The sequence below is a fragment of the Rothia sp. HMSC062F03 genome (genome assembly GCF_001836905.1).
GTDB lineage: Bacteria > Actinomycetota > Actinomycetes > Actinomycetales > Micrococcaceae > Rothia > Rothia mucilaginosa_A.
Map to the genome: position 1 here is coordinate 149,083 of NZ_KV830885.1, position 48,530 is coordinate 197,612.

General features: G+C 63.6%; 39 protein-coding genes and 1 tRNA gene. 24 read left to right on the forward strand and 16 right to left on the reverse strand.

Annotation, left to right across the window (positions count from 1 at the left end):
* Positions 1–130: 130 nt before the first annotated feature.
* A complete protein-coding gene (locus tag HMPREF2674_RS06190) occupies positions 131–454 on the forward strand; it encodes a type II toxin-antitoxin system VapB family antitoxin (protein ID WP_070825129.1) in 324 nt (107 codons plus the stop codon).
* A 112-nt stretch (positions 455–566) separates the two neighbouring features.
* Here the strand turns inward: HMPREF2674_RS06190 and HMPREF2674_RS06195 are convergent, their stop codons facing one another.
* Together HMPREF2674_RS06195 and HMPREF2674_RS06200 are read right to left on the reverse strand one after the other, a co-directional pair.
* Positions 567–1,262: a TetR/AcrR family transcriptional regulator gene (locus HMPREF2674_RS06195; RefSeq protein WP_070825130.1), complete on the reverse strand. Its 696-nt coding sequence runs from the start codon at positions 1,260–1,262 to the stop codon at positions 567–569.
* Between the two features lie 108 nt (positions 1,263–1,370).
* On the reverse strand, positions 1,371–2,339 hold the full coding sequence (locus HMPREF2674_RS06200) for a hypothetical protein (protein ID WP_070825131.1): 969 nt from the start codon (positions 2,337–2,339) through the stop codon (positions 1,371–1,373).
* 281 nt (positions 2,340–2,620) lie between these two features.
* Between HMPREF2674_RS06200 and HMPREF2674_RS06205 the strand changes: the two genes are divergently transcribed.
* The 6 genes from HMPREF2674_RS06205 (at position 2,621) to HMPREF2674_RS06230 (ending at position 9,607) form a co-directional block, all read left to right on the forward strand.
* Positions 2,621–3,349 carry a queuosine precursor transporter gene (locus tag HMPREF2674_RS06205; RefSeq protein WP_070825132.1) on the forward strand — a complete coding sequence of 243 codons (729 nt, stop codon included), beginning with the start codon at positions 2,621–2,623 and terminating at the stop codon, positions 3,347–3,349.
* A gap of 111 nt (positions 3,350–3,460) precedes the next feature.
* Positions 3,461–4,918: an amino acid permease gene (locus HMPREF2674_RS06210; protein WP_070825133.1), complete on the forward strand. Its 1,458-nt coding sequence runs from the start codon at positions 3,461–3,463 to the stop codon at positions 4,916–4,918.
* A 216-nt stretch (positions 4,919–5,134) separates the two neighbouring features.
* The gene (locus tag HMPREF2674_RS06215; protein WP_070825134.1) at positions 5,135–6,640 is read left to right on the forward strand and encodes an amino acid permease; all 1,506 of its coding nucleotides are present in this window, start codon (positions 5,135–5,137) and stop codon (positions 6,638–6,640) included.
* A 322-nt stretch (positions 6,641–6,962) separates the two neighbouring features.
* Entirely contained in the window at positions 6,963–7,487 is a 525-nt protein-coding gene (locus HMPREF2674_RS06220; protein WP_070825135.1) for an acyl-CoA thioesterase, read from the forward strand.
* A gap of 134 nt (positions 7,488–7,621) precedes the next feature.
* Entirely contained in the window at positions 7,622–8,755 is a 1,134-nt protein-coding gene (locus tag HMPREF2674_RS06225) for a RodZ family helix-turn-helix domain-containing protein (RefSeq protein ID WP_070825136.1), read from the forward strand.
* 165 nt (positions 8,756–8,920) lie between these two features.
* Complete coding sequence (locus HMPREF2674_RS06230; RefSeq protein WP_049342706.1) at positions 8,921–9,607, forward strand: hypothetical protein; 687 nt, start codon at positions 8,921–8,923, stop codon at positions 9,605–9,607.
* 117 nt (positions 9,608–9,724) lie between these two features.
* Here the strand turns inward: HMPREF2674_RS06230 and HMPREF2674_RS06235 are convergent, their stop codons facing one another.
* The 5 genes from HMPREF2674_RS06235 to HMPREF2674_RS06255 all read right to left on the reverse strand — a co-directional run bounded on the left by HMPREF2674_RS06235 (position 9,725) and on the right by HMPREF2674_RS06255 (position 15,253).
* Positions 9,725–10,228, reverse strand: coding sequence for an SRPBCC family protein (locus HMPREF2674_RS06235; RefSeq protein WP_049347252.1), 504 nt, complete (start codon positions 10,226–10,228; stop codon positions 9,725–9,727).
* Positions 10,229–10,270: 42 nt separating this feature from the next.
* Entirely contained in the window at positions 10,271–11,581 is a 1,311-nt protein-coding gene (tgt, locus tag HMPREF2674_RS06240) for a tRNA guanosine(34) transglycosylase Tgt (protein WP_070825137.1), read from the reverse strand.
* A gap of 123 nt (positions 11,582–11,704) precedes the next feature.
* Entirely contained in the window at positions 11,705–12,643 is a 939-nt protein-coding gene (locus HMPREF2674_RS06245) for a Dyp-type peroxidase (protein WP_049342703.1), read from the reverse strand.
* Between the two features lie 64 nt (positions 12,644–12,707).
* On the reverse strand, positions 12,708–13,973 hold the full coding sequence (locus HMPREF2674_RS06250) for a glycoside hydrolase family 76 protein (protein WP_049347248.1): 1,266 nt from the start codon (positions 13,971–13,973) through the stop codon (positions 12,708–12,710).
* A gap of 86 nt (positions 13,974–14,059) precedes the next feature.
* Positions 14,060–15,253, reverse strand: a complete 1,194-nt coding sequence (locus HMPREF2674_RS06255; protein WP_246826187.1) for a pseudouridine synthase — start codon at positions 15,251–15,253, stop codon at positions 14,060–14,062.
* A gap of 382 nt (positions 15,254–15,635) precedes the next feature.
* On the opposite strand from HMPREF2674_RS06255, the gene HMPREF2674_RS06260 reads away from it, so the two are divergent.
* Positions 15,636–16,337 (forward strand): TetR/AcrR family transcriptional regulator, encoded by a 702-nt coding sequence (locus HMPREF2674_RS06260; protein WP_246826188.1) that lies wholly within the window; start codon positions 15,636–15,638, stop codon positions 16,335–16,337.
* A 325-nt stretch (positions 16,338–16,662) separates the two neighbouring features.
* Here the strand turns inward: HMPREF2674_RS06260 and HMPREF2674_RS06265 are convergent, their stop codons facing one another.
* Positions 16,663–22,101, reverse strand: a complete 5,439-nt coding sequence (locus tag HMPREF2674_RS06265) for a DEAD/DEAH box helicase (RefSeq protein ID WP_070825138.1) — start codon at positions 22,099–22,101, stop codon at positions 16,663–16,665.
* A gap of 135 nt (positions 22,102–22,236) precedes the next feature.
* Here HMPREF2674_RS06265 and HMPREF2674_RS06270 point away from each other — a divergent pair, with 135 nt between their 5' ends.
* Positions 22,237–22,824 (forward strand): malonic semialdehyde reductase, encoded by a 588-nt coding sequence (locus tag HMPREF2674_RS06270; RefSeq protein ID WP_070825139.1) that lies wholly within the window; start codon positions 22,237–22,239, stop codon positions 22,822–22,824.
* Between the two features lie 141 nt (positions 22,825–22,965).
* On the opposite strand, the gene HMPREF2674_RS06275 is transcribed toward HMPREF2674_RS06270, so the two are convergent.
* The 5 genes from HMPREF2674_RS06275 to HMPREF2674_RS06295 all read right to left on the reverse strand — a co-directional run bounded on the left by HMPREF2674_RS06275 (position 22,966) and on the right by HMPREF2674_RS06295 (position 27,756).
* Positions 22,966–23,913, reverse strand: a complete 948-nt coding sequence (locus HMPREF2674_RS06275) for a DUF4232 domain-containing protein (RefSeq protein WP_070825140.1) — start codon at positions 23,911–23,913, stop codon at positions 22,966–22,968.
* A 2-nt stretch (positions 23,914–23,915) separates the two neighbouring features.
* Complete coding sequence (locus HMPREF2674_RS06280) at positions 23,916–24,236, reverse strand: 2Fe-2S iron-sulfur cluster-binding protein (RefSeq protein WP_049333989.1); 321 nt, start codon at positions 24,234–24,236, stop codon at positions 23,916–23,918.
* Between the two features lie 345 nt (positions 24,237–24,581).
* A complete protein-coding gene (locus HMPREF2674_RS06285; protein WP_070825141.1) occupies positions 24,582–25,859 on the reverse strand; it encodes a cell wall biosynthesis glycosyltransferase in 1,278 nt (425 codons plus the stop codon).
* A complete protein-coding gene (locus HMPREF2674_RS06290) occupies positions 25,859–27,448 on the reverse strand; it encodes a DNA repair protein (RefSeq protein WP_070825142.1) in 1,590 nt (529 codons plus the stop codon). The genes HMPREF2674_RS06285 and HMPREF2674_RS06290 overlap by 1 nt, the downstream gene beginning before the upstream one ends.
* A 232-nt stretch (positions 27,449–27,680) precedes the next feature.
* Positions 27,681–27,756 (reverse strand) — tRNA-Arg (locus HMPREF2674_RS06295).
* A 520-nt stretch (positions 27,757–28,276) separates the two neighbouring features.
* Between HMPREF2674_RS06295 and HMPREF2674_RS06300 the strand changes: the two genes are divergently transcribed.
* The 3 genes from HMPREF2674_RS06300 to HMPREF2674_RS06310 all read left to right on the forward strand — a co-directional run bounded on the left by HMPREF2674_RS06300 (position 28,277) and on the right by HMPREF2674_RS06310 (position 32,594).
* Entirely contained in the window at positions 28,277–30,127 is a 1,851-nt protein-coding gene (locus HMPREF2674_RS06300; protein ID WP_049342694.1) for a phosphoenolpyruvate carboxykinase (GTP), read from the forward strand.
* A gap of 326 nt (positions 30,128–30,453) precedes the next feature.
* A complete protein-coding gene (locus HMPREF2674_RS06305; RefSeq protein ID WP_049333993.1) occupies positions 30,454–30,927 on the forward strand; it encodes an RrF2 family transcriptional regulator in 474 nt (157 codons plus the stop codon).
* A gap of 485 nt (positions 30,928–31,412) precedes the next feature.
* A complete protein-coding gene (locus HMPREF2674_RS06310) occupies positions 31,413–32,594 on the forward strand; it encodes an FAD-binding oxidoreductase (RefSeq protein WP_070825143.1) in 1,182 nt (393 codons plus the stop codon).
* A 137-nt stretch (positions 32,595–32,731) separates the two neighbouring features.
* On the opposite strand, the gene HMPREF2674_RS06315 is transcribed toward HMPREF2674_RS06310, so the two are convergent.
* Positions 32,732–34,138: a phosphomannomutase/phosphoglucomutase gene (locus tag HMPREF2674_RS06315; RefSeq protein ID WP_049342692.1), complete on the reverse strand. Its 1,407-nt coding sequence runs from the start codon at positions 34,136–34,138 to the stop codon at positions 32,732–32,734.
* 137 nt (positions 34,139–34,275) lie between these two features.
* Between HMPREF2674_RS06315 and manA the strand changes: the two genes are divergently transcribed.
* The 3 genes from manA to HMPREF2674_RS06330 all read left to right on the forward strand — a co-directional run bounded on the left by manA (position 34,276) and on the right by HMPREF2674_RS06330 (position 37,391).
* Positions 34,276–35,463, forward strand: a complete 1,188-nt coding sequence (manA, locus tag HMPREF2674_RS06320) for a mannose-6-phosphate isomerase, class I (RefSeq protein ID WP_049347240.1) — start codon at positions 34,276–34,278, stop codon at positions 35,461–35,463.
* Positions 35,464–35,756: 293 nt separating this feature from the next.
* Positions 35,757–36,026 (forward strand): ACT domain-containing protein, encoded by a 270-nt coding sequence (locus tag HMPREF2674_RS06325; RefSeq protein ID WP_049342690.1) that lies wholly within the window; start codon positions 35,757–35,759, stop codon positions 36,024–36,026.
* Between the two features lie 9 nt (positions 36,027–36,035).
* Positions 36,036–37,391 (forward strand): PFL family protein, encoded by a 1,356-nt coding sequence (locus HMPREF2674_RS06330; protein WP_049342689.1) that lies wholly within the window; start codon positions 36,036–36,038, stop codon positions 37,389–37,391.
* Positions 37,392–37,547: 156 nt separating this feature from the next.
* Here the strand turns inward: HMPREF2674_RS06330 and HMPREF2674_RS06335 are convergent, their stop codons facing one another.
* Together HMPREF2674_RS06335 and tmk are read right to left on the reverse strand one after the other, a co-directional pair.
* On the reverse strand, positions 37,548–38,687 hold the full coding sequence (locus HMPREF2674_RS06335) for a DNA polymerase III subunit delta' (RefSeq protein WP_070825144.1): 1,140 nt from the start codon (positions 38,685–38,687) through the stop codon (positions 37,548–37,550).
* Positions 38,684–39,421, reverse strand: coding sequence for a dTMP kinase (gene tmk, locus HMPREF2674_RS06340; RefSeq protein ID WP_070825145.1), 738 nt, complete (start codon positions 39,419–39,421; stop codon positions 38,684–38,686). The genes HMPREF2674_RS06335 and tmk overlap by 4 nt, the downstream gene beginning before the upstream one ends.
* A gap of 183 nt (positions 39,422–39,604) precedes the next feature.
* On the opposite strand from tmk, the gene HMPREF2674_RS06345 reads away from it, so the two are divergent.
* The 9 genes from HMPREF2674_RS06345 to rlmB all read left to right on the forward strand — a co-directional run bounded on the left by HMPREF2674_RS06345 (position 39,605) and on the right by rlmB (position 48,103).
* Complete coding sequence (locus tag HMPREF2674_RS06345; RefSeq protein WP_070825146.1) at positions 39,605–40,807, forward strand: trans-sulfuration enzyme family protein; 1,203 nt, start codon at positions 39,605–39,607, stop codon at positions 40,805–40,807.
* 73 nt (positions 40,808–40,880) lie between these two features.
* Complete coding sequence (locus HMPREF2674_RS06350) at positions 40,881–41,198, forward strand: DUF2516 family protein (RefSeq protein ID WP_049334002.1); 318 nt, start codon at positions 40,881–40,883, stop codon at positions 41,196–41,198.
* Between the two features lie 209 nt (positions 41,199–41,407).
* Positions 41,408–42,145 carry a phosphoglyceromutase gene (locus tag HMPREF2674_RS06355; RefSeq protein WP_049342684.1) on the forward strand — a complete coding sequence of 246 codons (738 nt, stop codon included), beginning with the start codon at positions 41,408–41,410 and terminating at the stop codon, positions 42,143–42,145.
* A 148-nt stretch (positions 42,146–42,293) separates the two neighbouring features.
* Entirely contained in the window at positions 42,294–43,430 is a 1,137-nt protein-coding gene (locus HMPREF2674_RS06360; protein WP_049334004.1) for a sensor histidine kinase, read from the forward strand.
* Positions 43,431–43,469: 39 nt separating this feature from the next.
* Positions 43,470–44,153: a response regulator transcription factor gene (locus tag HMPREF2674_RS06365; RefSeq protein WP_049334005.1), complete on the forward strand. Its 684-nt coding sequence runs from the start codon at positions 43,470–43,472 to the stop codon at positions 44,151–44,153.
* A gap of 22 nt (positions 44,154–44,175) precedes the next feature.
* Positions 44,176–44,997 carry a 2-C-methyl-D-erythritol 4-phosphate cytidylyltransferase gene (ispD, locus tag HMPREF2674_RS06370; protein ID WP_084824438.1) on the forward strand — a complete coding sequence of 274 codons (822 nt, stop codon included), beginning with the start codon at positions 44,176–44,178 and terminating at the stop codon, positions 44,995–44,997.
* 47 nt (positions 44,998–45,044) lie between these two features.
* Complete coding sequence (gene ispF, locus HMPREF2674_RS06375) at positions 45,045–45,527, forward strand: 2-C-methyl-D-erythritol 2,4-cyclodiphosphate synthase (protein ID WP_070825147.1); 483 nt, start codon at positions 45,045–45,047, stop codon at positions 45,525–45,527.
* 71 nt (positions 45,528–45,598) lie between these two features.
* The gene (gene cysS / locus HMPREF2674_RS06380; RefSeq protein WP_070825148.1) at positions 45,599–47,017 is read left to right on the forward strand and encodes a cysteine--tRNA ligase; all 1,419 of its coding nucleotides are present in this window, start codon (positions 45,599–45,601) and stop codon (positions 47,015–47,017) included.
* 96 nt (positions 47,018–47,113) lie between these two features.
* Positions 47,114–48,103 (forward strand): 23S rRNA (guanosine(2251)-2'-O)-methyltransferase RlmB, encoded by a 990-nt coding sequence (gene rlmB, locus HMPREF2674_RS06385; RefSeq protein WP_070825149.1) that lies wholly within the window; start codon positions 47,114–47,116, stop codon positions 48,101–48,103.
* Positions 48,104–48,530: the final 427 nt, after the last annotated feature.

The window sequence follows — 48,530 nt, forward strand, 5'->3', positions numbered from 1 at the left end:
CATCCTCCGCCACCGATCCCCGGTCTTAGAATCTAAGACCGGGGATTTTTTATACCCCTTGCTACTATTTCTTCAGAACCCCACGGTTCCGGGCGCCGCCGAGGCGCCCCATACCTGAGAAAGCACCACCATGATTTTCAAAAAAGTAGGCGACAGCCGCCCCTACCCCCAGCACGGCATGACCCACGCCGACTGGGGCGGTATCGCGCCGCAGCAGGTGCGTCTCGACACCCTCATCACCACCCAGAAGACCCTCAACCTTGAAACGCTCCTGGCCGAGGACTCCACCTTTTACGGCGACCTCTTCCCGCACGTGGTCAAATGGGGCGGCGAACTCTACCTGGAGGACGGTGTGCACCGCGCACTGCGTAACGCCCTGCACCGCCGCGCCGTCATGTACGCGCGCGTACTGGACCTGGACTCCATCTCCCCGGCACTATTACCCGGTGCGTAAAAACCCATCCGAATACAGAAAAAGCCGCGGACCGATGCAAAGAAGCATCAGGTCCGCGGCATTTTTATTGACGTATAACTGCGCTACGTTCCGCTGATCAGGGGTGTCACGCTTAGGATGCGACCTTCAGGTTCGCCTCCTGCACCGGAGACTGCTCCGGCAGAGACTCCTCGGAGTCCAGGCGTACCGGGTTGCCCTCGGTATCGAAGCGGGCGCCCAGACCCATCTGAATAAAGCGAATCGTGTTGAGGATCTGGTGCTCTCGGGTCTGCTCGTCCGGCGCGTCCTCGGTGCGTCCCGCGCTCGAAGAAAGCGAGCCGTGCACCAGCATCGCCAGCTCGCGGATATCGTTCTGCGGAATGTACTTCTCGGCGATGGCCGCCGAAAGGATGTTCGCCAGGACCATCTGCAACTCCTGCACGTGCTTGCCGAGCTTCGCGTAGGACTCGGGGGAGAGCATGGAGCGCATGGCCGGGCCCGGGGGCAGGTGGCGGCGCGCCAGGTCGTTGATCTGCAGGCGGATGTACACGGCCAGTTGGTCGATGGGGTTCTCGATGCCCTCCAGACCTTCGCGTAGCTCCTTGAGGAAGCGTCCGGTCTCGTCCAGGGCGTAGGCGACCAGCAGTTCACCCATGTCGGCGAAGTAGTTGTACACGGCGGTGCGGCCGATGCCCGCGTTCTTGGCGACGTCGGTCATGGTCAGGCCGGGCAGGCCTCGGGTGTAAAGAATCTCGCCAAAGGAGTTAAGGATGGCGCGCTTGGTGTTCTCGCGCTGGGCGGCGTTGGTGGCTGCAGAAATACGTGGCATAGTGACACCTTACCGCAGAATGTCAGCAAATGACGAATATATCGAATGTGTCACCAAGAAATTTGCATAATCCATGCGAATTTTCGCGTTTATGACAAAAACAAGCCCCTACAGGAACCCCAAACGCGTCGCCGTCGCCAAATCCGCACCCACCAACGACGCAATCGGATACCCCATATGGCCACGCCCCGGAGTCACCTGCAGTAGCGTCCGCGCGCCGAGCGCCTCGTAGAAGGCGATACCCTCCTGCGCCGCAATACGCGCCGACCAGCTACCCTCAGTGCTCGTCGCCATGCGCCGCCGAGCCGACGGGGAACGCCCATCCAAAACACCCACGTGCCAGCTCATCAGCAGATGCGCATGCGAAGACGGGCTCAACGCCGCCCGCTCACGCACCCGCGCAGGTATGCCGTCAGCGCCGCCTCCACCAATGAAGGTGGCACCGCCACCGTGAAGCCAGTCAATATCGTGCGACAGCAGCTCATAGCTGAGGAACTCCGCACCACCCGAATAGCCCGCAAGCCAGACGCGGCTCATATCCACCCCGTACGCCAAGGAAATCTCCTCAATCAGGGCGCGAACCATCCTGCCGTTTGAGCGGGCACGAACCCACCAGTTATAGGTCAGCGGAGGCGCATAAGAATCGGTGTCGGTAAGGCGCGGCTCCCGCAGACTACCCGGCGACAGCACCGGCACCGACAGCATATTGAAATCTTCGGCAATGCGCGCCAGTTCGGCGCGCAACGGGGAGGTGCGGCGAAGCAGGCGGCTTCCGGCGCGTGAGATATGGTCGCCGTCGAAGTAGAGGAGCAGCCCGGGCGCCCGGCCGGTAGCGGGGGTGCTGAGCAGGTTGAGGTTATCCACGCGGTAGTAGATAGTGCGCCCTCGGTGCGAGAACGGGCGGTAACCCACAATCTCCGAAGAGGCGAGTACGAGCGGCTCAAATACCGTGGCGGCCGCTCGAATCAGGCGCGCCGCGCGGGGGAGGAGCGGATGCAACCGCGGAATGTGCGCGCTGAGCCGCCGCTGGTTGCGGTGGATCAGCGGACGACGCAGGCGGTGGCTCAACCTCTTCATGGCTCCATTGTAGGCAGAGCCTCGAGGCCGGACGCCACCTCTCGCCGCGGGCCGAGACGCCCCGGAGGCGCATGGCGCGGCTGCGCCCGAGCGTCCGAACTTTAGCGCGGGCGGCCCCCAACCTGCCCGGCGCACGGTATATGGGTACTATTAGAGAGGCTCGGGTGGCAGACGAGCCCACCGAACGCGGTCCACGTGCCGCATTTGAAGTTTACGGTGGTCAACCCACCACACAACCACCACTAGAAACACAACGCATGAGAAAGAACCTGGGGAGAGTTATGGCTAAACCCGTTAGCGAGTCGAAGGCTCAGACGAGCACCGTGAAGGTGCCGTGGGCCGGTCGTCGCGGCTACTTTGATCTGTTGCTGGCTGCATCCTGCGTCATCCTGATTATCTCGAATATTGGCGCAACCAAGGGCGTGGAGTTCGGCCCGCTGCCCTTCGATCTGCCTGTCATCGGTAACACCATCGTGACCGACGGCGGTTTCTTCCTCTTCCCCCTGGCCTACGTGATTGGCGACCTGCTCTCCGAGGTGTACGGCTTCAAGCGCGCTCGCCGCGCCATCGTGGCTTCCTTCGTGGCAGCCGCCTTTGCCGCCGTGTGCTTCCTAGTCATCATGTACCTGCCGGCCGCGGGATTCTACGAGAACCAGAAGTCCTTTGAGGCGGTGCTGGGCCCCGTATGGCAGATTTACGCCGGCTCTCTGCTCGGCTACCTGTGCGGTCAGACCCTGAACGCCTGGGTGATGGTGTCCATGAAGAAGGCTACCAAGGGCCGTTTCCTGTGGCTGCGCATGATTGTCTCCACCCTGGTCGGAGAGCTGGTTGACACCTTGATTTTCTGCTCGATTGCGGCTCCGGTGCTCGGCATCGAGACCCCCGAGGCTTTCCTGAACTATGTGCTGGTCGGCTACGTCTACAAGTGCCTGGTTGAGGTTATCCTCATGCCCATTAGCTACCCGGTCATCGGCTGGTTTAAGCGTCACGAGCTGGAGTACGTGGCCTAGCCCCGACACCGGACTGACGCACGGGGCCGCTCGATTGTTTTGTTCGGGCGGCCTTCCTCTATTCACACTTCATTTTTCGATACACAGCATTCCTAACGAAAGCGACACGTTATGTCTACACTGCGGGAGAATACCTCTGAGCAGTCGAAGGGCGACTCCCTGAGTCGTTCCCTGTCCCACGGTCAGCTGACCATGATTGCGATGGGCTTGGCGCTGGGTACGGGTCTGTTCCTGGGCTCATCCTCCGCGATTAAGATTGCGGGCCCGGGCGCTATTGTCTCCTACGCGATTGGTTCGATGATTGCGGCGATTATCGCCGCCTGCGCGGGCGAGATGTCCGTGCGCCACCCGGTTCAGGGCGGCTTCGGAACGATTGCGAGCCGCTACCTGAACCCCTTTAGCGGCTACATCACCCGCTGGGCCTACTGGGCCTGCACCGTGCCGCTGGCCGGTGCCGAGCTGGTGGCCGTGGGTCATTACGTGGCGTTCTGGTTCCCTCAGATTCCCCTGTGGGCTTCGGTGACGTTCTTCGGTGTGCTGATTTTGGTGCTGAACCTGGTGAGCGTGAAGTCCTTCGGCGCGTTGGAGTTCCTGCTCTCCTCGATTAAGGTATCTGCGGTCATCGTGTTCATGGTGATTGGCCTGCTGCTGGTGTTCGTGGGTCTGCCGAACCACGGCGCTGCGGGCGTGCAGAACCTTGTCAACGACGGCGGTTTCCTGCCGAACGGCCCCATGTCGATTTGGATTTCGATGGCCGTGGTCATGTTCTCCTTCGGCGGTGTCGAGATGATTTCGCTCTCCGCCGCGGAGGCGAAGGACCCCGCCCGCTCGGTGGCCTCCAGCGTGAAGGCGATGATTTGGCGTCTGTCCACCTTCTACGTGGTGTCCATGGCGATTATTCTGTGCCTGGTGCCGTGGCAGACGGCGGCGCAGAACTCTGACCTGACCGAGTCCCCCTTCGTGATGGTCTTCTCCGAGATGGGTATTCCCTTCGCGGCCGACATCATGAACTTTGTGGTGCTGGTGGCGGCCCTGTCGGGTGCGAACGCCTCGCTGTACGCGGCAACCCGTCTGATGCACGCCCTGGGTGCCGATAAGATGGCCCCCGCGGTTGCGGCCCGCACAACCTCTCGCGGCGTGCCGATGGTTGCCCTGCTGATTTCCTTCACCGGCGTTGTCGTGGCGACCGTGATGGCCGTGGCCAAGATCGGTAACATCTTTGCCCTGCTGATGGCCCTGGTGACCCTGTGCATACTGATTGTGTGGATTATGATTCTGCTGACCTACCAGGCCTACAAGAAGGACCAGGGGGATGCCTCCTCCTTCACGGTGCTGGGCGGCCGCTTGACGGCAGGGCTGGCCCTGGTGGGCGTGCTGGGCACCCTGGTGGCCCTGTTCATGCTGGACGGCTCGGGCGTGCAGGAATCCATCATGGTGGGCGTGGTCTTCTTCGTGCTGATTTCTATCGGCTACGCGATTGCCTCGCGCCGCCTGGGCGGGTTCAAGCGCCCCGACCTGGATGCAATGCACGAGGCCGAGGAGCTACAGGCTCGAGCCACCGAGTCTTAGTCTCAAGTTGAGGTTATAGAATGGGGCGCCGCGGGCAAGAGCCGCGGCACCCCGTCGCATCCGGTAGCTCCCGCCTCTGCCGCAGGACGTGCGAACCGGCACCCGTACAATGGAATTATTCGCGCCCGCGACCCAGCGGTTTTGACCCCTCGGTTTCTGCAGCGCGAGCACACAGCACACATCACGCCCTCGGGCGTACTAAAGGAAGGCACAGCCGTGTCCCACAATGACAGCGCCCGCGGCCCCGTCGCCGCGGGAACCGCCGAGCCTCGAACCCTTAAGCGTTCCCTGTCCCACGGGCAGATGACCATGATCGTGATGGGTTCGGCTCTCGGCACCGGCCTTTTCCTGGGGTCGGGCACCGCGATTGCCATGGCCGGCCCCGCGGTTATTCTGACCTACGCCATCGGTTCGGCGCTCGCTTCGGTGATTGGCGCGGCGACCGGTGAAATGGCGATTCGCTACCCGGTGCGTGGCGGCTTCGGCACGATCGCGACCCGTTACCTGGGGCCCTTCGCGGGATTCCTGACGCGCATCGCCTACTGGACGGCGACGGTGCTGATTGCCGGCGTGGAGCTCGTGTCGGTGGCGACCTACCTGAGTTATTGGTGGCCGCAGCTGCCGCTGTGGGTGGGCATCGCGGCATTCGGCGCGGCGCTGATTGTGCTGAACCTGACGAGCGTGAAGTCCTTCGGCATGCTGGAGTTCTTCCTCTCCTCGATCAAGGTCATTTCGATTGTGGCCTTCCTGCTGGTGGGCCTGTGCCTGATTTTCTTTGGCCTGCCCGGCCACGCCGCGGTGGGTACCGCAAACCTCTTCAATGACGGCGGTTTCATGCCTAACGGCCCGGAGTCGGTGTGGCTGTCGCTGGCCGTGGTGATGTTCTCCTTCGGTGGTATTGAGATGATCTCGATCTCTGCTGCGGAGGCGAAAGATCCCTCCCGTTCGGTGCGTTCCTCGGCGAAGGCGATGATGATTCGCCTGGCGACCTTCTACGTGCTGGCTGTGCTGATTGTGGTGGCCGTTATTCCGTGGCGTTCGGCATCGGGTCTGGGCGACGCTGTGGATGCTTCCCCGTTCGTTCTGGTCTTTGAGCAGCTGGGCGTGCATGGCGTGGCGCACTTCGTGAACTTTGTGGTTCTGATTGCGGCCCTGTCGAGCGCGAACGCGAACCTGTACGCCGGCGCGCGTCTGCTGCACTCCCTGGCGGTTGACGGTATGGCTCCTCGACCGCTGGCCGGGGTGAACCGCGCGGGCGTGCCTGCGCGTGCCGTGTGGCTGTCGACCAGCGGCATGGTGATTGCTATTCTGCTGGCGCTGTACAGCCCCAAGGAGGCGTTCCTCTCCATGATTTTTGTGATTATGGTGTGCGCGCTGACCGTGTGGGTTCTGATTCTTTTCGCCTACATCGTGTACAAGCGCGTTGAGCCCGCCGCGCACGGGTTCCGCCTGTGGGGTGGACGCTTCACCGCTGGCGTGGGCATTGTTCTGCTTTTCGCGGTGTGGGTGGCGCTCTTTAGGGTGCGCGGATCCGCGATTCCCTCCGTGGTGGGCGTGGGCTACTTCGTGGTGCTGAGCGTGCTGTACTTCGCTCGTATCCGTCACAGCCACACGATTGACGACCAGACGTTTGCGGAGGCGCAGCGGGCGACGGAGGGCTACGACGCGGCGCAGCACGACGCCGACCACGCCCTCGAGACCGCGGCAAAGCTGGGCCGCTAATCCCTCTCGCGGTTCTCTCGCGGCGCGAACGTCAAGAAACGAAAAATACGGAAGATTAAGGCTTCTGCCGTAATATAACCGTAAAAATAACGCAGGCCCTCAAAAGAGGTCTATTATAAATAGTGAACCGTATGATCTTGTATGCGTTCAAATGTCTGTGTGTTGGATGAGGCCTGAAAGCATCGTAGCTTTCGGGCCTCATCGTTTTAATTCGAGCCAATATTTTTAGTAGTGAAATTTCCGAAGAACATAGATTTTAATGTAAATATGTGTTTATGTGTGAATTTTCCGGAGTATTTCCGAAAGGAGTAGAGTTAAAGCCATGCGAAGCCACGAAAACCCTCAGAAAACCACTTCTGCGGCCGGCGCCTCCGCCGCCACGACCGCGGCCGATGAGCTGACCGTGTACGTCCCCGCCCGCTGGGGCGACATGGACGCCTACGGACACGTCAACAACGTTGCCATGCTCTCGATTATGGAGGAGGCCCGCGTGGCCCTCTTCGGCCCGCCGCCCTCCTCGGGACAGAAACCGACCGTGGCACCCAACCCGCCCATCCCGCTCTTCGACCTGGTGTCCGAGGGTGTTCAGGCCCTCATCGCCGAGCACGGCATCCGCTACCTCGCGCAGCTGCCCTACACCGGTGAGCCCGTGCCCGTACGTGCACGCGTGGAAAAGGTGAGCGCCGCATCCGTGCGTATCGGCTACTCGATTCTCTCCCCGGTGGATCAGCGCGAGTGCGTGCGCGCCTTCACCGTGCTGGCCTTCTGGGACTCCGTGGCGGGGCGATTGACTCGACTCAGCCCCGAGCAGCGAGAACTGCTGAGCTCCTTCCTGCCGAAGGAATAAACGCGGGAGGGTACGGGCCTGCGCAGCCCGGATGGCTTGCGCGCAGGCCCGTATTCAGGCGGTGTTCACGGGAAACGCGTATGCTTAAGGTACCTTCTGCAAAGGGTGCAAAAGGTACAGCCCAGGAGAGAACAATGTCGTTTCACCACACTCAGGTAGCCCCCGCAGGCTGGGGTCGCCGCACCGTGCGCGCCACCGGATGCGCCGCCGCCCTGCTCCTCGCCCTGACCGGATGCTTCGGCGGTTCCCAGAGCACCGCCGAGTCCTCCCCGAACCCCACCGCCACGGCCTCACCCACCCGCCACCCGCTACCTTCCTCCACGGCCACGCCGGCTCCGAACACGCCAACACCGAGCGCAACGACCGGGCCGACCGTCACCGAGACTCAGGCGCCCGCTCCCGCAGAGAGCGCTGAGGCGAAGGCATCCGAATCCTCCGCACCTGCTGAGGCGAAGGAAACCCCCACCGCGGTAACGACTCCCACCGGTGACACTCCTCGCGCGCCCGAGAAAGTGGAGGCCGAACGCGCCTCCGCCGGTGAGCGCTGCGGGCACATTGGCCGCAAGGGCTACCTGAAGACCGGCGCGGAAATCATGGTGCTGCGCGGCACCGTGGACTGCGCCCACGCCCTGGACGTGCTGACCGAATACGTCACCACCCCGCGGGCTGACGACAACCTGACTCAGAACCAGATCGCGAAGGTCCAGGACGCCACCTGCTACTGGAACCCGCAGTACGAGATGGTCGAAAACCGCCGCGAGGATCGCGGCGCCCCCGAGTGCACCATCGGCGAGGACACCGCCTTCGTGGCTCGCCTGCAGAACCCGGATGCCCCCGAGATCCCGTTCCTCATGGAGCCTGCCCGCTACGATTCCGGTGCCGGCTACTACCGCTTCAAGAGCTACGACGAGCGCACCGTCTGCGAGCTGAACCCCGCCGAGTCCACCCTGGCCTGCGAGCGTCGTCTGGGCGGCCAGCTCACCGACGGTAACGGCGCGGTGGGCCGCACCTTCTCGGCACCGGTGCGCATCACCCGCATGAACTTTGCCACGGGAGCCTACGACGAGCGCGTGGAGGACGTCGCCCCCGCGACCCTGCACGCCGAGAGCACGACCGCGAACACGCTCATGCTGCGACCGAATAACGTGACGGTGTTCCCCACCGATTCCGGCAAGCAGATTACCTGCTACGGTGAGCCGGAGGAGGGCGTGATGACCTGCCACGACGGCGGAACCTACTCGGTGCCCATTGGCGGCGGCCAGTTCTAGGTCGGAGTGAGATCCCGGGCGTGACGAATCGCGGAGGGGGCTCCCCGCAATGACGGGGAGCCCCCTCCGCCCATACATAGCTTGTGGAAGTGCGGCATAGCCCCCGCATAGGCGGCGTTCTAGAATGGTTAAGGAACCCGGAACCAAAGACGCAGAAAGGTCACCATGCAACCGGCACAGACCCCTCACCCGCACCGCCGGACGAAACGCTACGCCCCCGCAGCCCTTGGCGCGACGCTCCTGCTCGCCCTCGCGGCCTGCTCCGGAGGCGGCGGAACCTCGGCCTCGCCGAGCACCACCGCGACCCCCAGCCCCAGCGCGACGAGCGCGAAGGCAACTCCCACCCCCAGCCCCACTCGCACCGTGACCGTCACAGAAACCACCCCGACCCCCGGAACGGTGCAGACCGCGACCGCGGAGGCGACCGTCACCCCGGGCACCATCACGACCGCAAGCGCTACGGCTACCGCGAGCGCGCAGACCGGCGGTCAGGCTCAGGCTTCTTCGACGGCCCGAGCTTCTTCGGCCCCCTCGAGCACCGCCTCGCTCTCTTCCTCCGAGGTGAAGTCCGCGGGAGGCACCTGTGGCACCCTGGAGGCCACCGGATACCTGAAGCACGACGCCACGGTTCAGGTGGCTTCCGGTGCGGTGGATTGCCTGTTTGCGCGTGAGTTGATTCGCCAGTTTGTGGTGCAGAACCCAGCCGAGGTGACCGATAAGGCGAATGGTGAGCGTACCGTCATGTCGGCACGCTGCTACTGGAAGCCGGGCGACGGCGTGGACCGCGCGACCCCCGAGTGCGTGTCCCTGGACGGCGGTAACACCGTCATCACCGCGAAGCTGACCAACTAGCCGGCATCTCAAAGCCCGCGCGATTCAAGAGACGGACCCTACAACACGAGCGCCGCGCTGACGATTCAATCGTCAGCGCGGCGCTCATGTTATTTCGAGAAGCCCGTGCGGTGGGGTCTACGCCTCGCCGCGGGTGGCGAGCACGTCGTCCAGGCGGGCGAAGGTCGAACGCCAGGTGGTGCGCACCTCCTCGTGGACCGAGGGAGGCATGGGGCCGATCTCCACGACGATACGGGTTCCGGACCCCACGCCGTCGGCGGTAATCACGGTCTCGGGGAAGAAACGGTGACGCTGGTAGACCAGCACGCTGCCGGGGTTGCCCAGGTGATCGGGCAGCTGCTCGGCGTACTCAATCTCCTTGAAGGGCTCGATGGTCAGAAAGCGGCTCTGCAGGATGCAAGACACCGAGGGGTCCACCTCGTTGATCATGGACAGGCGCTGCATGCCGCCCACCACGGGTTCAAGCACCACGTCGGTGGGGCGCACGTGCCAGCCGGCCGGGCCGTACCAGCGGACCAGCAGCTCGGGGTCCATGTACGCGCCGAAGACGTCTTCGATGGGTGCGGCAATCTCGTGGTCGAAGACGAGGAGCTCCTCGTCGGGGACGTGGGTGATGCTCATGGGTTTCTCCTGATGAGGTCGTGGGCTGTGCGGTCGGCGGGCTTAGGGCTTCTTACCGGAGTAGTAGTTACCGAGGAATTCGTCGCGGTACTCGAAGTAGGTGCCGTCCTTGATGGCTTCGCGGGCGTCGTCCACCATGCGCACGATGAAGCGCTCATTGTGGATGGAGGCGAGGGTCGCCGCCAGGCGCTCGTCGGCCTTGAAGAGGTGACGCAGGTAGGCGCGGGTGTAGTGGGTGCAGGTGTAGCAGTCGCAGCCCTCGTAGATGGGCGAGAAGTCCGCCTTGAAGCGCGCGTTGGTGATGTTGTAGCGGCCGGTGGGGGAGTAGACGGCGGCGTTGCGTGCCACGCGGGTGGGGGAGACGCAGTCGAAGGTGTCTACACCGTTTTCGATGCCGACGAAGATGTCGTCGGGTTCGGAGATGCCGAGCAGGTGGCGGGGCTTGGATTCGGGCAGCTCTTCGGCGCACCAGCGCACGATGGTGCCGAGGTTTTCCTTCTCGAGCGCACCACCGATGCCGAAGCCGTCGAAGGGCATGGAGCCCAGATCCTGGCATGCCTTGCGGCGCAGGTCCTCGTACTGTGCACCCTGAATGACGCCGAACAGCGCCTGGTAAGGCTTGCCCACGCGCTCAGTGGTCAGGCGCTGGTGCTCGGCGATGCAACGCAGCGCCCACAGGCGGGTGCGTTCGAGCGCCTCCTCCTGGTAGCCGCGGGAGTTGTAGAGGGTGGTCAGCTCGTCGAAGGCGAACATGATGTCGGCACCGATCTGGTGCTGAACCTGCATGGACACCTCGGGGGTGAAGCGGTGAATCGAGCCGTCAATATGCGACTTGAAGTTCACGCCGTCGTCGTCAATGTGGGCGAGGCGTTCCTTACCCTTCGCCACGTCGTCGTCACCGAGGGGGCGGCCGTCGGCGCCCTTAGCGCCCGCGACGGTACCCATGTCGATCACCTTCTTGAAGCCGGAGCCCAGGCTCATGACCTGGAAGCCGCCGGAGTCGGTGAAGGTGGGGCCGTCCCAGTTCATGAACGCACCCAGGCCGCCTGCCGCGTCGAGGATTTCGGGGCCGGGCTGCAGGTACAGGTGGTAGGCGTTGGAGAGCAGAGCTTGAGCGCCGAGCTCCTTCATGGATTCGGGTAGGACCGCCTTGACGGTTGCCTTGGTGCCCACGGGGGTGAAGGCGGGGGTCTGGATCTGTCCGTGCGGGGTGGTGATAACACCGGTGCGTCCGCGGAACTGTCCGCCGTTGGCTTCTACACGTTCAGCGCTGGGGGAGGCGGTGTCCGCCAGGCGGCTGGTGATGGTGAAGCCAAAGTCCTCGGTGGGGAAAGAGTTATCTAGAACGCTCATTCTTCTCTCGATTGTTTGCTTTCCGTCTGAATGTCTACACCCTAGCCTACCGGAAAACCCCGCCTCTCTTGCCGGAGGCGGGGTTCGCAAGAAGCTAGCCGGGCGCAGCGGGTTTAGCTCGCCTTAGCCGGCGAAGTCGCCGAGCATATCCACGGTCGGCACGAAGAAGAGGGTGCCGGTCACCGCGGTGCTGAAATCCAGCAGGCGGTCGTAGTTGGCGCCATCCACGCCGGTGAACATGTTCATGAGCATCTTCCGGACGGTCGAGAAGGTGCTGGCATAGCAGATGAAGTAGGTGCCCAGCTCGTTGTTACCCACGGTGCCGAAGGGCATGTTGTCGCGAATAACCTTGAAGTCGTCACCGATATTGGCGATGGCGGAGTGCGAGTTGGTGGGCTTCTCGTCCTCGCTCATCTCGATGTCGTCGTGCTTGGAACGGCCAATGACCTTCTCCTGCTCGGAGACAGGCAGGGCGTTCCACGCGGTCATGTCGTGAATGTACTTCTGTACGAACTGGTAGCTACCGCCCCTGTACATGGGGTCGCTGTCACCGATGACGCCGAAGTATTCGCGTGCCGCGGGAGTCTGCGGGTTCTCGGTGCCGTCCACGAAACCGATGATGGCGCGGCCGTCCCAGTAGCGGAAGCCGTGTACCTCATCCAGCACCTCAGCAATATCGCGCAGAGCCGCGGTAATAGCGGACGCCATATCGTAGGCGACCGAAGGCTGAGTCGCACGGATGTGGAAGTGCAGATCGCCGGGAGTGGACACCGCGGTGTGCTTGGGGCCCCTAATCTCCTCGAATTCCACAAGCTCCTGCGGCAGCGGCTTGGGCAGATCCAGAGTCAGCCACGCACAGTGGCTGATACCCAGCACAATGCTGGCGTTCTCGGACGAGTAGCGGTTTGCGGCGGTGTGGTTGAGGTTAATGACGAGCCCGCATAGGTTCTGGAACCCCTCAATGAGCGCATCCTGGCTGATGCCTTCCTTGAACTTCCACACCATGAAAATGGTGTTAGCGTTCGGGCTGGCGGTTACCTGTTGTGATTCTGGTGCTAGCATACCCTCACCCTACAGCGCAAGGGGTGGGCCCGCAATGAACCCACCCCTAACATACGCCCGGGTTTTAGTAGCCGCGGTGCGAAGCGATATCGCGAGCATGGGCCAGGCGCGCGGCGGTCTCGAGAATAATCCAGGCCTGCAGCTGCGTGGAGAACTCTACGGGCACGCCGGGCTTGAGCGCCTCGCTCGTGGCCTGCGTGAAGCGCGGGGAGAACTGCACGAGCGCCCGACCGCGAATCTCGTTGGGATCGATACCCAGCTCGTTCATCGGCAGGTTCGGGTCGAATTCGCGGCGGCCCTCCCACAGGGCACGGGCGGTCGAGTAGATAAGGCTGGAGGCCAGGGCGCGGGCCTCGTCGCTCAGCAGGGGCGAGGATGCCGCCATGCCCAGGTAGCGCACCAGGATACCGGTGAAGAGGCCGCCATCGCCGTCGCCGTGCGAGATGAGGACGCGGCGGCGCGCTCCGGAGACAAATTCGATCTCCTCGGTCATGTGCTTCACGATGCCCACAATAAGGCGCTCCGCACGCTCGATGGGGTCCACCTCGCAGGGCACGCCGGAGGCCGCCAGGGTCAGCAGGGCACCCAGTGCGGTGCCCTGGTTGTAGGTGTACTCGCCGCGTTCGAGCTCGTACTCCTCGCCGCGAACGTTCACGCCGTCCATATAGAGCGAACGTTCTGCGTCCCAGAGGGTTGCGTTCATCCAGTCAATGAGGGCGGCGGCGGTGTGCGGGTCACCCGCGCGAGCGTATGCGATAGCTGCCGGTGCGGTGGCCGCGGCGTTCACGAAGTCGCGCTTGGACTTGCGCCAGCTCATGCCTCCGCCGGGCGCGAAGCCCTTGGCGAGCTGCTCGAAGAGGGCGGCTCCGGCGTCCTGCGCGGCCACGTCGTTTGCGCCGGTCAGCTCAATCGAGAAGGAGTTCATGCGGCCCACCGCGAGGGTCAGCCAGGCCATGTCGTCAAAGTAGTCGTTGGCGTAGCGGCCAAGGTTGCGCACGTTGATGCCGCGCAGCAGCGAGCGGGCGCGGTGCAGCTGCTCCTGAGCCTCGGTGATGCGACCCTCGCGTAGGTGGCGCTGGCCGGCGTCGATGATGCACTCGAGCAGGTGGGCCTGCCACCAGTAGTGCCACGTGTTGAGGCGCTGGCTCAGCGGGCGGGGGTCGGGTACCTGAATGGATCCGATGAGCGCTCCGGGCACGCCGAGGATGCGGTGCACGAAGGTGTCGGTGACGCTGACGGCTGCGGCCTCGGCGTGGGAGGAGGTGCGTTCCGCGTACTCGCTCATAGATGCCGGGGAGTGCGCGGTGTGGGAAGACGGCTGGGAATTCACGGTGCCCTCTATATGTGTACGGTGAAGTCTTACTTCTGCATTATCGCATTTTTTGGTGCCGGGTCATCACCGGTCCCTCCGGGGGTTCAGCTTGCCTCCCACACCGCGCTGTTCTTGCTCTCCCATGCACTTAATGTGCGACTGCTACGCAGGCTGATGGGCTCGCCGGTGATGGGATGTTCGAAGCTCAAAGTGTAGGCCAGCAGTTGTAGCGGGTGCTCGGAGCGGTCGGGTCCGTCGGGGAGCACACGCGGGTAGAGTACGTCCCCAAGAATCGGGGCGCCCAGCAGGTTCAGGTGCGCGCGCAGCTGATGGGTCTTACCGGTGTGCGGGGCGAGGTCGTAGAGGCCCCACGGGCGACCGGGTTCGACGCCCCAGGCCTCGGCCTCGGCCGGGTTGGGGGTGAAGGTTTCCAGGATGCGCGCGGTGGTGAGGGTGTTCGGCTCCACGCCCCGCGCCACGTACTCTGTCTCAGAGAGCTGCCGGACCTGCAACACGTCGCGCACCTTCTGAATGTGTGAGCGCACCCGCAGCCCCTCCGCGCTCAGGGCTTGTTCGGCGGCGGTGGGGTCGGCGGGCACCGGGGCCACGGCGCGGTAGGTTTTCGATACCAGGCGGTGCTGGAACATCATCTGGAAGGGGCGGCGCGCCTGAACGGTTTTGGCGAAGAGTAACACCCCGGCGGTGGGGCGGTCGAGTCGGTGAATTGGGATGAGCAGCGGGTTGCCCTCGCGCACGCGTAGCTTGGTCAGTGCGGTCTGCGCGATATAGGAACCGCGCGGGGTGGTGGGCAGAAAGTGGGGTTTGTCGATGGCCAGCACGTGCTCGTCCTCGTAGAGTACCGGCATGTCGGAGGGGAGTTCGGGCTCATCGGCGAGCTCGCGGAAGTACCAGATGCGCTCGCCGGGCGCGTAGGGGCTGAAGGTGGTCAGCACCGTGCCGTCATCCAGGCGCACCTCGCCGGTTTCGAAGCGGGAGTGAATAATCTGCGGGTCGTTCGGGTAGAAGCGCGCGATGAGGTAGTCGGCAATCGTGGCGGGGGCGCGTCCGCCGGGGGCGAGTGCCTCCGGGAGCTCCTCGGGGTGGGGGAGCACGAGCTGGATGGGGTCGATGCCGTTCTTCTGCGCCAGCGGAGGGGCCAGCAGGCGGCGATGCGTGCGGCGGGTGGGCTTGGCGTGCTGCGCGGAGGTTTTCTGCACGGAGGCGCTCCGGGTGGAGGTGCTCAGTTCCGGGGTGTTACGGGCCATCGGCGTGTCGCGGTGGGAATCGTGGGTGGGCATGGCTCTACTGTACCGGTTGGCGCGGCGGCCTAGAGGAATCGCAGATTTATCTGACACTCATCTGCGCTTGTGGGAATATGTGGGGATAAAAACGAAATACTCACACATTTTTGAAAATATTCGGGATTTAATTTAAAAAAATAAAGCTAGTTTTACAAAAACAAATGAATATATACGTTATTTTCGAAAACCCTGTAAAACCATCAGTAATAAATACTTCATTTAGAGTATGTAGCCCATTGCAGATTAAAAGATGTGAAGCCTATAGAGACCTGGTAGGCTGAATAGCCTACGTCATAAATACTTTTAAAAAGGCTGAGAAGCGCATTAAAGCGTTACGATTAAGACACAGAAGTTCGAAAAATCGAACGAAGGGGTCGAAATGGGACAGAAACAGCGTAAGGAAGCTGAGATTAAAGGAACTCCCCCGGTTGCACCGGTACAATCTGACACTTCACACGCACCTCAAGGCACAGTCGCCGAGGCTAAAGTTTCTGCGCCGTCCACCGAACAGGGCGCAGAACACCGCACCGCGGGTGCGTTGCGAATGGAACCGCACGAGCGTGAAGAGCAGATTCTTCAGGTGGCTTCGGAACACTTTGCGCGCAAGGGCGTGCTCGGCGCATCCATGAGCGCCATCGCTCGCGATGCGGGCATCACCCGCGCGCTGCTCTACCACTACTTCCCCGGCAAGGACTCGCTCGCCGCGGCGGTCACCCGCCGCGAAGCTAAGGCGGTTCTCGAGGCGTTGGGCGAGCATAACGAGAACCCCGAAGAGGCCCTGCGCAACGCACTGCGCACGTACTTCCTCGTGGTGGCGGGCGTCCCCACCCCCGGCGGCGAGGACTTCCCCAATAACCCCACGGACTACCTCGAATGGATGCTCAAGCGTACCGGCATGCCGATTAACGACCGCACCCGCGTCATTCTCGGCGGCTGGTTGCAGCTCGTGGATTACTTCGCCCTGCACGTGGTGCAGCTCAACCCCCGAGACCAGCGCACCGTGCGCACCCGCGGTCTGGGGCTGGAAGAAGCCATTGACCTGTGCCTGGGTGCCGTCGATACCCTCACCGGAGGCTACTAGCCTCACGGTCCGCAAACTTCCCTCTCCGATGTTTGGTTGCAGGATTCGACGACAATGGGGCCGCGGATCCCCGGACGGATATTCCTCCGCCGGGCCCCCGGGCTCGAGCTGGTGGGCCGAGGTATCGCGCCACGGCCCACCGTCTCGAGGACCCCGAGAGCGCGGCGGATTCCCGGAATACCATCCGGTTTGTGAGTAGGGAACGCAGAGCGCCCCGCACCTCCCTCATGGGGAGGCGCGGGGCGCTTTGTCGTGCGCGGAAGGCCCCCTGCGGATGCCTCGCCGCGTCGGGGAGTCGTCCTAAACCGGTACGGGCGAGCCGGCGCTAGAGAGGCCGGCGCATGGAGAGCCCGCGCACCGTGGCGTAGAACCCCTGATGCTGCAGGGCGCGGCGCAGAATCTGCACCGGATCCTCACCCTGCCGGTTGAGGGTGGGGGAGTCGGTGAGAAGCTCCACGTCGTTGACCTTCTCAATCGAGATCTTATCCATGCCGCCCGAGTCCATCATGCGCGCGATGGCCGGGGCGGCCGCCTCGAGCAGAACCGGGTCGGTCGTAAAGATGAGCAGGGTCTTCGCGCCGCGCTCCAGGTAGAGCACAGGCGCACCATCCACGAGCACCACGCAGGCGCCGGCCTTGCGAGCCGGGCGGTGCCGCAGGGGTGCCGAGCCCTCCGAGAGCTTCGACAGCTCGGGCCAGGCGAGGGCGGCACCGTAGGGGTTGGCCGGGTCCGTGGCGGCCAGAAGCGTCACCGTGAACGTGCCGAACACCTCCTCGGTCGCGGTGCGGCGCGGTCGCTCATCGCGCGGGCCGAGGCGGTCGGCCGCCGAGCGTAGCGCATCCACCGTGGCGGGGGCCGCGAACTGTGCGGCGCCCAGGCCCTCGATAAAGTAGCCGCGGCGCACGAGCGCACGGTCCTCGGCCTCGGAGTAGATGCGGTAGAGCTGGCTGAAGCCGCCGGGGGAGTCCTCGCCCTGCAGGCAACCGCGCGTAAGCACGCCGTAGCGGTCCAAGAGCAGGTCGGCGCGCGCCAGGGCAGCCACCGTGGGGTCCAGAGGCTCGCCCAGTAGGGAGTCTACGCGAGAGAAGCGGCCGCTATCCTGCGGGGCCACCGGCGAGGGACCGCCCCCGGCGTACCCGCCGCGCAGGGAACGGCCCATCGAGGCTCGCGCCGCCGCGATGCGGCCGGCTCCGCGGCGACCCACCCGCGAGAGGCGAGGGGCGGCCGCCGGGGTCGGATGCGCGCTCCTGACCCCCGCAAGCGTCGCGCGAACCGGGCCGAAGGAATCGTTCGTCAGCACGCCGGCCCACACGAGGCGCCACAGGGCGCTCGAGAGCTCGGCGGCATCCGGGAAGGAGACCGTCTGGCCGGGGGCCGCCGCCTCACCGAGAATCTGAACGACCCGCTCGCGCAGGGCCGGCACGAAGAGGCCGCCGTGGGCGAGCGCTTCGTGGATTGCGTGCTCGAGGGTGCCGGGGGTCTGCAGGCACTCGAGGAGCTCGGGCTCCTCCTCCCGCAGAAAATCCGCGGGGTAGCTGGGGCCCAGGGTGAGCGGCGCGCTCTCGCTCAGGTGCAGGCGAATCCAGCCGTCGGAGCGCTGGGAGGCGCCGCCGAGCCGACCGGCCCCGGTGAAGAAGACGCGGCCGGTCATCATGAGCTCGTCGAGCAGGTGCGGGCGGTAGCCCTTCACACGGGCCGGCAGGATGAGCGTTTCCAGAGCGGAGGCGGGCATGCGCACGCCGGACAGCTGGTCGATGGCGGTCAGCAGCTCCTCCTGCAGGGCAGGCTCGTCGAGGCCTTGAGCGCCGTTCGGCGCGCCGGTCTGTTCCTCCCGGGCGTTCTCGGGCGCGGCGGAGGTGAGGGGCGCGGGTGCCTCGTCGATAATTCGGGCCGTGCGTTGCGGCTCGAGGTACGCGCCGTAGGCGCTCGCCTCGGCCAGGGGTCGGGTCACGCGCACCGATAAAGAACGAACGTTCTGCCATGCGGGCAGGAAGAATCCGTAGGCCCGTGCGGGGACCGGCTCAATCTCCTGCCGCAGTGCCGCAAGCGAGCGGGCGCGAATCGTGCGTAGAACCTGCACATCCACCCACTCGGGGGAGCCGCCCGGCCCCTCGGCCCACTCGGAGGCGCCCCGCATCACCTCGGGCAGGAACTCGCCGGAGGTCACGCGCCGCTGGCGCTGCAGGCGCAGCAGCACGGGGAGAAGCACGCCGGTGCCCACCGGAGTCAAGCGTGAGAAGTGGGCCGCAGCCTCGTGCACTCCGAAGGGAATGTGGGTGCGGGCAAAACGGGAGACCAGGTCCTCGAGCGGTTCGGCCACCGACTCCAGGAAGGCGAGCGGTAGCGCCGCGGCGGGCATAATGCCCAGGCCGTCGCGCAGGCGGGCCGCATCCTCAACCGCGGCGTAGTAGAGCTGCGGGCCGCTTTCCGGGGTCCCCGGCCCCTCGAAGGAATAGGCGCGCCGCGCGTGCACGAGTCGCTCGGCCAGCTCGCGGGCGTACTCCTCGCTCGCCGGGGGTTCCGCGGGGCGGGGCTCGTCGGGTCGATCCGGAGTTGCCGGCTCGGGCTCGGCAGACTCCGGGCGGAGTCGCTCGGCCAGCTCGCGGGCGCTCAACGGGCCCAGCTGTCGCAGCAGGTCCGCCGCGCCCTCCACCCCGGAGGCCCGGTAGCGTTCGCCCGTGCGCTGCAGGCGGGCCAGGGTCTGCGTCAGTACCGCAGGGTCCAGCAGCTCACGCAGCCCGGTCGTGCCCAAAAGCTCCGCGAGCATGGCCGGGTCCAGGGCCAGGGCGGCGGCGCGGCGCTCGGCGGCGGGCGCATCCGCATCGTAGAGGTGCTCGGCCACGTACTCGAAGAGCAGGGTGCGGGCGAAGGGCGAGGGAGCCTCGGTCTCCACCTCCATCAGGGCAATACTGCGAGACTCCAGGGCGCGGTGCACCTGTAGTAGGGCCGGCAGATCGTACACGTCCTGCAGGCACTCGCGGGCGGTCTCCAGCAGGATGGGGAATTCGGGGTACTTGCGGGCCACGTCCAGAAGCTGCGCGGCGCGCTGACGCTGCTGCCAGAGCGGCGTGCGCTTGCCGGGATTACGCCGGGGTAGCAGAAGGGCGCGGGCCGCGTTCTCGCGGAAGCGCGAGCCGAAAAGAGCCGAATCGGCCACGCTATCGGTGACGATGCCCTCCAGCTCTTCGGGGTCGAAGAGGAAGAGGTCGGCCCCTGGCGGAACGTCCTCCAACGCGGGCAGACGCAGGATGATGCCGTCGTCAGCCGCCATGACCGAGGCGTCCACGCCGTAGCGTTCGATAATGCGGGCGCGCACCGCGAGGGCCCAGGGGGCGTGCACCGAGTAGCCCAGGGGCGAGTGGAGAATCAGCCGCCAATCGCCCAGCTCGTCGCGGTGACGTTCCACGATGAGGCGCCGGTCGGAGGGAACGGCACCCGTGGATTCGCGCTGCTCGCGTAGGTAGGCCAGCAGGTTGTCCACGGCCCAGCGGTCCAGGCCGAGCTGCTCGAGCTGCCGGCGGGCGGCGGGTGCATCCGCGGCCTCCAGAGAGGCGAGGGCTCGGGTGAAGGCACCCGTTTGCAGGCCCAGGGCATAGGGGCGTCCTGCGCGGTCGCCGTGCCAGAAGGGCAGGCGCGCGGGCAGGCCGGGGGCGGGGGTAACGCGCACCGCGTCGTGGGTGATTTCCTCGATGCGCCAGCTGCTGGCGCCGAGGGTGATGACCTCGCCGGCTCGGGATTCGTAGACCATTTCCTCGTCGAGCTCGCCGACGCGCTTGGGGCCGCGTTCCTCGTCCCCGCCGACGAGGTAGACGGGAAAGAGGCCGCGGTCGGGGATGGTTCCGCCGCTCGTGACGGCGAGGCGCTGAGCCCCGGGGCGGCCCTCGATACTGCCGGAGGGTGCCTGCTCGGTGGGGGTTCGATCCCAGAGGATGCGCGGGCGTAGCTCGGCGAACTCGTCGGAGGGGTAGCGGCCGGCGAGCATTTCGAGCGTGGCGTCGAAGAGGGCGCGGGGCAGCTCGGCGTAGGGGGCGCTGCGACGCAAGGCCTCGTACCAGGAGTCAACGCTGATGGGCCCAAGGGCGCAGGCGGCCACGGTCTGCTGGGCGAGCACATCCAGGGGGTTGGTGGGGATTGCGAGCGGCTCGAGGGTGCCGCTGCGCATACCCGCGAGGGTCACGGTCGCCCCGAGGAGGTCGCCGCGGTGCTTGGGGTAGAAGACGCCGCGGGAGATATCGCCCACGCGGTGGCCGGCGCGGCCCACGCGCTGCAGGGCGGAGGCGACGGAGGGAGGCGCGGCCACCTGAATAACGAGGTCCACGTGGCCCATATCGATACCCAGTTCGAGGGAGCTGGTGGCCACCACGCAGCGCAGGGTTCCGCCCTTGAGCGCCTCCTCGATGAGGGTGCGCTGTTCCTTGGAGACGGAGCCGTGGTGGGCGCGGGCCAGGGGAGGCACGGCCTCGGGGGAGTTCACATCAGTCTGTGTGGCGTACTCCTCGGGGTCGATGCCCCGCCGGGCGAGCTCGCGGCGCAGGTGAATGTCGTTGAGCGCCGCGGTGAGCTTTTCGGCAAGCCCGCGGGAGTTCACGAAAACGATCGTAGAACGGTTGTTCTCGATGTGGTCGACGATGCGTTCCTGCACTCGGGGCCAGATGGAGGTCTCGGCGCGCCCCTCCGTCCCGCCCGCGGCCTCCGCGTAGGCCTCTGCGGGGTCAAGAACGGCGTTGAGGCCGAAGGAGGCGAGCTCCTCCGCGGCGGCTCCGCCCGTTCCGCCGGTTTCGTCCCCGGGCACTCCGGGAGCCTCGGAACCGGCCGAGGGTGCGGTGGGGAAAACCCCGATGGCATCCTCGAGGGTGTAGCCGGGGGCGGAGGGGCTTTCTGCGGAAGGGTCGGCGGAGGGATCGGCAACGGGCATGGCGGCGGGAAAGGCCGGTTTCGGTGCGCCTCCTGCCCCCTCGCCCGGCCCGTAGAGCCCCTGCCCGTAATCGTTTGCCCCGCCGAGGGCCGCCATATCGGGAACGGGAACGCTCAGGCTCAGGTCCCAGCGCTTGGGTACCGGTTTGTTGACGATGTTCACGGGCTGCACGCCGCCCAGAAAACGGGCCACAGCGTCGGGGTTCTCGATGGTCGCGGAGAGCCCGATGCGCTGGGCGGGTTCGGGCAGGAGCGCGTCCAGGCGCTCGAGGGAAACGGCCAGGTGCGCCCCGCGCTTGGTGGCGGCCAGGTTGTGAATCTCATCCACGATGACCGTGGTGACGCCGGTGAGGGTGTCGCGGGCGGCGCTGGTGAGCATGAGGTAGAGAGACTCGGGGGTGGTGATGAGGATGTCGGGTGGGTTGCTGATGAGCTGGCGGCGCTCGCGGGCGGGGGTGTCGCCGCTACGCACACCCACGGTGATGAGGGGCTCCTCCGGCGCGCTTCCGGCGTCCGCGGCGCTCAGTCGCGTGATGCCGGCCAGCGGTGCCCGCAGGTTGCGTTCGACGTCGGCGCCGAGGGCCTTGAGGGGCGAAATGTAGAGAATCCGCGTGCCGCGCGGAGGCTGCGCGGTGCCGGCGGCCCGCTCACGGTGTTCGCGGTAGAGGGCGTCGAGGGACCAGAGGAAGGCTGCGAGGGTCTTGCCCGAGCCGGTGGGTGCAATGATGAGGGTGTTGCGGCCCTCGCGGATGCTCTCCCATGCGCCTTCCTGCGCGGCGGTGGGCGTGCTGAAGGCGCGGCGGAACCACTCGCGGACGGGGGCGGAGAAGTGGGAGAGTGCATCGGTCATGTTTCAATTATGACGCGTGTTACGGGTCACTTGATATACGGGTGGTGCGGGGGTGATGATGGCTTGACAGGTAACATACAGGCCCCATAATATTTTACACGTAAAATAATTTGGGAACTCAGTAAAGGAACCAACATGACCCGCCTAAACGAAGAACAGCTCGTCGCACTCTTCCACGAGCCTCGCACCGCCTATTCCTTCACCGACGAGCCCGTCACCGACGAACAGCTGCGCCGCATCCAGGAGCTCACCTTCTACGGCCCCAGCGCCTTCAACAGCCAGCCCCTGCGCATCACCTGGATCAAGAGCCCCGAAGCCCGCGAGCGCCTCATCTCCTACCTGGTGGACGGCAACAAGCCCAAGTCTGAATCCGCACCCATGATTGCATTGCTCTCGGCAGATCACGGCTGGGTCGAGAAGGCCGACACCTTCAACCCCAACTCCGCGGAGTTCATTAAGGGCTACTACGCTGACGAAAACCTGGCCAAGCCCACCGCCGATATGAACGCGCACATCCAGGCTGGCTACTTCATCACCGCGATTCGCGCCCTCGGCCTGGACGCAGGTCCCATGACCGGCGCAGACTTCGAGGGTCTGAAGAAGGAGTTCCTGGCGGGTACCAACGAGCAGCCTTTCCTGGTCGTCAATATCGGCCACGGCATCCCCTCCGGCTACGATCGTTCCGCACGCTTCAGCCACGAGGAAGCCACCCGCTCCGTCTAAAACGAGCGAAGCTGCCACATAACCTTGAGCCTAAGAATTAGGCTTAGAAATAGTTCAAGGGCGGTTCCCCGCGATGGGGAACCGCCCTTGAACTATATACGCGTTTAACGTCTTACTGCGCCGCCTGCTGGGTCGCGCTACCTAGCGTGCCCCAAACTGGCCCACGGACAGCTGCGGGACCGAAGAGGAACAAGCCGTCGTGTCGAAGGGTACGGTAACGCCGTCCCGATCGCCGGCAAGGCCCACCAGGAAGCCCTCCACCTGCCGCGCGCCGCAGCTATCGCCGAAGCGGCTCGTATTGATGGAGCGCATTACCACCGTGGTGCTATCACCCGGGGCGATGGTCACACCGGCGGGGTTCATGAACTCGGAGGAGTTAGAAGCCTCTCGCCCCACCCAATTACCCGAAGAGTCCGCGTAAATCACGCGCGGGTACCCGCGCAGGGAACAGGGTGAATCGCTGGAATTCTGGAAGTACAGCGTGAGGGTGCGTGCACCGGGGGAGTTGTTCGTCACGGAGACCGAAACGTTCAAATCATCCATGGAGCACTGCGAGGGTCCCTCGGCGTTCTTCTGGCCGGAATTATCGGATCGGCTTGAGCTACCGTTGTTATTACCGTTGCTGTTGCCACCGTTGTTACCGCCGGAGGAATTCGACGAACTCGAGTTCGAAGAAGAGGAACCGGAATCCGAGGAAGAATTCTGATGGTTCCCAGAATCGGAGTCGTTGTGCGCTTCACCGTTATTGCTCTCGCTATTCTCCTGGGGAAGGCCCTCGTGCTTTGCCTCGCTCGAGGAAGAAGACGAATGATCGTGCTTCTCCGAGCTAGACTCCTCGGCGTGAGCGGAGGAAGAATCCCCGTGCTCCGGGGACGCGCTATTGACAACTGTGATGGAGCCCGGGGCCACCGAAGCGCTGGGGCTCTCGGAAGCCACACTAATCGTGCCGGGCTTCACCGATGCGGAGGCACTCGGGTGTGCCGAGGTGTCCTCTGCATCCTGACCGGCCTGGGACGCGCCGCATCCACTGAGCGCGAGCACGCCGCAGAGGAGGGTGGTTGATGCGAGTACCTGAGCCGATTTAAACATTGTTACATCGCCGCCTGCATTTGGATTTCTGCTCCGTCCATACCGGGGGCGTACTCAACCTGGCAGCACAGGCGGGAATATTCGTTTGCGACATCATCAACCATATCGAGCAGGTCCTGCTCGGCCTCGGTGCGCTCACCGGAAGCCGCGTAGTGCTCGGGGTCAATGAAGGCGTGGCAGGTTGCGCAGGATGCGTTACCGCCGCAGGTGGCGAGGACCGGCACGCCGTTGGCCTGGAGAGTCTCCAGGAGGGTGTGGTGGTCTTCCCACTGAATATCGTAGTGTTCGCCTGCTTCGTCAGTGACCTTAATCGTTACGCCCATGCGTTCTCCTTCTTCTGTAGTGATGCGTTTCTATTGTAGAGGCAGGGGCCGGTATTAACCCCACCGATGTGATACCCCGAACTCTAGCGTCACGCATCCTGCGGGAACGCATATTAATTTTTATGCTGAAGAGCACGTATAGCTCGCTTCTAGTCTACCCTTTGATCCCTTGACAAGCGGGGAAAGACCCGTCATTTACTCCTGCCCCGGGGTGCAAATAAATACCTTGGAAAGCATAAAGACGCAGGGGCGGGGCGCCGGGAGCACAGCCCCCGAGCCCCGCCCCTTCTGCGGACGCACGGCCTAACGCGCTCCGGGTCTGCCAACCCGGTCTATACGCACGGGCTATTCGGCCCGCCCACCCTCGGAACGCTGCCCTTCAGCTTTCTTGCTCGCGCTATCCGCGGGATGCTTGCCGCCCTCCGGCGCGGAGCCCTCCGCCGGGAGCGCATCCTTTGCGGGGCGGGTACCCCGCACGATGCCGCGCACGCTATCGCGCGGATCGGCGTAGCGCAGATCAACACCGAAGGTATTGCGAATCTGACGCGCAGAATTCAGGTGCCAACGCTGCGAGTCGGAGGGAGTCACCGACGTGACGGCCTTCTGCCCCGGAGCCAGCGCCTCGTGGCGGATATCGTAGTGCTTACCGCCCATCGTCACCGTGAATCCGTGCTCCTGCAGCAGCTGAACGAACTCGTCCACGTCGTGCGGGATCTTGCGGCCGCGCTGGCGCTTTCGTCCGCTCATGCGCGGCTGAGATTCAAAGGGATTACGGTTCGCGGCAACACCGCGCGCAATGCGAATGACCTGCTGATCGGAGTGCGAGAACTCCACCTGGTAACCGTTGAGGGAGTACACGGTGCGGCTCGTACCAGGAATGGGCTGGCGGTTATCGGCCTCATCCAGGATGCGCGTAATGTACTCGCTCGTCAGGCCCAGCGCCTTGAGCTGGCTCTGAGCCTCGAGGGAGAGCTGGTAACCGCCGGCCGAGGCCTCGAGCGGGCGCAGGGCCAGAACCTCCACGGTGAGGGGGTTCAACACAACCTGGTAGCCCAGATCCTCGTGGGTGTAGAGGGTGACCTCGCGGCCGTAGCGGTTTTCCTCGGCGGTCTCCTCGCGTACCACGCTCTCGGGGGATTCGATAATCTCGAGCAGCAGGGCGTAGCCGAGGTCGTGGCGCATCATGTAGTCCATGACGCCGGGCAGTACCCCGTAAATGCGGCGGCTCTCCGGCACCTCGCCGTAAAACTCCTGCTCGATGCGTGCGGCGATACGCTGATTCTCGAGCGGCACCTCGGTCAGCGGGATGAGCCGCTGGTTGGAGGGACGAATCTTCGCGCGCGCCGCGGCGGGCTTGGGAGTCTTGCGGTAGGCCTCCACGAGGGCCTGCTGCTGCTGCACGAATTCGTGGGCGATGAGCGGCATCAGGGTGAAGTAGAGCTCTGCGGCCTCGGGGCGAATCGCGCCGCGCTCATCGAGCAGGGAGGCGCCCTCGTCGTTGGTGAGGTCCCAGGTACGCTCCGTCCCCTCCTCCGCCTCGCGGTAGCTGTAGCCGGCCAGGGAGGCCAGCTCCTGCAGGCGCACGTACACCTCGAGAGGAACGGTAATCTGCTTGGCCGACATTACTTCTCCTCCTCGGCGTTCTGAGCGTTCTGATGCTTGGGCTGTTCGGATGTGGCGGCCTCGGCCTGCCGGTTAATGGCATCGCTGAGATCCTCAATCTGCGCGCGGCGAAGGCTCTCGCCGTGCAGGGCCTGGAAATCGGGGGTCTTGGTCAGGGAGAGCACGGTCCGCTGATCCGGGGAGATGGTCATCTCCAGCCCCTCCGCGGCGTAGATGCGGGTCCAGCCCTCACCCATGCGCACGCTTTCGGGGTTCTCGAGCGTGCGGACCATAATGTCGAAGACGAACTCGGGGTTCTTGGAGAGGAAGACGCGGGCGCGCTCGCTGAAGGCCATTTCGAGGGCATTGAGCGGGGTGTACTCGCCGCGGGCCAGGGTGGTATTGGCCCCGTCATTGCACTCGGCTTCGTACTCGTCGACGACGGTAATTAGCTCGGCGGAGGCGGTGTTGACGTCCACGCGGTAGTCGTCATGTCTGAAGCGAATCGTCCAGTCGTTGACTCGTTCCGCCGTGCCCTCGCGCAGGACGGTGCGCACGAGGTCCTCGGTGAGTCCCTCGCGCTCCATGCGCTGACGTAGCCCGGGACGGATGCGGTAGGCGCGCTCACGATCTTCCGCGGTGACCCCTGTGGGGCGGGTGGGAGCCTCGGGCGCAACGTTCTTCGTCGCGGTCCGCGCGGCTCCGGCGGAGGGCACGGGCATCGGCGTCGGGGTGCTCGGGGTGTCCGAAGCGATGTTTTCGGGGGCGGCGTTCTGCTCAGTGGCCTGCTCTGCTGCCTGCTGCCGGGCACGCAGGCCCTGCAGGTACTCCTCGATCTGCGGCGGACGGTAGGTGAGCGTCGCCTTGCGGAACATGCTGGGTGAGGGGGCCGCGGAGGGCGCCGGCGGCTTCGGCGCGGCCGGGCGCGTCTCGGAGGAAACCTCGAGGGGCGCGGGGGCAACCGGTGCGCTGGGCTTCGGCGGGGCAGGTTTGGGGGCTGCAAATTGGGCGGCGGAGGGCTTGGGTGCGCTGGGCTTCGGGACGCTGGGCTTGGGGGCCTCCGAGGGGGCGAGACCCTTCTCCTCGGCCGTCTGCTCTCCGGGAGTCTCCTGCTCGGCTACCGGTCGGGCGCGGCGAGCCATCAGCGCGGGGGAGGGCTTGGGCTTCTCCGCAGCCGGTGCAACGGCCTCCGCCGATTCACTCGTTTCTTCGCCGCTCTGCACGACGATTCCCTCGGTAGCTTCCCCGGCCTCGGTAACGGTTTCTGCATCGTTACCCTCTGCGCCGATGTCTTCGGTGCCTTCTGCGGTGTCATCTCCTCGCAGGAGGGCGGCCATAAGCTCCTGACGCGAGGTGTACGGGATAATCTGGTCGGGCGTATCGATATAGCGCGGGAAGTTTTCGTAGAGAATTTTTGCCGCGCTCTCGAAGAGCTTCTCAACGCTCGGCACCTCGGCGGGGGCGCAGGGGCAGAGCAACTCGCGGTGTTGATTGTCGTAGAGGGCCCAGTGCGCGCATCGCTCGCTGGGGGCGAAGTAGTCGAGTGTTCCTAGATCTGCAATATCGATAAGCGCACCTATGAGGGATTGCGGGATGGATAACTGAGCCATGGTGCTCCTTCGCGTGATGTGTCCCTCCAACTTGGGCGTGGAAGGTCTTGTTTCCATCCTATGCGTTTTTTCACCGGTGTGCGCCGGCGCACGTCATATTGTGCGGGTGAAATGCGGATTTTTGGTGAGGATGCACCCGCCGCGCCCACAATAGGCAGGGGAAGGTGGCCCCGTCCGGGCCCACGTGTCCGAGGATACAAAAAATCCCCGGTTCCGAAGAACCGGGGATCGGTGGTGCGCCCGAAGGGATTCGAACCCCCAACCTTCTGATCCGTAGTCAGATGCTCTATCCGTTGAGCTACAGGCGCATGTTCCTCGCTCCGGATTTCTTCAATCCGTCGCGGCAACAGGTAATACTATACGGAGGTTACGGAGAGCCTGCAAGTCGAAAAACTCAAAAGGGTCCCATTTTTGGGTCACCGGAGTGTTGTAATGCCTCGTTTTACCGCGAAATTCCGGGGTTTTTGGTTCCCGGAAAATTTTTTAAAATATTTTTGTGCGGTTCCAAACGGGAGGTGGGGATCCCCCGCGAGAACCCTCCGCCCCGTACGATTCTTACCCTCCGGCCCTCGAATTTCTCATTGATTACCCTCGGTGTCTTCCTGTTGAAGGTGTGACGGGCGGAACGTAAGAAATAACGTCATAGAAGGATGTTCGGGTCGTTAATGCGTTATTCTGTAAGCATCACGAGGAAGTGGCTTCTGTCCAAGCGTGCATATTCACCATTATTTGCACGCTTGTAGTTTTTAACTGCTTCTTCGCTACCGCAGACCTATCGCGGATCAACGTAGTATCCGCGGTATTTACCGATTGAAGGGGAAAACGTCAATGGCTGACACCTCAACTCGTACTCTCTCTGCCGAACTCGAAAAGGAGCTGCAGAGCGCACCCACCACCCACCAGGGTCTTCTGGAATGGGTTCGCGAGGTTGCCGCGCTGACGCAGCCCGACCACATCTACTGGGTGGACGGCTCCGAGGAAGAATATAACCGCCTTGCGCAGGAGCTGGTGGACGCCGGAACCTTTGTTCGCCTGAGCGATCACGAATTCCCGAACTCCTACGCCGCTTTCTCCGACCCGGACGACGTGGCACGTGTCGAGGAGCGCACCTTCATCTGCTCCGAGACCGAAGAGGGCGCCGGCCCGACCAACAACTGGCGCGACCCCGTCGAAATGAAGCAGACCCTGACCGGCCTGTTCGAGGGCTCCATGCGCGGCCGTACCATGTACGTCATTCCCTTCGTCATGGGCTCCCTGAAGGCTAAGAACCCCAAGATTGCTGTTGAGCTGACCGACTCCGCATACGTTGTGTGCTCGATGCGCATCATGGCAACCATCGGCAAGGACGTTCTGGCCAAGCTGAACGAGACCAATGGCTTCTTCGTCAAGGCCCTGCACTCCGTTGGTGCACCCCTGGAGCCCGGCCAGAAGGATGTTTCCTGGCCCTGCAACCCCGAGAAGTACATCGTCCAGTTCCCCGAGACCCGCGAAATCTGGTCCTTCGGTTCCGGCTACGGCGGCAACGCACTGCTGGGCAAGAAGTGCTACGCACTGCGCATTGCATCCGTCATCGGTCGCGACGAGGGCTGGATGGCAGAGCACATGCTCATCCTGAAGATGACCAACCCCGAGGGCAAGGTTCGCTACATCTCCGCAGCGTTCCCCTCGGCTTGCGGTAAGACCAACTTCGCAATGATGGAGCCCACCATTGACGGCTGGAAGGCTGAGATGGTCGGCGACGACATCGCTTGGATTGAGTTCGACGAGAACCACCAGGCACGCGTGGTCAACCCCGAGGCCGGCCTGTTCGGCGTGGCACCGGGTACCGGTTACTCCACCAACCCGAACGCTATGAAGGCTATTGCCAAGGGCAACACCATCTTCACCAACGTTGCACTGACCGACGACGGCTCCGTCTGGTGGGAGGGCAAGACCGACGAGGTTCCCGCACACCTGATTGACTGGACCGGCAAGGACTGGACCCCCGAGTCTGGCCGCCCGGCAGCTCACCCGAACTCCCGCTTCTGCACCCCCGCATCCCAGGTGGATATGCTCGCTCCCGAGTACTACGACCCCGAGGGTGTGCCGCTGAGCGCTATCGTTCTGGGTGGTCGCCGCAAGACCACCGTTCCGCTGGTGTCCGAGTCCGACAGCTGGGAGCAGGGCGTGTTCCGCGCCGTCACCCTGTCCTCGGAGACCACCGCGGCCGCTAAGGGCGCCGTCGGCGTGATTCGCCGCGACCCGATGGCCATGCTGCCCTTCATCGGTTACAACGCCGGTGACTACTTCCAGCACTGGATTGACCTGGGCAAGAAGCACGGTGCAGAGAACATGCCGAAGGTCTACTACGTCAACTGGTTCCGCCGCACCCCCGACGGAGGCTTCGCATGGCCCGGCTTCGGCGAGAACTCTCGCGTGGTCAAGTGGATTTTCGACCGCCTGGATGGCAAGGCCGGCGGCGAGGAGACCTTCCTGGGCACCGTTCCCACCAAGGAAGACCTGGACCTGACCGGTCTGGAAATCTCCGAGGAAGAGCTGAAGGCTGCCCTGGCTGTCTCGAAGGACGAGTGGGCCGCTGAGCTTCCCGGCATCGACGAGTGGCTGGCTAAGTTCGGCGATAAGCTGCCCGCCGAGGTTCGCGAGCAGCGCGATGCCCTGGCCAAGTCCCTGGAGGACTAATTTGGTGAGGCTAAATCGCTAACTCTTTGAGCGGTTGAAGGGGCGGAATCTCGGTTGAGGTTCCGCCCCTTGCCTATCTGCCGGGCACCGAGCGCGCGAATTTGAAATGTAAAGCTATGCACCGCAAAAGATAATGCGAACGAGCCGAAGAAATATTTGGACACCTTCAATCGAGTGGGGAAGAGGCCTCTAACTTTCAGCACATGGAGCGCATCGATACAATGCCTGTGTATGTTTTTGACGCGCCCCGGTCGGTCGATGCGGTGCGCGTGCCACTGGATGCTCGGCGGGTTCCCCGCTGAAGGCGAAGTAGTGAAGGAGTATCCATGCGTTTGACAGCATTCTCGGATGTCTCGCTCCGTGTGCTGATGCTCCTGTCTGCCCTGGAGCCGGGGCAGAAGCTGTCGACCCAGAAGATCGCGGAGGGTGTGGATACCCCCTACAATCACGTAGCGAAGGCCGTGGCGTTCCTGGTAAACCAGGGGTATCTGGATTCGACGCGCGGTCGCTCCGGAGGTGTAATGCTTTCGGAATCCGGGCGTTCGGTGACGGTGGGCACCATTCTTCGTGCTACTGAGGGTGACATCCCCATGATTGAGTGTGAGGATGAGAACGGCCACTGCCCCCTGGATAAGTTCTGCCGCCTGCGCAACGTACTGGCGAGGGCTCGCGAGGCTTTCTATGCTGCCGTGGATTCGGTGACGATTACCGAATTGACCGCGGGTGCCAGCCCCGTGGGTCCGATCCTTCTGGAGCTCGGAATGGCTCCTCCGGAGAACGCGATTCCCGCTTTTTCGTAGGTCATCTGGAGGCTCGGCGGAGAGCCTTGCCGACTAGTTCCGGGACGACTACTCGGGGCTGTAAACGTGCACTATTTTCGAAAATATGCAGATTTGAGCTCACGGTATAAAAATGTGAGTAGAGTCATTATTTCGTGAGTATGCAAACTTTCTCGTGAAAATATATATTCATTGCAGAATTTTTATGCATGCACCGTCGCTAGTCACTCGCGAAATCAGCTTTTCTAACGCAAATATATTGTGTCTCACTTAGTTGACACTTCAGGTCTAAACAAACCTTAAGTACCCGTGAGTCGGGGTGCTCCCGGCACACAGTACGCCCTGAGAAAACGAAAACATAGGTCAAAGTGTTAGGGTAGGGGTGTTTTATAAACACTTTGTCACCAACGGGGTGACCTTCGGGGCACCTCGCGGCCGCCACCAACGTCGGCCCGCAACGCTTCCGGATCCCGTGGGTGACCGTTACAGGAAGAAGGCATACACCGATGCTCTCCGAAAAGTCCCGCCCGGTTATCGAGGCGACCCTGCCCATCATCGCCGAGCGCATTAACGACATCACTCCCGACTTCTACCGTCGAATGTTCGCCGCCCGCCCCGACCTGATGGACGGCATGTTCTCCCGCTCCTCCCAGCTCGAAGGCACCCAGCCCCGCGCACTGGCCGGCTCCATCGCCGTGTTTGCCTCCTACATTGTCGAGCACCCGGACTCCTACCCCGACGAAGTCCTCTCCCGCGTTGCACACAAGCACGCCTCCCTGGGCCTGAAGGAAGAAGAGTACCCCACCGTCTACAAGTACCTCTTCGAGGCTATCGCCGCTAACCTTGGCGACCTGGCCACCCCCGAAATCGTCGACGCCTGGACCGAGGTCTACTGGCTCATGGGCAACGCCCTCATCAAGCTGGAGAAGGGCCTGTACGCTTCTCAGGCCAACGATGTGACCCGCGCACCCTTCAAGGTTGTGGACCGCAAGGAGACCGGCGAGAACGTCGTCGTGCTGACCTTCGAGCCCGCCGATGACACCCCCATGACCGAGTCCAAGGGTGGCCAGTACGTCTCCGTCACCGTTCCCGCACGCGACGGTCTGCGCCAGGCACGCCAGTACACCCTGCTGCCCAGCGAGAAGAACCAGCGCCGCATCGCCGTGAAGCTCGACCCCAACGGCGAGATGACCTCCATCCTGCACGAGCTGAAGGTCGGCGACGTCGTTGAGCTCTCCAACCCCTACGGCGACCTGACCCTGGAGGGCTTCGGCGACCCCGAGGCGCCCCTGTACCTCTTCTCCGCGGGCATCGGCACCACCCCCATGCTCAGCTTCCTCTCCGAGCTGGTTGAGAAGGGCTCGAACCGCCCCGTGACCGTGGTCCACGCAGACCGCCGCCTGGACACCTGGCCCCTGCGCGAAGAGCTCGTCGAGCTCGTCGGCAAGCTGCCCAACGGTCGCCTCGTCTCCTTTATTGAGGGCGAGGGCGGTGACTACACCGGCCGCGTGGACGTCTCCAAGCTGGACGTTCCCTCCAACGCCAACGTGTACCTCTGCGGCCCGCTGCCCTTCATGCAGGGCGTGCGTTCCGCACTGGTGGATGCGGGTGTCCCCGGCAAGAACATCAACTACGAGATCTTCGGCCCGGACCAGTGGATGCTCCACGACCAGGCACGCGAAGCGTAAAAATCCCGCAAGCCGGTTCGTCGACTGGGTTCCCCTGTTTGACAGAAAAACTTAGTCGGAATCAGCAATCAAAATAAAAAATCCCGCCCCGCAGACATATTCTGCGGGGCGGGATTTTTTAGTAGCTAGCGAAGAGCTTAGCCCTGGCGAACCAGAGCCAGAACCTCGTCGCGGACGCGCTCCATGGTGGCGACATCCGGTGCCTCAAGGTTCAGGCGCAGGAACGGCTCGGTGTTCGACGGACGCAGGTTAACCCACCAGCCCTCTTCGGTGTTGGTGAAGGTGGTGCCGTCGGAATCCTCAACAACCACGGGAGCGTTAGCGTAGTGTGCACGCACACGGTCCACAGCGGCAGCCTTGTCTTCAATCTCGGAGTTAATCTCGCCGGAGGCAACGTACGGGGAGTACTTCGCGCTGATCTCGGAGAGGGGCTTGTCGTCGCCACCCAGAGCTGCCAGCACGTGCATAGCGGCCAGCATACCGGTGTCGGCGTTGAAGAAGTCCTTGAAGTAGTAGTGAGCGGAGTGCTCGCCACCGAACACACCGTTCTCCTTGGCCATGACGGCCTTGATGAAGGAGTGACCAACGCGGGTCTTCACGGCGCGGCCGCCCAGCTTCTCAACGAGCTCGGGCACAGCCTTCGAGGTGATCAGGTTGTAGATGATGACGGGCTCTTCGTTGCCCTCAGCCTTGGCACGGGCAATCTCGCGCTCGGCCACCAGAGCGGTCACGGCCGAGGGGGTCACTGCGTTACCCTTCTCGTCAATCACGAAGCAGCGGTCGGCGTCGCCGTCGAAGGCGAGACCGATGTCTGCGCCGTGCTCCACGACAGCCTTCTGCAGGTCGACCAGGTTGGCCGGCTCCAGCGGGTTGGCCGGGTGGTTCGGGAAGGTGCCGTCCAGCTCGAAGTACAGGGGAACGATTTCCAGGGGCAGGCCCGGCAGGATGGTGTCGCCCAGAACGGCGGGGGTGGTCATGCCGCCCATGCCGTTACCGGCGTCCACCACGACCTTCAGCGGGCGGATGGAGGAGAGGTCCACGAGCTTGCGCAGGTACTCTGCGTAGGGCTTGAGGATGTCCTTCTCGGTCACGGTGCCGACCTTCTCAACCGAGGGAATCTCGCCGGCGTCCAGGTACTTCTGTGCCTGGTCGCGGATGTCAAACAGACCGGTTTCGGAGGACACCGGAACGGCGCCGGCCTTAGCCATCTTCATACCGTTGTATTCGGCAGGGTTGTGGCTAGCGGTAAAGGTAACACCGGCGGCGTTTTCAACGCCACATGCGAAGTACAGAACGTCAGTGGAGATCAGGCCGATCTTTTCAACGTTTGCGCCGCGAGCGGTTGCACCCTGGGCAAATGCATCCATGAATTCGGGAGAGGAGGGACGCATATCGCCGCCGACCAGGACGGTCTGGCCCTGCAGTCCCAGAACATCGACAAATGCCGCACCGGTAGCGCGAACAGTCTCTGCAGTAATGGTCTCGCCGACGATGCCACGCACGTCGTACGCCTTGAATGAGTCATGTAGATTAATAGTAGTCACGCCTTTTATTTTAGCGGTAAAGAAGTCTACTAAGCCCCTATAATGGGCAGGTAAAACCTTATAAATTCCGCTGAATATATGGGTTTTTTATCACGTCACTTATATCAAACAGCCCCCGGCGAGAGGTATTTTTCCCCATGGGTGAGATTTTTTCCCTTAAAAACCAGATTCAGAATTATGCGTGGGGTTCACGCGAAATTCTAGGACGTATGCGTGGCGTGCCCGTACCCACCGAACAGCCCGAAGCTGAGGTGTGGGTGGGTGCGCATCCGGCTGCGCCCTCGCGCGCTACCGTGGACGGCGCCGAATCCCCGCTGAACGAGCTGATCGTGGAGAATCCCTCCCGCTTCCTGCGCCCGGACCGAACCTCCGACTGGTTCCCCTTCCTCTTTAAAATCCTTGCGATTGACGCCCCCCTGTCCATTCAGGTGCACCCTACCCCCGAACAGGCCATCGCCGGCTTCGAGGACGAGCAGGCCCGCGGTATCGCGATTGATGCGCCCTACCGCAACTACAAGGACCGCTACTCCAAGCCTGAGACCGTCATCGCGCTGAGCCCGATGCGCGTGCTCACCGGCGTGCGCCCCGTCGAGCAGCTCAAGACCCTGGCCGCCGCATTCGGTGCCGCCTGGCTGGCCGAGCGTGCCGAGCTCAGCCCCAAGCAGCTTCTGACCGAGATTATCCGCCTGCCCGAGGAGACCGCCTCCGCCGCAGTACAGCACCTGGTAGACACCGCCCCCGGGCTGCTGGGCGCCTCGAACGATGTGGTAGCCGACGCCGCCGAGCTCGTGCGCATCGTGGACGGCAAGTACCCCGGTGACCGCGGTCTGCTCGTGGCCTTCGTGATGAACCTGGTGCACCTTGCTCCCGGCGAGTCCGCCTTTACCCCCGACGGCCAGGTGCACGCCTACGTTTCGGGTACCGCCATTGAGCTGATGAACCCCTCCGATAACGTGATGCGTGCCGGCCTGACCGCCAAGCATATCGACACCGAGGAACTCATTAAGGTGCTCGGCGAGAAGCAGGACGCCCCCGTCATCCAGCGCCCCAACCCCGAGGACGGACCCCTGGGCACCTACGCCATGTGGGATGAGCGCATGAGCGTGACCCGTGTTCGCGTTGAAGAGGGCAAGCCGCTAAGCTACACCTTCAAGGGCATTAGCGCGGCCCTGAGCGTCGCGGGTAAGGTGACGATTCAGGCCAAGGACGGCAACGGCACGGACGAGTTCGTGCTCGGCGCCACCGAGTCGGTACTGCACGTGGGCGAGCCCTCCGAGGCCGTGCTGAGCGGTAGCGGCGAGCTGTATATCGCATCCTACGTTTAACATCTAAGTTCCGTTAGGGGTTTTAGATACACAGACTTATAAGAATCCGCGGTTTTTTCGATATCTATATCGGTGAAGCCGCGGATTTTTTATTCTCGGGTTTTGAAGATTTGGGGTGCGGCTTTGCAAAATAGTGCCCGTTCCCCTGTTATCTGTGGCCTAGGTAACCTATAATTGTTGGTATAAGTATGCATAGGTTCGTTCTTCTATGCATAAAACCCGGGTGATTCCGCCCGCCGCGGCAGCTGGACGCATCCGCCGTCAGTATTCGCACCATCCCCAAGGAGAACACCGTGAAGATCATCATCACCGTTACAGGCATCGACCACGAGGGCATCATCGCCGCGGTCACCACCGCCCTGGCTGAGCGCAAGGTCAACGTCCTGGACGTCTCCCAGACCATCATGGGCGAATACTTCACCATGATTATGCACTGCTCCTTCAACAAGGACGAGCAGAACCTCATCGACCTGCAGGAAGCCATGGTCGGCGTCGAGCGTGAGCAGAGGGTGCAGATCCGTATTCAGGCCGAGTCCATCTTCAAGGCAATGCACACCCTCTAGGCGGCCACCATGATGAACAGCAATATTCTCGAAACCATCCGCATGATCGAGGAAGAAAAACTCGATATCCGCACCGTCACCATGGGCATCTCCCTGCTCGACTGCGCCGACTCCGACGGCGAAGTAGCCCGCCGCAAGATTTACGAGAAGATCACCACCCGCGCGGCAAACCTCGTGAGCGTCTGCGAAGGCATCGAGGCCGAGCTCGGCATCCCGATTGTCAACAAGCGCATCGCCGTCACCCCCATCGCGCTGGTGGCCGGTGCATCCGATGACGAGGACTACGTGGAGTTCGCCCGCACCCTCGACGCGGCGGCCAAAGCCGTGGGCGTGAACTTCGTGGGCGGCTTCAGCGCCCTCGTCGATAAGGGCATGACCCCCGCCGACGAAAAGCTGATTCGCTCCATTCCCCGCGCCCTCGCCGAGACCGACGTGGTCTGCTCCTCCGTGGATATCGGCTCCTCCCGTGCCGGCATCAACATGAGCGCCGTCAAGCTCATGGGCGAAACCATCCGCGCCACCGCCGACCTGACCGCCGATACGCACGGCTTCGGCTGCGCCAAGCTCGTGGTCTTCGCCAACGCCGTCAGCGACAACCCCTTCATGGCCGGCGCCTTCCACGGCGTGCAGGAGGCAGACACCACCATCTCCGTGGGCGTCTCCGGCCCCGGCGTGGTGCACCGCGCCCTGCAGAAGGTGCGCGGCGAATCCTTCGACACCTGCGCGGAAGAAATTAAGAAGGCGGCCTTCAAGATTACCCGCGTGGGCCAGCTGGTCGGCACCCTCGCCGCCGAGCGCCTGGGCGTGCAATTCAACATCATCGACCTCTCCCTGGCACCCACCGCCGAGATCGGTGACTCCGTGGCTCACATCCTCGAGGAGATGGGTCTGGAAACCGTCGGCACCCACGGCACCGTCGCGGCCCTCGCGCTGCTCAACGACGCGGTTAAGAAGGGAGGTCTCATGGCCTGCTCGAACGTCGGCGGTCTTTCCGGCTCCTTCATTCCGATCTCTGAGGACATCGGCATGATTGAATCCGCCGCCGCCGGCCAGATTACCCTGGATAAGCTCGAGGCTATGACCGCCATCTGCTCCGTCGGCCTGGACATGGTAGCCGTTCCCGGCGACACCTCCGCCGCGACCCTCTCGGCCATGATTGCAGACGAGGCTGCCATCGGCGTGATGAACCACAAGACCACCGCCGTGCGCGTTATCCCGGCCGTGGGTCTGGGCGTGGGCGATATGGTCGAGTTCGGCGGCCTGCTGGGCCGCGCGCCGGTCATGCCCACGCACACCCCGAGTGCAGAGGCGTTTATCGCCCGTTGCGGCCGTATTCCCTCGCCGGTGCACGGTTTCCGTAACTAGGCGGGTGCCGGTTCGCCGGGCTAACGCGAGCGTACGGTACCGCGTGAAAATCGCTGTAATAACAGGCGGGGGCCGCTATTCAAAGAATGTTTGTTCTCTGAATAGCGGCCCCCGCATTTTAGTTTTGTGCGGCCCTGCTTAACCTCGGGCACGAGCCTACGCGACGAAGCGGCTCATGAGCGCCTCAAGCGCCAGGCGCGCGTTCGCGTTCGTGCGCAGGCGGCGCAGGGTAATCTCCACCGCTTGCACGTCCTGCAGGAGCTGCTCGGGGGAGCGACGCTCGCACCACGCTGTCAGCGGCTCGCGCAGGTGCTCGTTAATGAGCGGTAGCTGCGCTGAAAGGGAGAGCGTCAGTGCATCGCGAAGTACGGTCTGCACCTGGGCCACCGAACGCAGCAGCGTATCGGAAGCCACGCGCTTGGCCCGGCGCTTCTGCTGGTCTTCAAGCCTGCGCACCTGGGCGCGCAGGGTCGGAGCCACTCGCTCGCCCTCGCGGATGCCCAACAGGGCCATCAGCTCGGCGCGCTCCCGCTCATCCTTTGCAGCGGAGACCGCCTGGGCATCCTGTTCTGCCAGGTCGGTGAGTTTTTCCGCCGCGCTAAACGCCGAAGAAATGGAACGGACGTTCAGAATGAGGGAGGTGGTCATCTCCCGGCGGGCCATGGCCTGCTCATCGGTGGCCAGGCGGTACCCCTCCTCGGCGTCGCCCATGGCCAGGCGTGCCGCGCGGCACGCCAGCGGGTCGGCCACACCGCGCGAGAGAAGATACCCGTGCACCTGCTCCTCCGAGGGCACCGGCAACTGCACCGGACGGCAACGCGAACGAATCGTGACCAGCACATCCGTGGGGGAGGGGGCCGTCAACAGCCAGATGGTGTGCGGGGGCGGCTCCTCGATGGCCTTGAGCAGCACGTTCGAGGTGCGCTCGGGCATGCGCTCGGTATCCTCGAGCAGAATCACTCGCCAGCGGCCCACCGTCGGGCGGTCCTGGGCCTTCATGACCAGCTCGCGTGCCTCCTCGATGCTGATGTTCGTGGCCTCGGTCCTAAAGTGCGTGAAGTCCGCATGCGAACCGTTCATCACGGTCACGCAACCCTTGCACTCACCGCATCCGCGGTTCTGCGGATCGGGCTGTTCGCAGAGCAGGGCCGCGGCAAACACCTTGGCTGCCTCGCGATGGGGCGCGCCGGCCGCGCCCGTAAACAGCCAGGCGTGGGTCGGGCGTGAGGAGGCGACATCGCGACGCAACTGGTCGCGCTCGCGCTCAGGAATCAGCAGAGAATCCCACAGGCTCATGCATCCCCCTCGGTCTTCTGCTCGGTCACTCGCGGTGCGGCGGAACGATCGAGGATACGTTGGCCCAGCAGAGGCTCGACCACCTCAAGGACGCGGGCATGCACCTCATCGATCGTTCCCACACCGTCGACGATGCGGTGCGAACCGTTGGAATCCTCGCGAGCAATCCGCTCGAAGGCGGAGTGGATGCGCGCCTTAAAATCGGCGCCCTCGGCCTCGATGCGGTCCACAGTGCCGCGCTCGGTCATGCGCTCCTGTTCGGCGCGCAGGGGCACGCTCAGAAGCAGGGTTGCGTCCGGCACCAGGTCTGCGGTGGCCCAGCGGCTCAGGTCAACAATAGTGTTCACCCCGAGATCGCGGCCCACGCCCTGGTAGGCGGCGGAAGAATCGATGTAGCGGTCGCAGAGCACGATCGCTCCCTCGGCGAGTGCGGGGCGAATCAGCTGAGCCGCGTGCGCGGCGCGGGAGGCCGCGAAGATGAGCGCCTCGGTGCGGTCGTCAATAGCGCCCTGGCCCGCCTCGAGCACGAGGGCGCGTAGCTTCTCGCCGATTTCGGTGCCACCCGGCTCTCGGGTGGTGACGACCCGGTAGCCTCGGGCGCGGAGCGCCTCATCCAGCAGGGTGAGCTGGGTGGTTTTGCCGGCGCCGTCGCCTCCTTCGACCACGATGAAGAGCCCGCGGCGGTTGGCGGGGTCCGCAGAATCGGGGAGGGGGGTGTAGCTGAGAGTATCCATCACCCCTTAAGGGTACCGGGTTCACCGTGGGCCTGCGGTGCGCGTCGGCAGCCTGCCGGTGGGAGCCGCAACGGCCTTCGCGCGGGACTTGGCAGCGCCCCCGCGTAAAAAGCGTGTTAATCCTGAGCGGAAAATGCCGGGTGAGGTATGCGTTCGAGGCCCCGGTGTGCCAGGCTTAAAGGTATGAGTGCAGATAACCATGACATGAACTATTCCGCTGAAACCTATGTAGTCGCCGGTGGCCGCCCCGCCCACGAGCACGATGCGCCGGTGAACCCCCCGATTGTTCTGACTTCCACCTACCGCGGCGTGAACGCCGTCAACATTGAGCACGACCGCGTGTACGCCCGTTTCTCGAACCCGACTTGGGAGGGCATGGAAGAGGTTGTCGCTAAGCTGGAGAACGCTTCCCAGCCCGGCCTGCTGTTCCCCTCCGGCATGGCCGCCGTTTCCTCCGTGATTGACCTGGTGCCGGTGGGCGCTATCGTCCTGATTCCTAAGCACGCCTACATGGCGTCCGTGACCCTGTGCAAGGATCTGGAGCGCCGCGGCATCATCGAGCTGGTGCGCGTGGACATTGAGGAAACCGCCAGCGTTATCGCAGCCCTGGAGGACGCCGCATCCCGCGCCGGCGTGACCCCGGAAAACGTGAACTACTCCTCCCCGAAGGTCCTGGCCTGGCTTGAGAGCCCCACCAACCCCATGCTTGAGGTGGGGGATCTGCCCGAGATTCTTGCCGCAGCCCGCCGCCTGGGCGTCGTGACCGCCGTGGACAACACCTTTGCCACCCCGATTCTGCAGCGTCCGCTCGACCTGGGCGCCGACGTTGTGGTGCACTCGGCCACGAAGTTCCTGGCCGGCCACTCGGACGTGCTGCTGGGCATGACCCTCACCTCGAACGAGGAGCTGTACAAGGCGATGCTGCACTACCGCATCACCAACGGCGCGATCCCCGGGCCCATGGAGGCCTGGCTGGGTCTGCGCGGCCTGCGTACCCTGGCGCTGCGCGTGGAACGTGCGGTGCAGAACGCGCAGGTGCTGGCCGAGCGTCTGAGCGAACACCCCTTCGTCTCGGAGGTGCGCTACCCGGGTCTTGAGAGCCACCGTGGCCACGAGGTCGCGAAGAAGCAGATGTCCGGCTTCGGCGCGATTCTGTGCATCACGCTGGATACCGACGCGCAGGGAGCCCGCAACGTGGTTGAGGCGCTGAAGGTGTGGACCCCCGCCACCTCCCTCGGCGGTGTGGAATCCCTCGTGGAGCGCCGCCGCCGCCATGGCAGCGAGCCGGAGTCGATTCCCGAGTCGATGCTGCGCCTGTCTGTGGGTATCGAGAACGTCGATGACCTCTACAATGATCTGGTCGAGGCCTTCAAGGCCGTTCGATAAGGCACCGTTAGCTACGGTAGTGTGCTAGGGTACTGGGTACCCGGCTATACGGCCGCTCGAGTGAAGGAATACGATGTCTCCTATTGTCCTGGTCCTCTACGCGACCTTTCTGATTAACCTGCTGCTGTCGGCCGCCGGTGCCGTGATCGGCGTTCTGGCGCTGTACCGTGCATGGACCGCGCCGGCCAACGCCTACGAGTTCGCGGGCAAGCGTCCTAAGAACACCTGGCTTGCCCTGACCGGCGTCTCCGCCGTGGTGCAGGTGCTGGGCGTCTTCTCGGCCTTCACCGGCGTGGGTAACACGATGCTGATGCTGCAGCTGATGGCCGCCGTGGTGAGCGGCGTGTTCCTGGCCGGCGTGTGGCCCGTAGTGGGTGGCCGCCGCTTCTAGGAGGTTTTCAGCGAAGCATCCGCGCCCACCTTGTGGCCGTCGCAAGCGCATACGGTGAGCCCCGCATACCGCGTTCCGGAACGATTTCCGGGCGCGGGGTGTGGGGCTTTCTGCCAGCTAAGCGGTGCATCCGGCAAGTTTTTGGGAGAACCCGGATTTTCTGCCCTCGAAGGCATGACAAACCGGCGGGTAAATGAAAAAATAGAAGCATGACTTACAAACTAGTACTCCTGCGCCACGGCCAGTCCGAGTGGAACGAGAAGAACCTGTTCACCGGCTGGGTGGATGTCAACCTGACCGACAAGGGCCGCGCCGAGGCTAAGCGCGGCGGCGAGCTGCTGGCAGAGCGCAACATCCTCCCCGATGTTGTGCACACCTCTTTGCAGCGTCGCGCTATCAACACCGCAAACATCGCCCTGGATGCAGCGGACCGCCTGTGGATTCCCGTCAAGCGCACCTGGCGCCTGAACGAGCGTCACTACGGTGCCCTGCAGGGTAAGAACAAGTCCGAGATCCGCGAGGAATACGGCGACGAGAAGTTCATGACCTGGCGTCGTTCCTACGACGTTCCGCCGCCCCCGCTGGACGACAACGACCCCTATTCGCAGGCACACGACCCTCGTTACGCCAACGTTGAGAACGCTCCCCGCACCGAGTGCCTCAAGGACGTTCTGGGCCGTATGCTCCCCTACTGGGAGTCGGACATCAAGCCCGACCTGGCAGCAGGCAAGACCGTTCTGGTGGCAGCGCACGGTAACTCCCTGCGCTCGCTGGTGAAGCACCTCGAGGGTATCTCCGACGAGGACATCGCCGGCCTGAACATCCCGACCGGTATCCCGCTGTACTACGAGCTGGATGAGAACTTCAAGCCCACTAAGGCTGGCGAGTACCTCGATCCCGAGGCCGCTAAGGACGCCATCGCAGCCGTGGCAAACCAGGGTAAGTAATTACCTCTCGCGAGGTTCGCTCTGCAGAGCGCCCGCGTGATTATGAGCCGCTCACCGTTTCGGTGGGCGGCTCATTGCGTGGGCCGACCTCTTGGGTGGGCGGCTGTTCAATATACTTGTGGAAGATACCCACGCAGGAGGAGAACGTATGGATGCCGGTCTGATCGCCTTCATCGCGGGCATGATAGGTCTGCTGGTCGGCGTCCTGAGCATGAACGCGGTGGCCCGTAGTGAGCGTGAGCGTGAGCGTAGCCTCGTATCCGCACCGACGCTGCGTGACGGTGCGGCTCAGGTACTGGCGGTGATTGGCCGCGCCTACCTGGTCATCGACGAGGTGGGGGGAGTGGTTCAGGCCTCGCCGGGCGCCTACGCGATGGGCCTGGTGCGCGGGCATACGGTCACCTCGCCCGAGCTGGCTAGCATGATTCGCACGGTGCGCCACCGCGGCATTTTTGCCGAGCAAAGCTTTGAGATTGACCGCGGCGAGAGCGAGGCACTGGTCCTGGATGTTCGCGTGGCCTCCCTGGGCGACGAATACATCCTGGTGCTTGCCGACGACCGCACCGAAATTTCTCGCGTGCAACGCATGCGTAACGACTTCGTGGCGAACGTGTCGCACGAGCTGAAGACACCCGTGGGCGCGGTGAGCCTACTCGCGGAGGCGATTGAGCAGGCTAGCGATGACCCGGAGGCGATTGAGTACTTCGTGGGCCGCCTGCACAAGGAGACGCGCCGCCTCTCCGCGCTGGTGCGCGACATTATCGAGCTCTCACGATTGCAGTCGACCGACGTGATTGCCCGTGGCGGCCCGGTGTCCGTGCCCACCCTGGTGGCGGACGCGATGGACCGCTCCCACCTGGCTGCCGAGGAGAAGGACATTCAGGTTTCCAGCCGCATTGAGGACGCCCCCGAGGTGTACGGCGACGCCGAGCTTCTGGGTATGGCCGTGCAGAACCTGGTGGAGAACGCGATTCGCTACTCGCCCGAACATACGAAGGTGGACATTCTGGTGCACCGCGTGGCCGATCAGCTGCTCATTGAGGTGTCGGATCAGGGGGTGGGTATTCCCGAGGATGAGCAGAAGCGCATCTTCGAGCGTTTTTACCGGGTGGACCCGGCTCGCTCTCGTCAGACCGGCGGCACGGGCCTGGGCCTGAGCATCGTGAAGCATGTGATGACTCAGCACGGCGGCAGTGTGACGGTGCGTTCGATGCCGCAGGAGGGCTCGACGTTCACGTTGGCCCTGCCGCTGACCGAGGCGCCGGAGGCACCGCTCACAGTGTAGTGTTAGCGGTATAGGTTTTATGGGAATCAAGGATAAAGTATGACGAAAATTCTGATTGTTGAGGACGAAGAGGCCCTGTCGGATCCCCTGGCCTTCCTGCTGGGGCGTGAGGGTTTTCAGACGGTTGTGGTGGACAATGGCCTGGACGCGCTGCCCACCTTCGAACGCGAGGGTGCCGACCTGGTGCTACTGGACGTGATGCTTCCCGGCATGCCCGGCACGGAGGTGTGCCGTAAGCTCCGTGAGGTGTCCTCGGTACCGATTATCATGCTGACCGCCAAGGACTCCGAGCTGGATAAGGTGTTTGGCCTTGAGCTGGGCGCCGATGACTACGTGACGAAGCCGTACTCGGCGCGCGAGCTGATTGCACGCATCCGCGCGGTGCTGCGCCGCCGTTCCGCCGAGCCCGACATGCCGATGGACGCGGTTCTTACGGGCGGCCCCGTGCGCATGGACATCGATCGCCACGTGGTGACGGTCAACGGCGAGGAAGTACCCATGCCGCTGAAGGAATTCGAGCTGCTGGAGATTCTGCTGCGCAACGTTGGTCGCGTGATGACGCGCGGACAGCTGATTGAGCGTGTGTGGGGCGCGGACTACGTGGGTGACACGAAGACCCTGGACGTGCACATTAAGCGCCTGCGTTCCAAGATTGAGCCGGATTCTTCGGCACCGCGCTACGTGGTGACGGTTCGCGGCCTGGGCTATAAGTTCGAGAATTAGCGTCGAGCCGAGGAGAGTACGTATGAGCTTTACCGCTGATTCCGTGACCGCCGAGGCCAACGCACAGAACCGCTTCGTGCAGAACCAGCCCGCGCAGAACCGGCAGAGCAAAGACCCCTCGCGCGTGGCCATTATCGTGCTGGGTGCAGGTTCGGGAACGCGCCTGGGCGAGCCGATTCCGAAGGCCGCGGTCCGCGTGCAGGGGCGTACGCTACTCGACCATGCCCTGCAGGGCGCCCGCGAGTCGCGGATTGCCGAGCACGTGGTGGTGACGGTGCCCGCCGGGTGCGAGAGCCTCTGCCCGGAGCTCCTTGAGGACGCGCACCGCGCCGAGGCGCTGGTGACGGTCGGCGGTGACACTCGCACCGCATCGGTGGTGGCGGCTCTTGACGCGCTTCGCGAGGCCGAGATCGCGGTGGATTACGTACTGATTCACGATTGTGCCCGCTCTTTCACCCCGCCGGAGGTGTACCACCGCGTGCTGGAGGGCCTGGGCACCCGCGTTGCCGCGAGGACGGTGCGCGCGGTTATTCCGGTGTTGCCGGTGGTCGATACCATCAAGACGGTGGATGCCTCCGCGGTGGTTACTGGAACCCCGGCTCGCTCGAGCATGCGCGCCGTACAAACCCCGCAGGGATTCGAGGTGGCGGCGCTACTGGCGGCTCATGAGCGTAGCCGAGCCCTGCCTCCCGAGGAAGCCGAGCTGCTGACCGATGACGCGATGGCGATGGAGGCGGCCGGCGAACCGGTGCTGACGGTGGCCGGGCACGAGGACGCCTTTAAAGTGACCACCCCCATGGATCTGAAGGTGGCGCGGGCGCTCTTTGGCGGAACGCGCCCCTGAGTATCCCCTCTTCTTCTGTCTAATATCTATTGAGCGAAGGACCCATCATGACTGTTATTCCGCGCGTCGGCACCGGCGTTGACGTTCACGCTTTTGGCCCGGAGGGCACGCCCCTGCACATCGCCGGCCTGCACTGGCCGGGGGAGCGGGGCCTGAGCGGCCACTCCGATGGCGACGTGGTGGCCCATGCTGCCGCGGATGCGCTCTTCGCCGCCTCTGGCACGGGGGACTTGGGTTCGAACTTTGGTGTGGACCGCCCGGATATGAAGGGCGCCTCGGGTGTTCGTATTCTTTCGGAGGCCGTGGCGATTGTGCGTGCGGCCGGTTTCGAGATCGGCAATGTGAGCGTTCAGCTGATTGGTAACCGCCCGAAGTTCTCGCCGCGCCGTGAGGATGCGAACCGCGTGCTCAGTGAGGCGGCGGGTGCCCCGGTGACGGTGATTGCGACGACTACCGACGGTTTGGGTTTGACCGGTCGCGGGGAGGGCGTGGCGGCGATTGCGATGGCTCTGGTGTATGAGCGCCACTAGGCCTCTGCCCGGCTTGACCCATTCCGTAACCTATCGCCCCGGTGCCTGGACCGACCCCGTAAAATGAGAGTGTGACTATGCGTTTTTATGATTCAGCTTCCGCGACTATCCGCGAGTTTGAGCCCGTCGTGCCCGGTGAGGCGCGTATCTATTATTGTGGTGCTACGGTGCAGGGTGAACCGCATCTGGGCCACATCCGTTCGGCGTTGGTTTTTGACCAGTTGAGCCGTTGGATGCGTTACCGCGGTTTGAAGGTGACGACGGTCCGCAATGTCACTGATATTGATGACAAGATTTTGGCGAAGTCTGCTGATTCTATGGAGCCCGGTTTTGAGGGTGAGTTCCCGAATGAGCAGTGGTGGGCGCTCGCGTACCGTTTTGAGAAGGTTTTTGCTCAGGCGTATGCGGCGTTGGGTATTGATCCGCCGACCTATGAGCCGCGCGCGACCGGTCATATTCCCGAGATGTTTGCTCTGATTCAGCGCCTGATTGACCGCGGCCACGCCTACCCGGCGCTGGATGACTCGGGTGACGTGTACTTTGACGTGCGTTCCTGGGAGAAATACGGCTCGCTGACCAACCAGAGCATTGACGATATGCAGGATTCGGCGGATGCCGATCCGCGCGGTAAGCGCGACCCTCGTGATTTTGCGCTGTGGAAGGGCTATAAGGAGGGCGAGCCGCTGACCGCTTCGTGGGAGTCCCCGTGGGGTCGCGGCCGTCCGGGCTGGCACCTGGAGTGCTCGGCGATGGCTGGTAAGTATTTGGGTTCGCGTTTCGATATTCACGGTGGCGGTTTGGATTTGCGCTTCCCGCATCACGAGAACGAGCTGGCCCAGTCGACCGCGGCCGGCGATGATTTCGCGAACTTCTGGATGCACAACGGCATGGTCACCTACGAGGGTGAGAAGATGTCGAAGTCTATCGGTAATACGATTTCGCCGGCGCAGATGCTGGAAATGGCCCGTCCGCTGGTGGTTCGCTACTACCTAGGTAGCGCGCATTACCGTTCGGTGCTGGACTATCGCCCATCTTCTCTGCAGGAGGCGGCAACGGCTATTGAGCGTGTTGAATCGTTCCTGGCCGCAACTCAGGATTTGCTGAAGCCCGACCGCGAGGTGCCCGAGGCTTTCGCCGAGGCGATGGATGACGATATGAACATTCCTCGTGCCCTGGCGGTTCTGCATGAGCAGACTCGCGCGGGTAATGCAGCGCTCGCTGCCGGTGAGGACGCTTCGGAGGCCGCTAATGCCGTGATGGCTATGGCTGAGGTGCTGGGCCTGGCGCAGCTGATGAGCTTTAACGCTGAGGGCGCCTCGGATGCCGAGCATGAGGCTCTGGACTCCCTGATTCAGGCGGTTCTGGCGGAGCGTGCGGATGCGCGTGCCCAGAAGGATTGGGCTAAGGCCGATGCGATGCGCGACCTGCTGTTCTCCGCGGGTGTGAAGGTGCGTGACGGCGCTGAGGGTTCGAGCTGGAGCATTGCGTAGGTTGGTGGCGTGCCCCGCGTTCTGCGTTGGGGGCTTAGGCGTTGCGGGTCTTTTCGCGTAGACTCGTATTCATTATTTTGACGAAGGAAGAGAAGAATGGCTAAGGCAGGTTCGCGCCCGGGCGCTACCGGCAAGAAGAAGGGTGCTACTAAGGGCACCGGCGGTCACGGCCGTAAGGCCCTTGAGGGCAGGGGCCCGACTCCGAAGGCTGAGGATCGCGTTTACCACAAGGCGTACAAGATGAAGCGTGCGGCTGAGCGTCGTGCGGCGACCGGTACGAACCGTAAGTTCCAGACTCGTTTGGGCGGTAAGCGCGCCAGCGATGAGCTGGTGACGGGTCGTAACGCGGTGCTGGAGGCGCTGCGTACCGAGATTCCCTCGAAGCACCTGTATATTATGAGCCGCATTGAGGTGGATGACCGCGTTCGCGAGATCATGACGATTGCGAATAAGCGCAACATCCCGATGCTGGAGATTCCGCGTAGCGAGCTGGATCGTCTGACCGATGGTGCGGTGCACCAGGGCGTGGCGATGCAGATTCCGCCGTACAAGTACCCGGATGCTACCGATCTGGTGCTGGATACGATGGAGCGCTGGCACTCGGGTAAGCTGTCGACTCCGCCGCTGTTCGTGGCGCTGGATGGCATTACCGATCCCCGTAACCTGGGTGCGATTATTCGTAGCGTGTCGGCGTTTAGCGGTGACGGCGTGATTATTCCCGAGCGTCGTTCGGCTGCGGTGACCGCGGGTGCGTGGAAGACCAGTGCCGGTGCGGCTGCTCGTATTCCCGTTGCAATGGCGACTAACCTGACTCGTGTGATTCAGCAGGCTAAGGAGCAGGGCATCTTTGTGATTGGTCTGGATGGCGGTGGCGATATTGAGCTGCCGGCTCTGGAGCTTGCGAACGAGCCGCTGTGCGTGGTGGTTGGTTCGGAGGGCAAGGGCCTGTCCCGCCTGGTGACTGAGAACTGCGATCAGATTGTGTCGATTCCGATTGATTCGGCGATGGAGTCGCTGAACGCGGCGATGGCTGTGGGCATCACTCTGTACGATGTGTCCCGTCGTCGTGCGGTGGCTGCCGAGTAGGTTGTCGCGATAACCGTTCTGTAGGTTTATGAACGTAAGAGGGGAAGGCGTCCCGTGAGGGGCGCCCTCCCCCTTTGCTCTTGATGGCGGGTACGCCAGGGAACCGGGTCAGGGAACTGGTCGAGGAGCGGAAACGTAAGGATGCAGGGGAGGGGCGGTAGCCCCTTCCCCCATCTTTTCTTCGTTTCGGGGCCTTTTGCGTTTCCGTAGGGGGTTTCCGGAGTGATTTTTGGGGGATTTTCGGGCTTTCGTGGGGATTTTTAAGATTTTTTCGAAGATTTTTTGAGGCCTTTACCCCGCATTGACTAGGGGTTTTGTCCCACTGTTCAGGTCAGAATGAACCTAAACCCCCTTATTTGTGTTCTACTTCACCCGTATTCGGGTTGCGGGCCCGTACTCGGGTCTGTATAGTTGTATGAGTCGCCGC

Coding starts and splice junctions, on each gene's coding strand:
- HMPREF2674_RS06190 (WP_070825129.1), top strand. CDS start 131: ATGATTTTCAAAAAAGTAGGCGACAGCCGCCCCTACCCCCAGCACGGC.
- HMPREF2674_RS06195 (WP_070825130.1), bottom strand. CDS start 1,262: ATGCCACGTATTTCTGCAGCCACCAACGCCGCCCAGCGCGAGAACACC.
- HMPREF2674_RS06200 (WP_070825131.1), bottom strand. CDS start 2,339: ATGAAGAGGTTGAGCCACCGCCTGCGTCGTCCGCTGATCCACCGCAAC.
- HMPREF2674_RS06205 (WP_070825132.1), top strand. CDS start 2,621: ATGGCTAAACCCGTTAGCGAGTCGAAGGCTCAGACGAGCACCGTGAAG.
- HMPREF2674_RS06210 (WP_070825133.1), top strand. CDS start 3,461: ATGTCTACACTGCGGGAGAATACCTCTGAGCAGTCGAAGGGCGACTCC.
- HMPREF2674_RS06220 (WP_070825135.1), top strand. CDS start 6,963: ATGCGAAGCCACGAAAACCCTCAGAAAACCACTTCTGCGGCCGGCGCC.
- HMPREF2674_RS06225 (WP_070825136.1), top strand. CDS start 7,622: ATGTCGTTTCACCACACTCAGGTAGCCCCCGCAGGCTGGGGTCGCCGC.
- HMPREF2674_RS06230 (WP_049342706.1), top strand. CDS start 8,921: ATGCAACCGGCACAGACCCCTCACCCGCACCGCCGGACGAAACGCTAC.
- HMPREF2674_RS06235 (WP_049347252.1), bottom strand. CDS start 10,228: ATGAGCATCACCCACGTCCCCGACGAGGAGCTCCTCGTCTTCGACCAC.
- tgt (WP_070825137.1), bottom strand. CDS start 11,581: ATGAGCGTTCTAGATAACTCTTTCCCCACCGAGGACTTTGGCTTCACC.
- HMPREF2674_RS06245 (WP_049342703.1), bottom strand. CDS start 12,643: ATGCTAGCACCAGAATCACAACAGGTAACCGCCAGCCCGAACGCTAAC.
- HMPREF2674_RS06255 (WP_246826187.1), bottom strand. CDS start 15,253: ATGCCCACCCACGATTCCCACCGCGACACGCCGATGGCCCGTAACACC.
- HMPREF2674_RS06260 (WP_246826188.1), top strand. CDS start 15,636: ATGGGACAGAAACAGCGTAAGGAAGCTGAGATTAAAGGAACTCCCCCG.
- HMPREF2674_RS06265 (WP_070825138.1), bottom strand. CDS start 22,101: ATGACCGATGCACTCTCCCACTTCTCCGCCCCCGTCCGCGAGTGGTTC.
- HMPREF2674_RS06270 (WP_070825139.1), top strand. CDS start 22,237: ATGACCCGCCTAAACGAAGAACAGCTCGTCGCACTCTTCCACGAGCCT.
- HMPREF2674_RS06275 (WP_070825140.1), bottom strand. CDS start 23,913: ATGTTTAAATCGGCTCAGGTACTCGCATCAACCACCCTCCTCTGCGGC.
- HMPREF2674_RS06280 (WP_049333989.1), bottom strand. CDS start 24,236: ATGGGCGTAACGATTAAGGTCACTGACGAAGCAGGCGAACACTACGAT.
- HMPREF2674_RS06285 (WP_070825141.1), bottom strand. CDS start 25,859: ATGTCGGCCAAGCAGATTACCGTTCCTCTCGAGGTGTACGTGCGCCTG.
- HMPREF2674_RS06290 (WP_070825142.1), bottom strand. CDS start 27,448: ATGGCTCAGTTATCCATCCCGCAATCCCTCATAGGTGCGCTTATCGAT.
- HMPREF2674_RS06300 (WP_049342694.1), top strand. CDS start 28,277: ATGGCTGACACCTCAACTCGTACTCTCTCTGCCGAACTCGAAAAGGAG.
- HMPREF2674_RS06305 (WP_049333993.1), top strand. CDS start 30,454: ATGCGTTTGACAGCATTCTCGGATGTCTCGCTCCGTGTGCTGATGCTC.
- HMPREF2674_RS06310 (WP_070825143.1), top strand. CDS start 31,413: ATGCTCTCCGAAAAGTCCCGCCCGGTTATCGAGGCGACCCTGCCCATC.
- manA (WP_049347240.1), top strand. CDS start 34,276: ATGGGTGAGATTTTTTCCCTTAAAAACCAGATTCAGAATTATGCGTGG.
- HMPREF2674_RS06330 (WP_049342689.1), top strand. CDS start 36,036: ATGATGAACAGCAATATTCTCGAAACCATCCGCATGATCGAGGAAGAA.
- HMPREF2674_RS06335 (WP_070825144.1), bottom strand. CDS start 38,687: ATGAGCCTGTGGGATTCTCTGCTGATTCCTGAGCGCGAGCGCGACCAG.
- tmk (WP_070825145.1), bottom strand. CDS start 39,421: ATGGATACTCTCAGCTACACCCCCCTCCCCGATTCTGCGGACCCCGCC.
- HMPREF2674_RS06345 (WP_070825146.1), top strand. CDS start 39,605: ATGAGTGCAGATAACCATGACATGAACTATTCCGCTGAAACCTATGTA.
- HMPREF2674_RS06350 (WP_049334002.1), top strand. CDS start 40,881: ATGTCTCCTATTGTCCTGGTCCTCTACGCGACCTTTCTGATTAACCTG.
- HMPREF2674_RS06355 (WP_049342684.1), top strand. CDS start 41,408: ATGACTTACAAACTAGTACTCCTGCGCCACGGCCAGTCCGAGTGGAAC.
- HMPREF2674_RS06360 (WP_049334004.1), top strand. CDS start 42,294: ATGGATGCCGGTCTGATCGCCTTCATCGCGGGCATGATAGGTCTGCTG.
- HMPREF2674_RS06365 (WP_049334005.1), top strand. CDS start 43,470: ATGACGAAAATTCTGATTGTTGAGGACGAAGAGGCCCTGTCGGATCCC.
- ispD (WP_084824438.1), top strand. CDS start 44,176: ATGAGCTTTACCGCTGATTCCGTGACCGCCGAGGCCAACGCACAGAAC.
- ispF (WP_070825147.1), top strand. CDS start 45,045: ATGACTGTTATTCCGCGCGTCGGCACCGGCGTTGACGTTCACGCTTTT.
- rlmB (WP_070825149.1), top strand. CDS start 47,114: ATGGCTAAGGCAGGTTCGCGCCCGGGCGCTACCGGCAAGAAGAAGGGT.